The sequence below is a fragment of the Sphaerisporangium sp. NPDC004334 genome (assembly GCF_053602655.1).
In genome coordinates, this window is the sequence record NZ_JBSGDZ010000012.1 from 226,569 (window position 1) to 275,276 (window position 48,708).

45 protein-coding genes (1 of these 45 cut by a window edge) are annotated in these 48,708 nt (G+C 70.1%); 20 read left to right on the forward strand and 25 right to left on the reverse strand.

All coding sequences use genetic code 11. The features are described from left to right. Together ACWEN6_RS17835 and ACWEN6_RS17840 are read right to left on the reverse strand one after the other, a co-directional pair. A protein-coding gene (locus ACWEN6_RS17835; protein WP_452571175.1) for a hypothetical protein crosses the window boundary here: on the reverse strand, positions 1-438 show its 5' portion. 144 nt of this gene lie to the left of the window's left edge; the window shows 438 of its 582 coding nt (coding positions 1-438); its start codon is at positions 436-438; its stop codon lies beyond the left edge, outside the window. A gap of 191 nt (positions 439-629) precedes the next feature. After that, positions 630-1,274 (reverse strand): ATP-binding protein, encoded by a 645-nt coding sequence (locus tag ACWEN6_RS17840; RefSeq protein WP_452571176.1) that lies wholly within the window; start codon positions 1,272-1,274, stop codon positions 630-632. 236 nt (positions 1,275-1,510) lie between these two features. On the opposite strand from ACWEN6_RS17840, the gene ACWEN6_RS17845 reads away from it, so the two are divergent. Next, positions 1,511-3,097 carry a hypothetical protein gene (locus tag ACWEN6_RS17845; RefSeq protein ID WP_452571177.1) on the forward strand — a complete coding sequence of 529 codons (1,587 nt, stop codon included), beginning with the start codon at positions 1,511-1,513 and terminating at the stop codon, positions 3,095-3,097. A 228-nt stretch (positions 3,098-3,325) separates the two neighbouring features. Here ACWEN6_RS17845 and ACWEN6_RS17850 read toward each other — a convergent pair whose 3' ends face one another. From ACWEN6_RS17850 to ACWEN6_RS17865, 4 genes are all read right to left on the reverse strand, one after another. Next, the gene (locus tag ACWEN6_RS17850; RefSeq protein ID WP_452571178.1) at positions 3,326-4,774 is read right to left on the reverse strand and encodes a pentapeptide repeat-containing protein; all 1,449 of its coding nucleotides are present in this window, start codon (positions 4,772-4,774) and stop codon (positions 3,326-3,328) included. Between the two features lie 260 nt (positions 4,775-5,034). Continuing rightward, the gene (locus ACWEN6_RS17855; protein WP_452571179.1) at positions 5,035-5,970 is read right to left on the reverse strand and encodes a GIY-YIG nuclease family protein; all 936 of its coding nucleotides are present in this window, start codon (positions 5,968-5,970) and stop codon (positions 5,035-5,037) included. A 159-nt stretch (positions 5,971-6,129) separates the two neighbouring features. Further along, the gene (locus tag ACWEN6_RS17860) at positions 6,130-6,423 is read right to left on the reverse strand and encodes a hypothetical protein (RefSeq protein ID WP_452571180.1); all 294 of its coding nucleotides are present in this window, start codon (positions 6,421-6,423) and stop codon (positions 6,130-6,132) included. A gap of 108 nt (positions 6,424-6,531) precedes the next feature. Next, positions 6,532-7,569 (reverse strand): type I restriction-modification system subunit M, encoded by a 1,038-nt coding sequence (locus ACWEN6_RS17865; protein ID WP_452571181.1) that lies wholly within the window; start codon positions 7,567-7,569, stop codon positions 6,532-6,534. A gap of 267 nt (positions 7,570-7,836) precedes the next feature. Between ACWEN6_RS17865 and ACWEN6_RS17870 the strand changes: the two genes are divergently transcribed. Beyond that, positions 7,837-8,673, forward strand: coding sequence for a permease-like cell division protein FtsX (locus ACWEN6_RS17870; protein WP_452571182.1), 837 nt, complete (start codon positions 7,837-7,839; stop codon positions 8,671-8,673). Positions 8,674-8,758: 85 nt separating this feature from the next. Here ACWEN6_RS17870 and ACWEN6_RS17875 read toward each other — a convergent pair whose 3' ends face one another. Together ACWEN6_RS17875 and ACWEN6_RS17880 are read right to left on the reverse strand one after the other, a co-directional pair. Beyond that, positions 8,759-9,346 (reverse strand): HD domain-containing protein, encoded by a 588-nt coding sequence (locus tag ACWEN6_RS17875; RefSeq protein WP_452571183.1) that lies wholly within the window; start codon positions 9,344-9,346, stop codon positions 8,759-8,761. 250 nt (positions 9,347-9,596) lie between these two features. Next, positions 9,597-10,514 carry a helix-turn-helix domain-containing protein gene (locus tag ACWEN6_RS17880; RefSeq protein ID WP_452571184.1) on the reverse strand — a complete coding sequence of 306 codons (918 nt, stop codon included), beginning with the start codon at positions 10,512-10,514 and terminating at the stop codon, positions 9,597-9,599. Positions 10,515-10,908: 394 nt separating this feature from the next. Here ACWEN6_RS17880 and ACWEN6_RS17885 point away from each other — a divergent pair, with 394 nt between their 5' ends. Continuing rightward, positions 10,909-11,559: an NAD(P)-dependent oxidoreductase gene (locus ACWEN6_RS17885; RefSeq protein WP_452571185.1), complete on the forward strand. Its 651-nt coding sequence runs from the start codon at positions 10,909-10,911 to the stop codon at positions 11,557-11,559. A 261-nt stretch (positions 11,560-11,820) separates the two neighbouring features. Here ACWEN6_RS17885 and ACWEN6_RS17890 read toward each other — a convergent pair whose 3' ends face one another. Next, a complete protein-coding gene (locus ACWEN6_RS17890; RefSeq protein WP_452571186.1) occupies positions 11,821-12,807 on the reverse strand; it encodes a GlxA family transcriptional regulator in 987 nt (328 codons plus the stop codon). Positions 12,808-12,984: 177 nt separating this feature from the next. Continuing rightward, positions 12,985-13,563 (reverse strand): hypothetical protein, encoded by a 579-nt coding sequence (locus ACWEN6_RS17895; protein WP_452571187.1) that lies wholly within the window; start codon positions 13,561-13,563, stop codon positions 12,985-12,987. Between the two features lie 554 nt (positions 13,564-14,117). On the opposite strand from ACWEN6_RS17895, the gene ACWEN6_RS17900 reads away from it, so the two are divergent. Next, entirely contained in the window at positions 14,118-14,333 is a 216-nt protein-coding gene (locus ACWEN6_RS17900) for a hypothetical protein (protein WP_452571188.1), read from the forward strand. Positions 14,334-14,750: 417 nt separating this feature from the next. On the opposite strand, the gene ACWEN6_RS17905 is transcribed toward ACWEN6_RS17900, so the two are convergent. From ACWEN6_RS17905 to ACWEN6_RS17915, 3 genes are all read right to left on the reverse strand, one after another. Then, entirely contained in the window at positions 14,751-15,641 is an 891-nt protein-coding gene (locus ACWEN6_RS17905; protein ID WP_452571189.1) for an NmrA family NAD(P)-binding protein, read from the reverse strand. Between the two features lie 83 nt (positions 15,642-15,724). Further along, a complete protein-coding gene (locus ACWEN6_RS17910; protein WP_452571190.1) occupies positions 15,725-16,165 on the reverse strand; it encodes a MarR family winged helix-turn-helix transcriptional regulator in 441 nt (146 codons plus the stop codon). A gap of 600 nt (positions 16,166-16,765) precedes the next feature. Next, positions 16,766-17,392: a TetR/AcrR family transcriptional regulator gene (locus ACWEN6_RS17915; RefSeq protein WP_452571191.1), complete on the reverse strand. Its 627-nt coding sequence runs from the start codon at positions 17,390-17,392 to the stop codon at positions 16,766-16,768. Between the two features lie 160 nt (positions 17,393-17,552). Here ACWEN6_RS17915 and ACWEN6_RS17920 point away from each other — a divergent pair, with 160 nt between their 5' ends. From ACWEN6_RS17920 to ACWEN6_RS17935, 4 genes are all read left to right on the forward strand, one after another. Continuing rightward, positions 17,553-18,428, forward strand: a complete 876-nt coding sequence (locus ACWEN6_RS17920; RefSeq protein ID WP_452571192.1) for an NmrA family NAD(P)-binding protein — start codon at positions 17,553-17,555, stop codon at positions 18,426-18,428. 16 nt (positions 18,429-18,444) lie between these two features. Further along, positions 18,445-19,275: an oxidoreductase gene (locus ACWEN6_RS17925; RefSeq protein ID WP_452571193.1), complete on the forward strand. Its 831-nt coding sequence runs from the start codon at positions 18,445-18,447 to the stop codon at positions 19,273-19,275. A 344-nt stretch (positions 19,276-19,619) separates the two neighbouring features. Further along, a complete protein-coding gene (locus tag ACWEN6_RS17930) occupies positions 19,620-20,552 on the forward strand; it encodes a GlxA family transcriptional regulator (protein WP_452571194.1) in 933 nt (310 codons plus the stop codon). A 723-nt stretch (positions 20,553-21,275) separates the two neighbouring features. Then, entirely contained in the window at positions 21,276-21,740 is a 465-nt protein-coding gene (locus tag ACWEN6_RS17935) for a tetratricopeptide repeat protein (protein ID WP_452571195.1), read from the forward strand. 848 nt (positions 21,741-22,588) lie between these two features. Here the strand turns inward: ACWEN6_RS17935 and ACWEN6_RS17940 are convergent. From ACWEN6_RS17940 to ACWEN6_RS17965, 6 genes are all read right to left on the reverse strand, one after another. After that, positions 22,589-23,050, reverse strand: a complete 462-nt coding sequence (locus ACWEN6_RS17940; RefSeq protein ID WP_452571196.1) for a hypothetical protein — start codon at positions 23,048-23,050, stop codon at positions 22,589-22,591. Positions 23,051-23,339: 289 nt separating this feature from the next. Next, positions 23,340-23,762 (reverse strand): type II toxin-antitoxin system VapC family toxin, encoded by a 423-nt coding sequence (locus ACWEN6_RS17945; protein WP_452571197.1) that lies wholly within the window; start codon positions 23,760-23,762, stop codon positions 23,340-23,342. Beyond that, a complete protein-coding gene (locus ACWEN6_RS17950) occupies positions 23,759-23,995 on the reverse strand; it encodes a hypothetical protein (protein ID WP_452571198.1) in 237 nt (78 codons plus the stop codon). Before ACWEN6_RS17950 ends, ACWEN6_RS17945 begins: the two co-directional genes overlap by 4 nt. 227 nt (positions 23,996-24,222) lie before the next feature. Continuing rightward, the gene (locus ACWEN6_RS17955) at positions 24,223-24,786 is read right to left on the reverse strand and encodes an HIT family protein (protein ID WP_452571199.1); all 564 of its coding nucleotides are present in this window, start codon (positions 24,784-24,786) and stop codon (positions 24,223-24,225) included. Next, entirely contained in the window at positions 24,783-25,940 is a 1,158-nt protein-coding gene (locus tag ACWEN6_RS17960) for an acyl-CoA dehydrogenase family protein (RefSeq protein WP_452571200.1), read from the reverse strand. Before ACWEN6_RS17960 ends, ACWEN6_RS17955 begins: the two co-directional genes overlap by 4 nt. 68 nt (positions 25,941-26,008) lie before the next feature. Further along, on the reverse strand, positions 26,009-26,374 hold the full coding sequence (locus tag ACWEN6_RS17965; protein ID WP_452571201.1) for a DUF5335 family protein: 366 nt from the start codon (positions 26,372-26,374) through the stop codon (positions 26,009-26,011). Between the two features lie 212 nt (positions 26,375-26,586). Here ACWEN6_RS17965 and ACWEN6_RS17970 point away from each other — a divergent pair, with 212 nt between their 5' ends. Further along, positions 26,587-27,795 (forward strand): MalY/PatB family protein, encoded by a 1,209-nt coding sequence (locus ACWEN6_RS17970; protein WP_452571202.1) that lies wholly within the window; start codon positions 26,587-26,589, stop codon positions 27,793-27,795. A gap of 30 nt (positions 27,796-27,825) precedes the next feature. Here the strand turns inward: ACWEN6_RS17970 and ACWEN6_RS17975 are convergent, their stop codons facing one another. Both ACWEN6_RS17975 and ACWEN6_RS17980 read right to left on the reverse strand, forming a co-directional pair. After that, positions 27,826-28,764, reverse strand: a complete 939-nt coding sequence (locus ACWEN6_RS17975) for a diacylglycerol/lipid kinase family protein (RefSeq protein WP_452571203.1) — start codon at positions 28,762-28,764, stop codon at positions 27,826-27,828. 147 nt (positions 28,765-28,911) lie between these two features. Continuing rightward, on the reverse strand, positions 28,912-31,683 hold the full coding sequence (locus ACWEN6_RS17980; protein ID WP_452571204.1) for an immune inhibitor A domain-containing protein: 2,772 nt from the start codon (positions 31,681-31,683) through the stop codon (positions 28,912-28,914). A gap of 370 nt (positions 31,684-32,053) precedes the next feature. On the opposite strand from ACWEN6_RS17980, the gene ACWEN6_RS17985 reads away from it, so the two are divergent. The 9 genes from ACWEN6_RS17985 to ACWEN6_RS18025 all read left to right on the forward strand — a co-directional run bounded on the left by ACWEN6_RS17985 (position 32,054) and on the right by ACWEN6_RS18025 (position 42,622). Then, positions 32,054-33,412 (forward strand): FAD-binding oxidoreductase, encoded by a 1,359-nt coding sequence (locus tag ACWEN6_RS17985; RefSeq protein WP_452571205.1) that lies wholly within the window; start codon positions 32,054-32,056, stop codon positions 33,410-33,412. A 78-nt stretch (positions 33,413-33,490) separates the two neighbouring features. Then, positions 33,491-35,299, forward strand: coding sequence for a serine/threonine protein kinase (locus tag ACWEN6_RS17990; RefSeq protein WP_452571206.1), 1,809 nt, complete (start codon positions 33,491-33,493; stop codon positions 35,297-35,299). 243 nt (positions 35,300-35,542) lie between these two features. Next, positions 35,543-37,141 (forward strand): acyl-CoA carboxylase subunit beta, encoded by a 1,599-nt coding sequence (locus ACWEN6_RS17995; protein ID WP_452571207.1) that lies wholly within the window; start codon positions 35,543-35,545, stop codon positions 37,139-37,141. Positions 37,142-37,145: 4 nt separating this feature from the next. Next, a complete protein-coding gene (locus tag ACWEN6_RS18000) occupies positions 37,146-39,425 on the forward strand; it encodes an ATP-binding protein (protein WP_452571208.1) in 2,280 nt (759 codons plus the stop codon). Then, positions 39,422-40,228, forward strand: a complete 807-nt coding sequence (locus tag ACWEN6_RS18005; RefSeq protein ID WP_354931838.1) for an enoyl-CoA hydratase-related protein — start codon at positions 39,422-39,424, stop codon at positions 40,226-40,228. The genes ACWEN6_RS18000 and ACWEN6_RS18005 overlap by 4 nt, the downstream gene beginning before the upstream one ends. 250 nt (positions 40,229-40,478) lie before the next feature. Further along, a complete protein-coding gene (locus ACWEN6_RS18010) occupies positions 40,479-40,985 on the forward strand; it encodes a DinB family protein (RefSeq protein WP_452571209.1) in 507 nt (168 codons plus the stop codon). Positions 40,986-41,121: 136 nt separating this feature from the next. Beyond that, positions 41,122-41,364, forward strand: coding sequence for a hypothetical protein (locus tag ACWEN6_RS18015; protein WP_354839466.1), 243 nt, complete (start codon positions 41,122-41,124; stop codon positions 41,362-41,364). 72 nt (positions 41,365-41,436) lie between these two features. Further along, the gene (locus tag ACWEN6_RS18020; RefSeq protein WP_452571210.1) at positions 41,437-42,288 is read left to right on the forward strand and encodes a helix-turn-helix domain-containing protein; all 852 of its coding nucleotides are present in this window, start codon (positions 41,437-41,439) and stop codon (positions 42,286-42,288) included. Positions 42,289-42,364: 76 nt separating this feature from the next. Further along, positions 42,365-42,622, forward strand: coding sequence for a hypothetical protein (locus tag ACWEN6_RS18025; RefSeq protein WP_354931844.1), 258 nt, complete (start codon positions 42,365-42,367; stop codon positions 42,620-42,622). A gap of 7 nt (positions 42,623-42,629) precedes the next feature. Here the strand turns inward: ACWEN6_RS18025 and ACWEN6_RS18030 are convergent, their stop codons facing one another. The 4 genes from ACWEN6_RS18030 to ACWEN6_RS18045 form a co-directional block, all read right to left on the reverse strand. After that, positions 42,630-43,694, reverse strand: coding sequence for a leucine-rich repeat domain-containing protein (locus ACWEN6_RS18030; RefSeq protein ID WP_452571211.1), 1,065 nt, complete (start codon positions 43,692-43,694; stop codon positions 42,630-42,632). Next, positions 43,694-44,332 (reverse strand): TetR/AcrR family transcriptional regulator, encoded by a 639-nt coding sequence (locus ACWEN6_RS18035; protein WP_452571212.1) that lies wholly within the window; start codon positions 44,330-44,332, stop codon positions 43,694-43,696. The genes ACWEN6_RS18030 and ACWEN6_RS18035 overlap by 1 nt, the downstream gene beginning before the upstream one ends. Positions 44,333-44,434: 102 nt before the next feature. Further along, complete coding sequence (locus ACWEN6_RS18040) at positions 44,435-44,851, reverse strand: ferritin-like domain-containing protein (protein WP_452571213.1); 417 nt, start codon at positions 44,849-44,851, stop codon at positions 44,435-44,437. Positions 44,852-45,012: 161 nt separating this feature from the next. Next, the gene (locus tag ACWEN6_RS18045; protein ID WP_452571214.1) at positions 45,013-46,581 is read right to left on the reverse strand and encodes a phytoene desaturase family protein; all 1,569 of its coding nucleotides are present in this window, start codon (positions 46,579-46,581) and stop codon (positions 45,013-45,015) included. Between the two features lie 102 nt (positions 46,582-46,683). On the opposite strand from ACWEN6_RS18045, the gene ACWEN6_RS18050 reads away from it, so the two are divergent. Then, positions 46,684-47,661, forward strand: coding sequence for a pseudouridine-5'-phosphate glycosidase (locus ACWEN6_RS18050; RefSeq protein WP_452571215.1), 978 nt, complete (start codon positions 46,684-46,686; stop codon positions 47,659-47,661). Further along, the coding region (locus ACWEN6_RS18055; RefSeq protein WP_452571216.1) for a carbohydrate kinase family protein at positions 47,662-48,708 on the forward strand (1,047 nt) is incomplete at its 3' end.

The window sequence follows — 48,708 nt, forward strand, 5'->3', positions numbered from 1 at the left end:
CAGCAGCTTGCGGCGGTACTCGGTGCTGTCGGGGTGGCCGAACGTCGTCGTATAGCCAGCGATGATCTCCGTCAGGACCGGCCGTGCCGCTGGTGAGCCCGGTTCGATGCCGTCGGCCTGGGCCTTCTGGACTCGCTCGCGGACCAGGTCGGTCACCTCATGGTGGAGCCCGGTCCGGTCTCCGTCCGCCCTTTCGGCCGCCTGATGTTCGGCCATGCGGCGGACACCGGCCCTGAAGCCGGGGTCCTGGATCAGGGCGGACAGTTCCGCGTAGGCCTCCAGTTGGGCGGGAGACGGCTCGGCGGGCATCTCAGGGACGGCCGACCTCATCATGGCGACGAAGTCGGGGTTGGCGTCCAGATCGCCGAAGATCTCGTCGACGAAGCCGTTGACGAGGCGCTTGCCGTCCTCAGCGGACGGTGTCGCTTGTCGGGACATGAGAAATCCTTCTTCCAAGAGGGCCGGATTCGATCGTGGTGGTGAGAGGGAACGCGCTCCAAGCGAGTGCTCGCCGTTCGCAGCACCGATCCTGGGGCCTCTAGTTACCTGAGACTCAAGCCCGAGAAGGTCGCGCCGGTCATCGCGTCAGCTCGCAAGGCGCTTGACCCCCGGATTCGCGACCGCACCCATCACGGTCGGCGCGCGGCGAGGTAGGCCCATACTCTGTGGCCGGTCGCCGGGGCGCCCTGGAAGCCGGCGCGTTCGGCCAGCGCGGTCACGATGGCCAGCCCACGCCCGCCTTCCGCGCAAGCGATGTCCGTCCGGCCATGCTCGCCGAACGCCGGGACGCCGGCCCCGCCGAGGTCGTAGACGGTGACCATGACGCCCACCGCTCTAACGGAGGCGCCGAGCGGCCGACGGCGGGGCGAGTCGAGCGCGATCTCCACGGTGAAGTGGCCTTCCGGCGATCCGCTCCGGGTGTGGCGGACGGCGTTGCCGGCCAGCTCCCCGACGACCAGTTCGGCATCGTCGGCGAACGGCGTGCCGCCGAGCAGGAACCGGGTGAAGCGCCTGGCCTCCGCGGCCTGGTCCAGCGCGCCCGGAAAGACGCGCCGCCAGACCAGAATCTCCGGGCCGAGCCGCACGGCCTCGTCGACCGGCACGGCGCGTGAAGGGTGACCGGCGTACGACAGGCCGGGCGGCGCGATCCAATCAGCGGCCTCGTCGACCGGCACGGCGCGCGAGGGATGACCGGCGTACGGCGGGCCGGGCGGCGCGACGTCTTCGGCGGCCACGCGCGGCGCCTCGTCGCTGGAGTCGGTTCTCGTGGACACGAGCCACAACGATCGCCGAGCGAGCACGCATCTCCGATCCCACCTTCCTCCACGGCGATCTTCCAGGCGAAAGGCCCGATGACGTGCGCGAACACAGGCGTTCGCCTGATCACCACCCGGCGGACCCCACCGACATCCCCCGGCTTTCCTCATTCTCCGTAGTCAACAAGACACTTTCCGTATAAGTTCTGTGATCCGGGAACCTGTTCGAGTCGTAGTCGGGAAGGCTGACGGCCATGTCGGGCGAGGGAGTTCACGTCCTGCTGGAATGCCGGCGTCGCGGCGAGGCTCTGCGCGCCATGGGCTACACCGTCGACCAGATCGCCGACCTGTTCTCGGTCTGCTATGACGTCAGCCGGTTGCGCCTGTACCGGTACGCCTACGGGCTGACCGCCGTCGAGGCCGCCGCGCGGTACAACGACCTCGACCCGGCGGGCACGGCGGCGCTGCGCGAGTCACGGCTGTACGAGTTCGAGCACTGGCCGCAGCGCGGCATGCGCCCGACGGCCCGCACCATCGCCCTGTTCGCGCACGTCTACCGGACCGCCGCCCGCCGCCTGGTCAGCGACCGGGTCTACGCCTCCTACAGCGTCCGCGACCGCGACCTCATCGACCGCACCGACCACCGTTCGTCCCATACCGCCCAACGGCCCTCTGCCGCCCCCGTCGCCATCTCGGGGCATGTCACCATGGGTCAGGAAGTGGAAGCGGCACGCCCGGCGGTCCCCGTTCCCGGCTTCAAGGATTGCGCCGCGCTGCTGCGTGCCCTCACAGCCGAGGAGGCCGACGTGAAGCGCCGCGATCTGCTCTTCGAACTGGCCCTGGCACTCGGCGGCGCCCCCGCCCTGGCCCTGCTCCGCCACCTGTCCCCACCCGAGAAGGACCGGCTCGCCACCGCGATCCACGCCTCCACCCGAGTCGATGCCGCGACGGTGGAACTGATCGAGAAGCTCACGGCCCGCTGCCGCCGCCTGGACGACGAATTCGGCCCCGCCAAGGTCCTGCCCGTGGTCGAAGGCCAGCGCGCCCTCGTCTCCGACCTGCTCCACCGTGAATCACTGCTCCCCGGCCTGCGCGACCGCCTCATCCGCGCCTACGCCGAACTCAGCCAACTCGCCGGCTGGCTCCACCACGACCTCCTCGACCACCCCGGAGCCCGCCGCCGCTACCAAGAGGGCCTCACCGCCGCCCACCAGATCCGCGACGCGACCCTCATCGCCTACCTTCACACCTGCCTGGCCAACGTCTCCCGGTTCCAAGGCCACACCGGCGAAGCTCTCGACCACGTCTACGCCGCCCAAGGCTGGGCACGAAAGAGCCCGAGCGTTTCCCTCAGATCCGTACACTTCCTCGCCCTCGCCCGCATCGTGGCAATGAACGGCAGTGCCGACGACAGCGAACGCGCGCTTGCCCAGTCACGTCACCTGGCCGAGCAGCCAAGAACCGAAGCCGACCCCACTTACCTCTACTGGTGGACGCCCCAGGGTGTCGAGAGGCATACGGCATCCTGCATGCTCGCCTGCGGACGTCCCGATCAAGCGATCGACTCGGCCGAACGGGCCTTGGCACAGTCAATGCGCAAGCCCGCGCGCGGGGTGACCCTCCTGCAATACGCCGGAGCACTCGTTCTCAAGCGAGAGATACCGGCAGCGACCGAAAAGATCAGCCAGGCGGCTCGGATCACCGTTAGCCACAGCTCCGGACGCCTCGCCGACACCATCCGCCAAACCCGCGCCCGCCTCCACCCCTGGGCCACCAACAAACACGTCCGCACCCTCGACGACGAACTCGCCTCCCTGGGCATCCCCCTGATCGGCAAGTGACGGGACAACGGGCGGTCATGGCATCTCAGGACGAAGAACCGCCCGCTTCCGCGCTTGAGGGGAGTCGGCGCCGCCGATTCTCCTTCGCTGGACTCATAAAAGCCGAAGCAGACCTCGCCGCACGCTCTGAGGAAGTCATCCGAGCCGAGCTGGATCGGCGCACGGCTTGATCCTTCGCGTCGCCGTCCTTAGGGCTGCAGAGCGACAAAGGTGACGGGCGTACTGGCATCAATCCTGTTCGATAGCCGCGCCGCCTTGAGTGTCCTCTCCGAACACAGGCTCCATCTGCAGCTTTGTCTGGCGAGTGATGAATTCCTGCTCTCGTCCTTCAGGAATCCACACCACAGAGACCATCCCGTCCCCTATTGGAAGCTCCCCCCAGCCCTTGGGCCAGATGTTCGTCAGCAGCTTTGCTGTAACCTTGACTCCGCCGAGGTTGAGATCCTTCTTGGGGGCTCGCACGCCCGAGAAATTGACGGCGTCGCCGAACTCCGCTAGTTCGAAGGTAGCGTCCTTGAACTTCGCCTGCGCGAACGTTGCATCCCAGGCCACTCTCAGCGAGGTGAAGTCGGCGGACATCACAAACGACGAACCCTGGAACGATAGTGCGCCACGAAAGTCGCAGGACACAAAGCTGGCATGCTCGGAGAAGCGGCAGTCTATGAAATATGCGTCATGCGCGAAAGCAGACCTTCCAAAATATGATACGTCGCGAAATGACGCTCCTGAAAAGGAGGTAGCTCCGTGTACCTCGCTTCCCGAGAAGTAGAAGCCGCTGTTCATCTGTGCGCCATCGAAAGACAGGTCTCCTTCGATGAAACTGCCTTGCAGCGACGTGTCGCCGATGAACACGGCGTTCTTGAAGCTCGCCGATCTGACGTGTGCGTGGCTCAGATCGAGATTTTGTAGCAGCGCCCCCTGCAGGTCGATCTCCATGCCTTCCCAGAAGGCGGGCGGCGACTCATGACCATGCTTTCGATCAGGCCAGGTGATGTGACGGGAGATGATGCGCTGTGCCAGGAGGTGCGCGTCATCCACGTCTCGTCGCTGGCTGTCGTTCCTCAGGTAGCGGCACACGGTTGAGAAGACGGTGCGCCTCATAGCCATCGAGCTCTCTCCGACTTGTTCCAGCATCTCCAAGCCTCCCGCGCGGACCTGCACATCGTCGTTGGCGAGAAGGGGTATGGCCTGGAGATAAAGAGAGGTCTGGTTTGAGGCGGGCGCCGACCGGGAGGTATCGGATCGCAAGCGCCCGATCAGCATCTCGAGCTGCTTCCGCTCCCAGTAGAGAACGCGAAGCGGCCATTCATGCTCGCGTACTGTGACAATGTAATCCTTGGCCGCGTTTTTCAGGGCACCGCTCGTCATGAATAGCAGTACGTGAGCCCGCTCAGCGCGCTTTTTCGAGGCGCGCACAAGTTTGTCGACTTCTTCCTCTCCGATCGCCGGCCTACTGGAGTGCTTGCACTCGACGAACCAGCGCTCATCGTAGGCCGTTCCGTCTGGGTCCTCTCGCCGATAAGTGGCGATAATGTCTACACCACCATCTGCAGGGCTGTATTCGCTGTTACTTCCCTTCCTCCAGTCCACATCGAAGAACCCTAACGACACGAGAAGCTCGACGCACAACTCTTCGAAGTCAACCGGACGCATACTGTTCAGCGAAAAGTTTTCCATGAATAATCAACCTAGCCTTCGTCGGAAACGATAAGCCTAATCGCCCTGCTGTTCGGTACGGCCGGCCAACACGTCCCGTACCAATACAGCCACTTCAGTGGATCGGCCCGTATCGCCAGCGTTCAGCACCACACGCTGAACGCGGCCTACAGGTGGCGGCTACGTCGAGGAAAAATAGGCTGTGAGTGGGAACAGCGCTCCCCTGGGTACCTCTCCGCCGCCAAGAGAGATCGTCACGCAGTTGACTCCCACACGGAAGGTCAATGCGGGCGCGCGAGCTGCTTCAGCCAATATTCTGGATCCTGAGGAAGGCCGCCGACGCTGTGATACCACTCCTGGCCCGCTTTAGGCATTTTAGGCGCCCAACATCTCGGTTGAGGCAGGCGGGGGATGATTTGAGCGAAGCGGACGACTCCATCGGGCAGCTTGTCATACGTCACGACATTAAGAAGCAATGGCACCCCACATGCGCTGAATTCCGGCTGCCAGGTGCGGCTCACGACTCGGCAATGGTCCATCATCTCGAAAATAACCACATGACACGCGGCGCCGTGGGCGATAGGCCGCAACCAGATCAGTCGTTCACCCGGGACAAGCCGTTCCCGGCCGTTGATGTTCCCGTTGGGAACTCGCTCATCTCGATCAAGGTACGGAACAGGGTCCTCTTCGCCTCCGCCTTCGTCATCGCTCATGCCGATGACACGGTCGGGGTCGTTGGTGCCCATGAGCTCGAGCAGGTCTCCGTCGCTGTGGGCCTGCCACACTCCGGTGATCTCGACGCGCCCCATAATGCTTGGATTGGTCACGACCAGCAGGAGATCGTCTTTCGCCAGGGTCAGAGCGATCCGATCCCCGTGTGCTACAAGATACCTATTATCACCTTGCCAGGCGTTGATACTGCTCTCCGTCAAGAGCGTGTCCCGTACAGTCTCGATCGCGTGCGTGGTGTCGACCGCGAAGAACTCACGACGGGGATTCACTCGGTAAGCTCGCAAGAGCTCGTGCGTCCATTCCTCGACTGCTCGCCAGTGGGAGGTAGCCGCACGGAATACGACGTCGAAGGGATACGGGACGCTGGTGGAGTAGAGCCGCTCCGCCCGCTCCTCGGCAAGCTTGGTCGTGAAACCGATCTTCACCATTCCAGGGATGGCTCTGTTACTGAGAACATAGACGAAGCCGACCGAGTGTTTGGGCACGAAGTTCTCCCGGAGGTAAAGGTAGCGCGAAGACTCATGTTGCCATGCGCCACCGACATTCCTCCCACGAACGCTTCAACGATCGATCTCCAAATGCGTCACGGTCTAATAACCGGGGCTACGGGATTGAAAGTTCAGGCCCGCAGCAAGCCGATCTGTCTACTTGTCGATCGCGGCCTCGTAGAAGGCGTCGGCGAGGGCCACGATGATCCCCTTGATCGCGGGCCCGTCGGTGAAGAAGTAGTCGGCCATGGTGTTGTGCGCCTGCTGGTTGTCGGCGACGGCCTCGGTGACAGCGGACTGGAAGTCCTTCGACTCCATGAACTGCTTCTTGGAGTTCACCTTGGTCTGCTGGACCAGGTCAGCGTCGGTGAGCAGTCGCTGCACGAGCCCCTGTACGAACTCCCGGATCTGGGACTCGACGAACGACTCGGCACCGAACAGGTCGTTCATCTTGTCGATGACGACCTGGAGCGCGACGTACTTCGGCTCCTTCCTGGCGCCGGTGCCCGCTCCGCTGATTCCCTTTAGTGCCGACTCGGCGCCGCCGTTGAAGAGCGGCTAGCCGTTCATGACGATCCCGGCCCGGCCACCGCCGTCCTCGGGGGCGCGCATCTTGTGGGCCAGATGAAGCAGGAACAGCATCTGACCGTCCGAGGTGGCGGGCAGGCCCGGCGCGAAGCGGCCGTACGGGCCGGCCTCCGCTTTCTCCTTGGTGACGGCCTTGGCGTACTGCTTCCAGTCGACGCCGTACGGCGGGTTGGACATGCAGAAGTCGAGCTTGGTGCCCTTGTAGGCATCGTCGGTGAGCGTGTTGCCGAAGGCGATGTTGGACGCGTCGTGGCCCCTGGCGAGCAGGTCGGACTTGCAGATCGCGTACGACTGTGGGTTGTACTCCTGGCCGTACAGGCTCAGCCCGGCGTTCGGGTTCTGTGCGAGCAGGTGCTCCTCGGCCAGGGCGAGCATGCCGCCCGTGCCGGCGGTGGGGTCGTAGAGCGTGCGGACGATGCGCTTCCCGGTCAGCTCCGCGTCCTTCTCGGCGAAGAGCAGGTCGACCAGCAGCCGGATCGCGTCGCGCGGGGTGTAGTGGTCGCCGGAGGTCTCGTTCGCGGCCTCGTTGAACTTGCGGATGATGTACTCGAACGCGTCCCCCATGTCGGCGTTCGACACGACATCGGGGTGCAGGTCGACGGCCCCGAAGGACTTCACGATCTCGCGCAGGAGACCGGCCCTCTCCAGGGCGATGATCTCCTTCTTGAAGTCGAAGTACTCGAAGACGTCAATGTCGGCGGAGAACCGGTCGATGTAGTCGACAAGGTTGTCCGCAAGCCCGTCCGCGTCCTGCAGCAGGTTGGTGAAGTCGTACTTCGAGGTGTTGTAGAACGGCCGCCCGGTGGCCCTGTTGACCTCCATGCGGAGCCGGGCCGGGTTGTCGTACGCGGCGGCCAGGGCTCGGACGGTCTCGCGGCTCGGCTCCAGGATGCAGTCGAGGCGCCGGAGGATCGTGAACGGGAGGATCACGTTCCCGTACTGGTTGGGGCGGTAGGGCCCCCGGAGCCGGTCGGCGATCGACCAGATGAAACTACCGAGCGTACTCACAAGACTCCTCACGCAACTCCGTCAACGTGCATGACCACCGCCGGCCCGCTGGGGTGGTGACACCCCCGCAAGGCAGCGCACATCCCCCGACGCGGCGCCATGCGGACCATCTTCGCGCACCTCGGCCCCTCGCGTACGCGGGAGCAGAGAGAGCCCCATTCTCCTGACCGGCCGACTACCGGCCGGCGATCAATCGCTTATCACCCCGCCGGCTGATTGAGGTCAGATGAATTGACCCTGGATCGTTCGCCCGACAAAGTCGTTCGCATGTCCCCCGAAGAAGGCCCAGAAGACGCTTCCGGTGTGAGCTGGAAGCGGTGGGCCGTGGTGGCCATCGTGGTGGTCCTGCTCGCCGGGCTCGGCGCGGGGGTCTGGGTCCTTCGCCACGCGGAGGCCGGACCTCTGCCGCCTCCCGACGTCCCGTGGCCGACGACCGGGGAAGCCTCGGTGTTCCTGTGCGGGAGTGGCAGCGTGCAGGACAACTGCGGCGGGCGTGCGATCACGGCCGCGCAGCGCCTGATGGTCGAACGCATCCTGCGGGGCCTACCCGAGGTGTCCGCCGTGCGGTTCCAGTCGCGCGCGGAGGCGCTCAAAGACTTCAAGAAAGCCTGGGACCTGAGCGCTACGCTCCGCGCGGCAGTCCGCGAATCCGATATGCCGGAATCATTCGTGGTGGACCTCACCGCGACGGGAGACTTCGGGCGGAAGGTGGAGACGCTGCCCGGAGTCTCGGGCGTCTATGTGCGCGGGACGAGTTTCTGGGCCGGTAAGGCCGATGTGGTGATCCGGCTCTGCCCGCAGACTGCTCCGGAGAAGGACTCGCCGTGCATCGGGCGGGGCGAGGCCGGCGCGGCCGAGAAGTACGCCATCTACCAGACTCTTCGCACCCTCGACGGTATCGGGACGATCTACCTGGAGGACCACAGGCATGCCACGAAGGACGCATTTTGGATTATGTTCGCCCGGCCGGACAGCACAAAGCTCTCCCCGCGCATTCCCGAGTCCTACCACCTGGTCCTCGACGGTCCGCACGCCGTCGACCGCGTCAGGCGTGCAGTCGGTAGGCTCCCCGGCGTGAACAGCGTCGAGGAAGAGCTCTCCTGACCGCAGGCCGCCCGTCAGGCGGCGCCGAGATGACGACTCATCTGGTGAACCGGCGGTAGCGGTTGAACGGGCGGCAGGACAGAGGTCACTCTCCGGTCTGTCGCTGGTGCAGGTACCAGGCCGCGATCGAGTACGGCGGTGCCGCGGCCGGGGAGCGGGCGGCATGCTCGACGATCGCGTCCTGTATGAAGCGCGGGTCGGCGGGCCGGGGGTATGCCGCGTAAATCGGCTGGAGCACCGGGACGCCAAGGTCGGTGAAGTGGCCGGCATCGGTGAAGACACCTTTGTGGGTCAGGTAGGTCAGCAGTCCGCGCCGGTCGGCGATCCCCAGGGAGGAGTGCAGGGCGATCGCTTCCCACACCCGGTCGACGTCCGCCGCGGCGATGCCGTGCTCGGTCAGCACGGATGCCGCCAGATCGGCGCCTTCCACCTCGAACCGGGCCTGGCCGGCGGCGAGGGTGCCCAGCCCCAAATCGTGCATCACGCAGGCGGCGAAGAGCAGGTTCTCGTCGTAGGCCGCGTCGTTCAGACAGCCCTCCTGCTCGGCCAGCAAGCGGGCGAAAAGGAAGCTGCGGATGCTGTGGTCGGCGATCGGTGCGCTCTCGGACTTCTGTACAAGGGCGAGGCTCGCGTCGGCCAGCGACCCCGTGGGAAGAGCGAGCATGTCGTTCATGCCCCGACCGTATGAGCGCGGCGCGACAACGAGAAGCGGCCTGAGTGCCGTCCATCGCCAGGATCGGGCCACGGCTTCGACGAACCGATCAGCACCACGTGGTGGTCCTCGTCCTGCCCGGTGCGCCGGCGATGCTCAGTGAGATGTGAGTGATCGCGTCCAGGGCCGCACCACGCCCCGTCCTTGATGGACGACACCCCGCGGTACGGCACCGCGTCCGCCGGCGTGCAGGAAGGTACGTCCGGCGGCTTCAGCGCCCGGCCCGGGCCGGGCGGTACCGGCTGCGGAAGGCGGCCGGTGTGGTGCCGGTGCGCTGGCCGAAGTATTTGACGAAGTTGCTGGTGTCGAGGAAGCCGAGGCGCACCCCGATGCTCGCTACGGGTTCGTCGCCGTGGGCGAGGAGGCGTTTGGCCTCCAGCACGACCCGACGGTCGATGAACTCCTTGGCGCCGACGCCGGCCGCGGCGAGCGCGGCCCGGGTCAAGGTACGCGGCGAGTACCCGAGGACGCGCGCGTAGTGGCCGACGTCGCGGGCCCAGGTGAAGTTGGTCTCGACGGCGGCGCGGAAACGCTGGAAGGTTTCCGTGTGCTCGGACGGCGGGGTGCCCGCGGGTGCGGCCGAGTGGGTCAGGCGCAGCAGAAGCACGGCGAGCAGCCGCTGGAGGATGGCGGAGCGGGTGGGCGCCGGCACGCGCATGGTGCCGTATTCGTGCGCGAGGTGGTCGAGGGCCCGGCGCAAGGCTGGGGCGTCCTCTGGGGTGATCTGCCACAGGGTGCGTCCGAAGGGGTCGTCGAGGCGGACGTCGGTAGCGGTGGCGGGGTCGAGAAAGTCGGGCCGGAACAGCACCAGAGTGCCGGTCGACGCGCTGAGGTCGCCGAAACACTGTACCTGGGCGGAGCGGACCCACAGCCAGGTGCCGTCGGTGACGGCGTGGTCGGTGAAGTCGACCATGTGCCACAGCAGCCCCTGTTCCACCGTGAGGAGCAGGTGGAAGTCCGGGCGTTGTGCGCGGCCGGCTCCCTCGGCGTCCCGCGCGCCTTCCGCCTCGCCGTGGCGATGCATGCGACGGCGCAGCTCGGCGATCGTCATCACCTCGACACCGACCGCGCCGGCCTCCGACGGGACGTACTGGATCTCCGGGATCGCTTCGTGTCCGTTTTTCACCACGACGAGACCTCACCGTACCTGGGCGGAACCTTTCGCGGCTCCTACGTTTGAAATCGGCCGAGAGCATACGTGATGGCAAGAATGGCGCGGCTCCCGGCCGATATCGATGACCGACTTCTACCAAATGTCGGGATGCCCGAACGGCAGACCGTGTCCGTCCGACGTACGGGTTCGACGCCTACCGCGGCTGATGCCGCGGCCTGGGCCCTGCGCTGCGGGGGTGGTGCCGGACTCCACCGGCGCCGCGCCGCCACGGGCCTGGTCGCGCTGAGCCGCCAGGCTCCCGGACGCGCCCTGGAACCGGCTCACCGAGGCCCTCGACCGGTACCTGGCTCCCACCTCCGCCTGACCACCCACCGAACCACCACAACAGATCACGAAGGAGACCACCGCCATGACGAACATCGCCGTCTTCGGCGCCAACGGCACCATCGGCTCCGCCATCGTCCGCGAGGCCCTCCGCCGCGGCCACACCGTCACCGCCGTCGTCCGCGACCGCGCCAAGGTCACCGAACGCCACGCGAACCTGACCGTCACCACCGGCGACGTCCTCGACACCCATTCGGTCGTCGCCGCCGCGAAGGGCCAGGACGTCGTCGTCAGCGCTGTCGGCGGCGGTGACGGCCCCGGCCACGTCGCCACCATCAAGCCTGCCGCCGTCGCCCTCACCGAAGGACTGCGGATCCTCGGCGAGCAGGCACCCCGCCTGATCACCGTCGGCGGCGCCGGCTCCCTGCGCACCCCCGACGGCAAGCAGGTGTGGGACGCCCCGGGCCTGCCCGACTTCCTGCTGCAGATCATGCACGCCCACGGCGACGCCCTCGACTACTACCGGACCGTCACAGACGTCGACTGGACCAGCATCAGCCCCGCGGCCATGATCGAGCCCGGCACCCGCACCGGCGACTACCGCACCGCCCTTGACGACCTCGTCACCGACGGCGACGGCAACAGCGCCATCTCCGTGGAGGACTACGCGGTCGCCCTCCTCGACGAGATCGAGCGGCCCGGCCACCGCCGGCGGCGCTTCGCCGTCGGCTACTGACCGACAGGCGCACAGGCGTCCGGCCCGCCACTCCCCATGGGGAGTGGCGGGCCTGTTCGAGAGGGGCGGTGCCGATCTCGACGCCGCCGTACTGAACGGTCTTGGCGCTGCGGCCCGGGGACGTCGACAAGGGCCGGGAGGCCATCGCTCCGCACGCCACTCGCAGACCCCGAGCGAATGGGCAGGGCGATGGGCGGATTCCTGGGCGTTCGGACAGGACCATCCCCGCAAGGGAGTTGTCGGATGGTCCGAGTCGGGAAGTCAGTCCTGGCGGACCTGCCCGAACCGGCTGCGGTAGTCCTGAGGAGACACGCCCAGGGCTTTGACGAACGCGCGTCGCATTCGCTCGTCGTCACCGAAACCTGTTCGCCCTGCGACGAGACGCACGGGATCACGCGTCGCCTCAAGAAGGCGCCTTGCCGCTTCGAGCCGGAGTTTTTCGACGGCCCGTGCCGGGCTCTCCCCGGTTTCGCGGACATAGACGCGAGCGAAGTTCCGGGGGCTCATGTGGGCGGCGTCGGCGAGTGACTGAACGGACAGATCGGTGTCGAGGTTCGCGCGGATCCAGTCGTGCAAGTCGTCGAACCGGCCCCGTACGTCCTGCATCTGCTGTCGCAGTTCGATGCTGAACTGGGACTGCCCGCCGGGCCTCTTGAGGAAGAGGACCATCGAGCGCGCGATATTGAGGGCCGTTTCGCGGCCGAGGTCGTTCTCGATCATCGCCAGCACCATGTCGATTCCCGCGGACACACCGGCTGACGTCCAGATCCGGCCCGAAGTGACGAAGAGCGCGTCGGGGTCCACGCTGACGGTGGGGTGCTCGCGCTCAAGTCGGCGGCAGAACGCCCAGTGTGTGGTCGCTTCCCGACCGTCGAGCACGCCGAGTTCGGCGAGAACGAACGCTCCGGTGCAGATGGAGCCGAGCCGGCGCGGCCGGCCGAGGTGCTCGGCCAGGCAGGAACGCAGTGCGGCCGTCGAGGCCGGCGGCAGTCTCAAGTCGCTGCCCGACACCAGCAGGGTGTCGACTCCGTGGAGGAGGGCATCGTCCAGCCGTGTGGTCTCCAGCCGCACGCCCGTGTCGGTGGTGACGGCTCTGCCGTCCGTAGAGGCGAGGACGACATCGTAGGCGGGAGGGCCGTCCAGGAAGTTCGCCTCGCTGAACGCTTGCAGCGGGCCGGCGATGTCCATGAGCTTCGCGCCGTCGTAGGCGACCACGACGATCTTCCGGATGTCTCCGATCGCAGCCATGGCAGTTTCTGAGGGCATACTACATTTATGCCATGGCTTCGCACCGTCCACGATGAGCACGCTCATGCCGCGCCAGGCCGCCGCCCGGCAGGACGACGGAACCGCGCGGCCTCGGAAGGGTCCCCGCGTACGCCGGCCGAGGCCAGGTGGCGATCACCGCAGGGCAGGACGGGAAGCTTACGCGGGCACGTCCCGCGCGATCTCGATGAGCTCGCCGGTGTTCATCTCGTAGAAGAACCCGAAGAGCTTGGTGGACTTCGGCACAGCGGGGTGGCTCCGGAGCAGGGCGAGGTCGTACTTGATCGACTCGTCGAAGTGCGGAATGGCCAGGGCATCCCGGCGGAAAGCGTCAGAGATGTCCACGTTGTGCTCGTCGCGGTACCGGTTGATGAGCTGGTCCGGCCGGAACGCCGTCGCACCGCAGAACGAGTGGTGCACCACGACGACGGTCGTGAAGTGGAACAGGTAGTCCATGGTCGCGACCGCCTGCAGCGCGTCGACCGCACGCCCACCGGCGTTCGCCAGAGAGAACAGCGTGCGTGTATGGCCGACCCGGTTGCCGTTCTCGTCGAGGACGTTCTCGCCCGGGAAGACCTCGTCCCCGAAGTGCTTGGCGACCGCGTCGGGGATGTCCGCCGCTCGCGGGTCGAAGCAGTGAACGACCATGGTCTTCATGGGGATCGCCTCGTTGAATCCCTGGAAATGCTCCTGATCGAACCACGGCTGGCTGCGGAATTCGTACGCGCTGAGATCCATCTTTCCTCACTTGATGACTGTTCGATGGGAACCTGCCAGGCCCTTCAGGGAGGGGGATCCCTGAAGATGCCGCCGCACGTGAGGGCCGGGATCGTTGTGCGGATCGGCTAATGAAGCGCCTGGTGCCGGATATGGCGGTCGTCCGGACGCACGGCGGTGTCCGGCGACGGCCAGAAGACCGCGAATGCGCTGTCATCGGCTCGGTTCCGACGTTAAGTGGCCAGCCGGTTGGCCGCAATGACATCAATACCTCGAATCCTGCCATCCGCTGGATGCGGCCGAGCCCCCTGAGCCGCGTCGACCGCTCGCGCCGCCAGGCCACAGCTCCGCGTTGATCATCGATGCCCGCTCGCGGCAGATGCCCGTCGAGAAGATCCGCGTCGCGGTGCCGGACCCAAGCGCAAGGACCGGTCAGTACGAGCACCGTGACGCGATGCCCGTTCTTCGTGTGGCACGGCTATAGCGGTAGTTGGCATCCGTGCCACTTTTAGCCCTGCGGGCGGCTCTCATGGGAGGCCATCGCCCTGCACACCACTCCCCAGATCCCCGAGCGAATGGGGTTGCTGACCCACCTGACCCACGAAGGCATCTGGATCGAGTTCGGAAAGATCGCCGACCTCGTGGCAGAGGAGCAGAGCCGGATCCATGCCGCTTATCCGCGGCTTCAGATGGTTCGCCATCTGGCCGACGAAGTCCTCGCCCACGGTGCCCGCTCTGAGACGGCCGCGTGTGAGCTCTCACCGAATCTGATCCATGCTGAGCGGCGCTGAACTGCGGTGGATCAGATTCGGTGAGACATGAGGTCGCCGACCATATGTCAATGAAGTTGATCCGCCTCTGGTCAGACGGAAACAAGGCCTCAGCGGCGGTCAGAGACGCGGCGAGCACCGTTGCGGATGGCCGGCACGGTCAAGCCTGTTCCGGCCATCCGCTATATGGGTCCAGACGCCGGCGCGGCGGCCTCGCGAGCGTAGTCGGTGAGGTCTTCTGGTTGGCGGCCGGGGCCTCCTGGACGTGGATCTTCACCTCGCCGTCGACCGGCGGCCTCTCGACGACCAGTGTGCCGGTGTCGGCCTCGGGCACGCCCCGGGGAGCTTCGTGACTACTTCACCCGTTGGCGGGCGTTGCCGTGCCCAGAGCGCCGAGACCGTGGGCACGATCGCGGGGCGTTCATCGCGGCCGGAGGCTCAGGAACCAGCCACGTCAGTGGGCGCGGTCCAGCCGGTAGCTCGGATCCACTCGACCAGGTCCAGGGTGGCCGGCTCGATCGAGCGCACCACCGCGAGGTCCGAAGGGTCTTCCGCCGCCTCCGCGAACTGGCGGAACATCGCCTTGTCGAGGTCGTTGGGAAGCACGCTCAACGGGAGGGCCTCGTACCGTGCCGGGAGTCCGGCGCGCGCGCCGAACGCCGCGGCGATCTGCGGGCCCGTCAGCTCGTCGCCGACGAGCTCGACGGCTCCGCCGGGCGCCTCCGCGATGTCGAGCAGGAGCGCGGCGACGACCCGGCCGATGTCCCTGACCGAGATCATCTTCAGGGCGACGTCCTCCGGCAGCGGCAGCCTCAGCACGATCTCCCCATGCTCCACGCTCGGTGCCATCACGCTCGCGAAGTTCTCCATGAAGGCGGTCGCGCGAACCATCGCGGCCCTCAGGCCGGACTTCCTCAGGTGCTCCTCGATCCAGTGCTTCGAGTCGTGGTGCGGCACACCCGACTCCCGGTCCGCTCCGAAGACCGAGTTGAACACGACGTGCGGGACGCCCGCCTCGACCGCCGCGTCGACGAGCGCGGTACCGATGCGGATCTCCGCCTCGACCTCTTCGAGGCTGTTCGCCTCCGGGGTCATGAAGTAGAACCCCTCGACCGTCGCCAGCGCGGCGGCCAGCGACGCCGGGTCGTCGGCCCGGATGGCCGCCAGCTCGACGCCGCGGGCGGCCAGCGCCTGAGCCCGGTCGGACTGCGGGTTGCGGACCAAAGCCCGCACCCGCGCCTTGTGGTCCAGCAGCGCGTCGACCACCGCCCCGCCCTGTTGCCCCGTCGCGCCGAAGACTGCGATCGTGCCGGTCGTCTGTGTGCTCATCGCTGCCACCCTTCACTAGTTCACGGCATGAACGAAACTAGTTCATGGCGTGAACATCGTCAAGTTGCGGGTGTAGCGGGACCTCACGGTGTGATGGGTTGGTTCGAGGTGGGCGAAGAGAGGTCCGAGGTGTCCACGATGGCGGTGGCCACGCGCTCGAAGTCGCGCTGGTCCTCGGCGTCGAGGTTGCTCGCGATCTCGGGCAGGCGCTTGGCGATCTCGGCGTAAACGGCCTCGGCGAGCACCTTCCCCGTGGGCGTCGCACTGAGCATGACGACCCGTCGGTCCTGCGCCGAGCCTGCCCGGCCGACCAACTCGCGCCGCGCGGTGCGATCGACCAGCTGGCTCAATGCGTTCTTGGTCATACCCAACGACGCGGCGAGGTCAGCCATCTGCCGCGGCTCGTTCCTGACCGCGCAGAGCAGCGTGGCCTGCGAGGGGGTCAGGTCGAACTCGGCGCAGATCTGCGCGTACTTGCGTTGAATCACAACCGAGAGCCAGAAGAGCTTGTCGCCATAGTCCACGCCGGCCTCCCCCGTCCGATGACGAACAATCAGCCTACTCATCGCGGGCCGGCAGACCACGCCGCAGCAACTGATACCGGAATGCTCTCGGAGCAGTGAACGATTCGCCGGCCTGTGGGTGCGACAAGCTACCGATCATGCCGCCGGTGCGCTCGTGCAGGTAAGGGGCCAGCCGCGTCAGGGTGCCGGGCCGGTGCCCGTGCAGGCGCAGGGCGGCCTCCAGCGCACCGACCAAGACGGTCCACTGCTCGCGCTGGGTGCGGGTTCCGTAGGCGAACGGCGTAGTCGCGATCGAGGCGAACCGGCCGGCGATCTGCCGGCCGCGGACGCCAGAGAACAGCCCGGCGTGTTCGACGTCGATGCCGGCGTAGACGAACGTGGCCGGGATCCGCTCGGCCAGGTATTTGAGCTGGTCGGAGCTTTCCCGCGCCGCCGCGGGTGGCCAGGTTCAGGTTGTGGATCTGAGAACCCACACCGCGCCGCCCTACACGCTCACCTGTCAACTCGCGCAGGAACGGGCTGCGGACGGCGTCACATCCATGGAGCGTGGCGTGATCAACGGACCATGGGGAGAGAAGGGGACGACACCCCGCGGCGCGATCAGCGTTCCGCGGCGAACGACTCGACGTAGGCCAGGGCTCCGTACAGCGCGTCACGCAGGGGTGCGGACCCGCCGGCCGCCTGGTCCAGCAGTGCTCCGCCCTGGAACGCGGCGGTGAGCAGGTGCGCGAGTGCGGCCGGGTCGGCCTCCGGCCGCAGTTCGCCGCGTTCGCGCATCTTGCTCAGGCCGCGCTTGAACAGCTCCTGCCACCGCTGGAAGCCGTCCGCCACCGCGTCCCGGTGGGCGGGCTCCGTTTTGACGACCTCGGCGGCCAGGGAGCCGAATATGCACCCGCCGCGCACCATGTCCTGCGAGGCGATGTAGGAGTCGGCCCACCGGCGCAGTGCGGCGAAGCTGTCCAGCTCGCCCAGTTCGGGCGCCTGGTGGCGGGCGACGATGGTGTCGGCCTGCCAGGCGAGCACCGCGCGCACGAGGGACTCCTTGATGGGGAAATGGCGCGTCAGCTGCGAGCCGCTGACTCCGGCGGCCGCGCGGATCTGCTCGTTGTTGGTGTTCTGCGCACCCTGTTCGTAGAACAGTCCGGCGGCCGCCTGCACGATGCGTTCGCGGGTGGCCAGGCCCTTGGCGGTCAGCTTCTGGGCCGGCGCTTCCCTGGCAGTGCTCATGTCACCATGGTACCGGAAAAGGGCTTGACAGCCCCTTCTTGAGGGTGTTCTCTCTGAGGGCGGGGCAAAAAGGGCTTGTGAGCCCATTTTTCTGCGAGGCGGCCGTCCGTCCGCAGGCGGGAGCCCTCGCCAGCCCCTCCCGAGAAACGGAGAACACCTCATGGAACGCCACCTCCTCGTGATCGGAGCCACCGGCAAAACCGGCCGCCACACCACCGAACTGCTGCTCCAGCGCGGGCACCGCGTCCGCGCACTCGTCCGCGGTCTCGACGCACGCGCCGAGCGGCTCGCCGCCCTCGGAGCCGACATCGTCGAAGGCGACGTCCTCGACCTCGACTCCCTGGCACGGGCGGCCGAGGGGATTGACGCCCTGTACTTCACCTATCCGATCCGCCCCGGCCTCATTGACGCCACCGCGAACGTGGCCCAGGCCGCCGAAGAGAACGGCGTCCAGGCGATCGTGAACATGTCACAGGTCTCCGCCCGCCGCCACACCGCCAGCAACGCGGCACGCCAGCACTGGGTCGCCGAACGTCTCTTGGACCGCTCTCAGGTCCCCGTCACCCACCTCCGGCCGACCTTCTTCGCCCAGTGGCTGATCGACACCTGGGCCGACGGAACCGGCGAACTGCGCCTGCCCTTCGCCGACGGACGCCACGCCCCCATCGCGGAAAGCGACCAGGCGAAGGTGATCGCGGCCATCCTCGAAGACCCCATCCCGCACGCCGCCCAGATCTACCCGCTGTACGGAGCCGAGGAGCTCAACCACTACGAGATCGCCGAGAAGATGTCGCGGGCGCTGGACCGCGAGGTCACCTACGTGCCCATCGAACTCGACGAATTCGCCGCCATCCTGCACGGGCGCGGCGCGCCGGATCACCTGATCCAGCACCTGCTCGCCGTGGCCGTCGACTACCGCAACGGCGTCTTCGCCGGCGCCAACGACCTGGTCAAGAGGATCGGCGGCAGCGACCCCCTCGACGTCGAGACCTTCGTCGCCCAGAACCGGGCGGCCTTCGCCTCGCCCATCATCTGAACACGGGAGAAGAGCAATGAGCGTTTGGTTCATCACCGGATCGTCCCGGGGCTTCGGCCTGGAGATCGCCCGTGCCGCCCTCGCCGCCGGGCACCAGGTGGTCGCGACCGCGCGGAAGACCGAAACCGTCCGCGAGCAGCTCCCCGACGCCGGGGACGCGCTGCACACCGTGGCGCTGGACGTGACCGACCCGCAGAGCATCCAGGCGGCCGTCGACGCGGCGATCGAGCGGTTCGGGCGCATCGATGTCCTGGTCAACAACGCCGGCACGGGACTGCTCGCCGCCGTCGAAGAGTCTGACGACGCCGCGGTCCGCGCGGTGTACGAGACCAACGTGTTCGGCCCGCTCGCCGTCCAACGCGCCGTGTTGCCGGCACTGCGACATCAGCGTTCCGGCCACGTGATCAACATCAGCTCCATCGTGGGCTTCGCCACGGCGCCGGGCTGGGGCATCTACGCCTCCACGAAGTTCGCCGTCGAAGGCTTCACCGAGACCCTCCACACCGAACTGGCCCCCCTCGGCATCCACGTGACACTCGTCGAACCGGGTTTCTTCCGCACCGACTTCCTCGACCCCGCCAGCCTGCACACCGGCCCCGTCACCATCGACGACTACGCGGCCACCGCCGGGGCGATGCGTGCGGCCGCCGCGAGCCTGAACCACGCTCAACCCGGCGACCCGGTCAAGGCCGCGCGCGCCATTGTCGAGATGGCCGACATCACCGAGCCGCCCCTGCGTCTCCCGCTCGGAGCAGACACCCTGGACGCCTTCGGCACCAAGCTGGACACCTTCCGCAAGGAGATGGACGCCTGGCGGCATGTCGCCCTCTCCACCGATCACGACTAGGACGACAACGCCGGATCCGCCTTCTCCGGCACCACGGTCCGAAGCCCGGCGGAAGCTTCGGTCGCGCCTGGACCCTGTCGTGGGCCTCCGAGCCCAATCCTCGACGCCGTCGAGGCGCGGATGCACGGTCTGCTCACCGGGATGGGGCGGCGCGGCCTCCGCACGAACGGTGCGCGGGACACGGTCACGTGCCAGGAAGATCGAGTCCCCGGTTCCGCAGCCCTTTCGAGAGAGCGAGGGGTGTCGGTCATGGCCCGACGCTGCGAGACCTACTTCCCACAAGTGGCACGAACGACAATGGTCGCTAGGGTAGTGCCACTATGACAGGCAGACACCACGTTGCGGTGCTCCTGCTGCCCGGTGTGCTCCCCCTTGAGTTCGGTATCGCGACCCAGATCTTCGCCATGGACCCTCACTACGAGCTGACCGTGTGCGCCGACACCGAGGCCGGACGAGTGCCGGGGCAGGGCTTCGCGATCACGGTCGCGGCTGGTCTCGAGGCCCTGGACGACGCCGACACCGTGATCATTCCGGGGTACGACGACATCGATACGGCCCCGTCAACCGAGCTTCTGGCGGCGCTACAGGCGGCTCACGCCCGAGGCGCCAGACTCGTCTCCATCTGCACCGCGGCCTTCACCCTTGCCGCGGCCGGGCTGCTCGACGGGCGCCCCGCGACCACACACTGGCGGCTCGCCGAGCAACTACGTCAGCGCTACCCACGCGTCAAAGTCCTGCCGAATCAGCTCTACGCCGACGACGGCGACATCCTCACCTCCGCCGGCGTGACCGCGGGAATCGACTTGTGCCTGCACCTGATCCGCACCGACCGCGGCGCCGCAGCAGCGAACACACGCGCACGCGAGCTCGTCGCGCCGCCACGGCGGCGGGGGGGCCAGGCACAGTTCGTCGACCAGTTCCGCCCCGAAGCGAGCGGAGACGAACTCGCTCCTCTGCGCCAGTGGATGCTCGACAACCTCGCGAAGCCCGTGACCGTCGACGACCTCGCGGAACGCGCCCATATGTCGCGGCGGACACTGATCCGCCGCTTCCGCAAGGAGACCGGTACCCCGCCCATGGCCTGGCTGACCGACGCACGCATCGACCGAGCACGTGAACTGCTGGAGGCGACCACCGTGCCGATCGAGCAGATCGGCCGCCTCACCGGGCTCGGCGCACCCGCTTCCATGAGGGCCGCGTTCCACCGGCACCTCGGCACTTCCCCTCAGGAATACCGGACTCTGTTCCGCCACAAGGACGAGACGGTGTACGCATGACCGCCACATCTTCGCCAAAAGGCGGGCATGCATCGCTTCGGCCAGGACTGTCCTACGTGACCGCCAACGCACTCAGTTGTCCGGCCACGGAGACGCTGCCCCCCCGGCGGAGGCAGGCGCTTTAAGTTGCCGGGGTCAGCTGATGGTGGCCGACCACCGGCCGCGCTGGAGGTGGATCACCCCGTCTGGGGTGATCCGGACGCCTGCTCCGTACAGCGCTGCATCATGGTGCCCTGGGTGGCTGATGGTGCTTTCGTTCGAGATGTTCGCAACGCCGCAGCAAAAGCCTTCACGGCGGCCGCGCTCGCCGTCCAGCCGGGAGATGATGAGTAGTGGCCCGCCGTCTGGAGAACCCCAGGGAGCCGACCCCGCTGCGCAGGGCCCGCCTGGCACGCACCTGGACGCTGGAAGACGTCGTCGAGCAGATGGATCTGCGCGCGCCTGACGGCCGTTCAGGGGTGACACCGAGTATGGTCAGCGGCTGGGAGCTCGGCCGACACGCCACCAGCCTCGCTCACCGCAAGACGCTGTGTGAGTATAAGTTGTCGGCCACGCGGGTTCGGGCAGCGGGCCACCGCAGCCGCCGGCCAGGTCGTGGTCTCCGTGGCGGCACGGGCCGCAGGCCATCGGGCGGAGCTCGGAAATACGGCCCGAGCGGAGCGAGGCCCATTTCGGTGGGTCTAGGCTGACCGCGGTTGCCCTGCGACGGTGGAGGAGACGCCGATGACCGCCGACTCGACCCTGACCCGGATCGCCCAGGCCGTGGACCTGCATCACGGCCAAGGTCAGCGTGACGCCGCTCGTGACCTGTTCGCGCAGATCTGGGATGACATCGGCGGCGAGCAAGGCGAGCCTCTGCATGTGTGCGTACTGGCCCACTCGATGGCCGACGTACAGGACGACGTGAACCAGGAGCTGCTGTGGGATCTGCGGGCTCTCGCCGCCGCTGATCGGGTCACCGATGACCAGGTGGCGCAGGCAGGGGTGGCCCTCCCGGTGGCCGGCCTGTACCCGTCGTTGCACCTGAACCTGAGCGACTGCTACCGCAAATTAGGCGACCTCGACCGCGCCCGTGAGCATTTCCAGCAGGCCCGAGCCGGGATGAGCGCGCTCGGCGACGACGGGTACGGGCAGCTCATCAGAGGTGGCCTGGAGCGGCTGGCCGAGCAATTGGGTGAGACCGTCTGACCCCCTGCCTCCGCGCGCCTGGTGAAGTCCGGGCGAAGCCCGGAGAGAACAGTCGAGCGGATTGAGGTGCCCCAAATGGGAGCCACAGCCGCCAAAGGACGACGAAACGTCTCGGCGTAGAGGCTGCCAGCGCCTTCCTTTCGAGGCGCCTGATCGATGTCACTACGGGCTGCACAAGTCAGGCATGTCACTTTCGGTGTTCGAGCACAACAAGTAATTCAGGTCTATGCGTAACGTTCTTTCGAGCCCGCCGCTCACATAGTCGACGAGAAAACCTGATGAATATCCGCTCGCCTCACCTGAACGGGACAGCTGGAGAACCAGTTCAGTGCGTTTCTGGGTCGGCGAGTCCTCAGGCGAGCAGACTTGTGTGACCTCCCGAATTCCCTGAGGCAGGCCCTTGCGCTGAATGGTGATTGATTCGCCATGTCCGATGGTGTCGTCATTTGAAGATCCATCGTGAGGGAGGAGGGCATAAGCGTCAAGGTGTATGCCGCCGCGAGGGTGCTCCAAACGCACGGCTCTCACGGTGACCGCTCCAGGCTTGTTCAGGCACAGACGTAGCCCTCCCAACAAGTAGGGCGCACCTGGCTTGCTGACGGCCATGCCCTCACCGGTGATGATCCCTCCGCCTGGCCCTCGGAGTTCAGGGCTCCCCGGAGCCCTGTCCGCGCGACCTGATGCCACGATCAGCGCGATGCACGCCAGGGCCATGCTCACCCTTGCCATACCTGGCAACTCCTACTCTGCGGTCGAGACTCCAGCGGTGATCACCTCACAACTCACGCGCTTCGTCCCTCGAGGGCGCACAAGCTCTAGGAGAGTCCTCACAACTTCGGCGAATAGCGTCAACCGAACGGCCAGAACTGGAAGATATAGCTTTCCGCATCTCCGTCGATGTCGTGATGAAAATGGCCGAGTGGGACGAGCGGCTTTCGATACCCTCTGACGTGCCATTTCAGTCTCGGCAGGCCGAGTGCGAACGGCTCATGATCTCCGCCCCAGAACATCTCCTCGACCATGACCGACCCGCTGGTGCTGTAGAAGGAGGTAGTGAGCTGGTCGACGTCAGGGTGCCGGTCGGGCTGGCAGCCCGGATCAGAGTTCCACAGTTCGAAACGGATCCGTATGTGGTACGCACCAGTGTAGCTGCCGTTGATCATGAGCATGTTATCGGCGGCAGCCAGCCAATCTCCAGTGATGTCCCGCTCGTCCCATGATTCCGCGAACGGCTTCGCATCGGGGTCGTCGCCGCCACAGGCATCGACGATCGTGAACTCGCTGTATTCGGCGAGTGCCGAGTCTTCCATCACTCGCATCATGGTCGCCGTTGTCACTACTTACCCTTCCTGGCGAAGAGAAAGAACCGAGCCTGTAACGGAGACCAAGACCATACAGTCCGAGGCACGACCCATGCGGGCGTGGTGGAGGCCGGGCGGAGCCCGGAAAATACAGCCCGAGCGGAGCGAGGCCCATTTCCGCGGAGACGGTGCCCGCGGAAGGACGAGATGGGCGGGCAGTCCCCCTTGGCGATGCGGCGAAGCGGCAGGGCCGCGCGAGCCCGAGCGCTCGATCGTGGCGCCGTACCGCTGCATGGGTCTAACCAGGAAGCAGGGTGAACGCAGGGGTATGGACGGGACGAACCACCGAGAAGTGGCGGACGTCGATGGTGGCCACTTCGGTGATCCGCATCCGCTCCGCCACGGCGACTACTGAGGCGTCGGCGGCGCCCAGGGGGAGGTCGCGATACCGCTCGACGAGGACCGCGATCCTTGAGAGGTCGGACTCGGAGAGATCGACGATCCGAAACCAACCGGACTCGAGCAGCCGGAGGAACGCTGCCTCTGCCTTGGACCCGCCGAGCTTGCCGAGCATGTAGCAGCTCTCACCGGCGACGAAGCTGGGGACGAGCAGCGGCCACTTGGCGTTGCGGAGTCGCATGAACTCCTTGACGCAGCGCTCGTGGTTCTTGTCGTCCTTGAAGGTCGCGGCCACGATAGGGCCGGTGTCGACAACGATCACACGTCGTGACCGTAGCCCTCGGCGAGAATTTCTTCCACCTGTTCGGAGGCATCGCTCCGGCCCGCTTGGAATGCGCCGAAGAGCATGGGTACACCATCAGGGTCGAGTTCCGGCTCTTCGGTGCGCGAGTGGACCAACTGGAGGAGTCGCACACGCTCTTCACGCACCTGATCGGGCCTGAGCTGGTCGATCAGCCGGTGAAGATCTTCGTACTCTTCCTGCGGTGCCGTCATGCTGTCGAGTCTACGACGCAGGCTGGACGACGGAAGGTTGGTAGCGACCATCCACTCTGAGCGTTCCAGCCGACAGTTGCATGGGCTGTTGTGTCGCACTTACGTCATCCGATTTCACCAGATACACGATCGTCGTAGGCAACTGCGGGAGGTCTGGCGGAGCCCGGAAAGACAGCCCGAGCGGAGCGAGGCCCGTTTCCGGGGAAACACGGCCCACCGAGGGGGCGCTATGGGAGCTCTTCGAGGGCTTCGCGGAGGCGGGTGGCGTATGACGCGGCTTCGGTGTCGTCTTCGTATTTGACTCTGGGCCAGAAGAAGCCGCGCAGGCCGTCCTTCTTGTGGCGGGGGACGACGTGGGTGTGCAGGTGGGGGACGCTCTGGCTGATGCGGTTGTTCATGGCGACGAAGCTGCCCGCGGCGCCGAGGCCCTTCTCCACGGCCAGGGAGACCGCCTGGACGCGGGCGAAGTACGGTCCGAGGGCCTCCCCCGGCAGGTCACCGAGGGTCTCGGCGTGGTCCCTGGGGATGACGAGCACGTGGCCCTTGAACACCGGGCGGGCGTCCAGGAAGGCGACGGCGACCTCGTCGGCGAGGACGAGGTGAGCGGGCACTTCCCCCTTGGCGATACGACAGAACAGGCAGTCCCCGGCGCTCCCCGCGGCGGCGGCCCCAGCGGTCTGCGGGGCGGCGGCCCTGACGCTCCCCGTGACTGCCCCGGCGCTTTCCGTGGCGGCAGCCCCGGCGCTCCCCGTGGCGGCCCCGGTGGTCTGCGGGGCGGTGCGGGGCGTCACCAGCCGACCTTCGCGGCGCCGGACAGCAGCGCGCGGGCGATGACCATGCGCTGCACGTCGTTGGTCCCTTCGCCGATGGCCATGAGCGGGGCGTCGCGGTAGAGGCGTTCCACCACGAACTCCTGAGAGTAGCCGTAGCCGCCGTGGATGCGCATGGACTCCATGGTGGCCCGCAGCGCGACCTCCGAGGCGAAGTACTTGGCCATCGCCGCCTCGGCGTTGACGGCGCCGGCCTGCGAGCGGTCGGCCGCCCAGTAGGTGAGCAGCCGGGCCGCCTGGATCTCGGTGGCCAGGTCGGCGAGCTTGAGCTGGACGGCCTGGAAGCCCGAGATGGGCTGCCCGAAGGCGTGGCGCTCCCGGGAGTAGTTCAGGGCCGCCTCGTAGGCGCACTGGGCGACCCCGACCGCGCGGGCGGCGATGTTGATCCTGCCGAGTTCCAGCGCGGACAGCACCTGTTGCATGCCGCGTCCCTCGACCCCGCCGAGCAGGGCCGAGGCGGGCACTCTGACGCCGTCGAAGACCACCTCGCAGGTCTCTGTGCCCTTGTAGCCGAGTTTGGGCAGGTCGCGGCTGACGGTGAAGCCGCGGTCGGCATCGACGAGCAGCACCGACATGCCCTTGTGCGGCGGCTCGGCGACGGAGGTCTTCACCAGGACGGGGAGGGGGTCGGCGTGGCGGGCGTTGGTGATCCAAGTCTTGGTGCCGTGAATGACGTACCCGTCGCCGTCGCGGACGGCGCGGGTCTGGATGCCCTGCAGGTCGGTGCCGGCGCCGGGCTCGGTGAGGGCGATGCCGGTGCGGCGCACGCCGGTGGCCAGGTCCGGCAGGTAGGCGGCCCGCTGCTCGTCGGTGCCGTACCGGGCGATCATCCAGGCCGACAGCGTGTGGGAGCCGAGGACGCCGGCCACGCCCATCCAGCCCCGGGCGATCTCCTCGAAGACCAGGGCGAAGGACACCCGGTCGAGGTCGAGGCCGCCGTACTCCTCGGGGACGGTGACGCCGAACAGGCCGAGCCGCCGGAACCCCTCGACGATCTCCTCGGGGTAGCGCCCCTCGCGTTCCCATTCGGAGGCGACGGGGATGATCTCCTGGTCGACGAACTCGCGCAGGGTGCGCCGGAACATGCGCTGATCCTCGTTCAGCTCGAAGTCCATGCGGGCGTCCGATCTTGGCAGGGGGCCGGTCCCGGCCATTCCAGCACGCCCGCGCCTCCGCGCGAAGCTCAGGTCGCTTGCGAGGTGAGCCGCGGGCGGCGCAGCGTCACGATCGTCTGGGCGCCCTCCGCGTCGACGACGTCGAAGGCCCGCACGGAGCCCTGCTGCACGGTGTCCGCCATGATCTGGCGCGGGTGGGGGACGGCGTGCCGGGTCACCGTGTCACCGCCGGGCCCGCCGAGGCCCACCGCGAACTCGTCGTCCTTGGGGTCGTACTCCAGGTAGGCCAGCGGCGACCCCTCGGCCTCGACCTGGTCGCCGAGGTCCCTGCTGACCACTTCGACGGTGACCTCCACGCCCTCGTAGTCGCGGGTCATCGCGTCGAAGAACTCCCGCCATTCGCCGCGCGGAAGATCGGGCCGGCGCTCCTTCATGGCATGCCCCCTCTCTTGAGCGCGGTCCGCGGGCCGCGCCGCGTCGAGTCCATGGTCGGGCGTCCTGAAGGCGGGCACATCACCCGATCGGGTAGGAGATGGGCGATCACCCCCGGACCGCCAAGGGGACAGATCATGTGCTATCACCTCAATGACGGATGAAACCGGGTCTCGTGGGGATGAGCCTGGTACACCCTCCCGAAAGGATCACCTTGATCGGCACCGGCCACGGCCCCGGCGGGCCCCTCTCCGCGCTCGGCCTCGACGAGCTGCGCGAGCGTCACAGCGCCAAGTGGCGGGAGTACCCGCCGGAGGTGCTGCCGATGTGGGTCGCGGAGATGGACACCCCGCTCGCCGAGCCGATCGCCGCCGCGCTGCGCGAGGCCGTGGCCCGCGGCGACACCGGGTACGCGGTGGCGTGCGGCCTGCCGGAGGCCTTCGCCGCGTTCGCCGCCCGCCGTTTCGGCTGGCACACCGACCCGGCCGCGATCCGCCTGGTGCCGGATGTGATGGCGGGGATCATCGAGGTGCTGCACCTGGTGACCGCCCCGGGTGACCGGGTGGTGGTCAACACCCCGGCCTACCCGCCGTACTTCTACTGGCTGCCGCGCATCGGCCGCGAGGTCGTGCAGAGCCCGCTCGCCCTCGGCCCGGACGGCTACCGGCTGGACCTCGCGGCGCTGGAGCGCGACTTCGCCGCCGGCGCCGCCGCGTTCCTGCTGTGCAACCCGCACAACCCCACCGGGCTGGTGCTCGCCGAGGAGGAGCTGCGCGCCGTCGCCGCGCTCGCCGGCCGGTACGGGGTGCGGGTGATCTCCGACGAGATCCACGCCCCGCTGGTCTACGCGGGCGCGCGGCACGTGCCGTTCCCGTCGCTGGACGACCCCGCGGCGGCCCGGTCGGTCGCGCTGGTGTCGGCGTCCAAAGCGTGGAACCTGGCCGGACTGAAAGCAGCGCTCGCCGTCCCAGGGCCGGAGGCCCGCCGCGACCTCGCCGCCATCGCCGCCGAGGTCAGCGAGAGCTCGGGGATGTTCGGCGTACTGGCCTCCGAGGCCGCGTTCACCGCGGGCGAGCCGTGGCTGGATGCGCTGATGGCCGGGCTCACCGCCAACCGCGCGCTGCTGGGCGACCTGCTGGCCGAACGGCTGCCCGGGGTGGGGTACCAGCCGCCGCAGGCGACCTACCTGGCGTGGCTGGACCTGCGGGCGCTCGGGCTCGGCGACGACCCGGCCGAGTGGTTCCTGCGCCGCGGCTCGGTGGCCCTGTACTCAGGCCTGAAGTTCGGCACCCCGGGACGGGGCTTCGCCCGGTTCAACTTCGCCACCCCGCCCGGCCTCCTCACCGACGCGGTCGCCCGAATGGCGTCATCCTTGGACGGCCGCGCCCGCACCCCCCGCCCCACCGCCCTGGACGCCCTCTGAGCCCTACGGAGACCCCTGGGCCGGGCGGGATCAGGTGTCGATGAAGCCCGGGGGGACCATGACGCGGAGGCCGTTGGGGATGGCTTTGATGGTGAGGGGGGTGCGGAGCAGGACCTCGCCGTCCACGTCGGCGGCGAGGGGGGGCTCGGTCTCCAGCAGCATCTCGGTGCCGGTGACGAACGGGCCCCCGGCGAGGCTGCGCCAGCGGCCGCCGGCGGCGCGTACGAGGGTCTCGGCGAGCAGCCGCAGCCGCTTGCCCGAACCGAGCTGGTAGGCGACCAGGCGGCGGTTGTCGATACTGATGTCGCGGGCGATCTGCCAGCCGCCGTGGTAGCGCCCGTTGGCGATGTTGAGCTGGTGGGTCAGCAGCTCGTGGCGGCGGCCGTCCACGGTGATGTAGGCGCGGAACGGCTCGTGCCGGGGCAGGACGGTGAGCGCGGTGAGCGGGTAGGCGGCGCGGCCGAGCATCCGCTTGAGCCACGGCCTGACCGTGCCCGCCACCTCGACCGACACCCCGAAGCTCGCCAGGTTGGCGAACGGCTGGTCGCCCGCCATGCCGAGGTCGATGTCGGCGACCTTGCCCCGGCTGAACACCCTGACCGCCATGGCCAGGTCGAGGGGCAGGCCGAGGCTGCGGGCGAAGTTGTTGGTGGTGCCGAGCGGGAGCACCCCGAGGGCGACGTCCCGGTGGGCGACGTGCTTGACCGCCGAGCTGAGCGTGCCGTCGCCGCCGCCGACCACGAGCAGGTCGGGCTGGAGGCCCAAGGCCTCGTCCAAAATCTGCGGCAGCCGCGAGGGGTCCATGACGGCGTAGGTGCGCAGCGGCCGGAAACCGTCGGCCTGCATCAGCCGCAGCGCCTCGAAGTAGCGGTGACGGCCCCGGCGGGACCGGGTGTTCACCACAAGGACCACTCTGCGCAGATCGCGGATCGCCCTGGTGTGTTCCGCCTTGGTCCGCAGCTCGCTCACCGATCACCCGTCCCGTAGTTTCCGTCCGGGACATGCTATGCGGGAGGGGAAAACGAACGGGACGGGCGCGGCGAGGCCGCGCCCGTCCCGGGTGGCGGCGGCCGGCTCGCGGGCCGGCCGCCGCTCTATATGGTCATCCGTGCCGATCTACTTCTTCGGCGCGGTGAACTGGGCGATCACGCCCAGGTTGCCCGGCAGCGGCGCGATCAGCTTGACCTGCGCGCCGAGCTGCTTGCCCTCGTCGCCGGGGTTGCCGGTGCCGAGGGTGAAGCCGTTGACGGTCTCGCCGTAGAGGTCCTTGGCGGGGGTGCCGTCGGCGTTGACGATCCGCACGGAGTACGGCTGGTCGCCCTTGGAGGGGACGACCACCGATCCGTCGCGGAACCGGTAGTACAGGCCGTCCTCGCGGGACTCCAGGCCGGGGTACCAGCCCTTGGCGTCGGTGAAGGCCTTCACCGGCTCCTGGGGCTTGAACGAGGTGCACGCCTCGACGAACGGCGCCGACTCCAGGCACTCCTTGAAGGAGTAGGTCTTGTTGAAGCCGAACGCCGCGTTGGAGGCCTGCGGGCGGGAGGGGATGTTCTTGGTCACGCTCGGGTCGACCTCGGCGGCCTTCCCGGTGCGGCGCAGCGGGTCGAAGTGCGAGTCGACCAGCAGCAGCTGGCCCTTCGCGCCGGCCGACGGCAGCGACCAGATGTTGGACGCCGCGTTGTTGTAGCCGAGCGAGGTGTCACGCAGCCAGACCAGCATGCCCGGGGCGTTGTAGGGGACCTTCTCGACCTTCCAGGCGCCGTCACGGTTCCAGGTGGTGTCGTAGGTGTAGCTGAGGCCCTTGTCGAAGCCGTCCAGGTTGCGCCACTCGGCCAGGTAGTACTGGGCGCTCTTGAGCGAGCCCGAGTGCTGGGTCCAGCCGGTGCCGGTGGTGTCGACGAAGGTGCCGACGGTGGCGGTCCAGCCGTTGGCGCCCTGCTCGACGTCATCGCTCCACACGGTGGTGGCGCCGCTGGTGATCGACAGGTCGTCGACGAACCAGCCGCGCTCCTCGGCGGCGGCGTCGGTGGCGTAGCGCAGGCGCAGCTTGACGCTCTTGCCGGCGAACGGCGCGAGGTCGGCGTAGTAGTGCTGCCAGCCGCCGGAGTCGCCGGTCAGGCCGTACTTCTTGTTGCCGTAGTCCTTCATGCGCTTGTTGGGGTCGGCGTAGTCGTCGCCGGTGGAGACGAGCGAGCCGTCCTCGCCGTAGATCTTCTGCTCGGACCAGGTGGCGCCGCCGTCGGTGGAGACCTCGACGAAGCCGTAGTCCCAGTCCTGCTCGATGGTGTAGTCGTTCCAGAAGCGGAACTTGGTGTCGGTGCCCGCGGGGACGGTCACGTCGCGGGTGATCCGCACGTCGGCCCAGTCCTGGTCGTTGCCCGACCACCACACCTTGCTGCCGCTGTGCGGGGTGGTGAGGACCACGTCCTTGTCGGGCAGGTTGAGCCGGACGCCGTCCTCGGTGAGCTTCGGCGTGCGCGAGGACTGGCCGACGGTGAGCAGCTTGGTGCCGTCACCGGGGTTGAGCACCTTGGGGTTGGCCCAGCCCAGGACCCACTTGTCCCACAAACCCATGTGGATGGGCATCGACTGGAAGATCGGCCCGGAGTGCGAGCCGGTGGACATCAGGTCCCAGAACTCCACGTCGCTGTCGCCGGCGCCGGTGGCGTCGTACAGGTCCGGCAGGCCCAGGTCGTGGCCGTACTCGTGGGCGAACACGCCGACGCCGGAGTCCTCCGGCTGCACGATGTAGTTCGAGATCTTGATGCTGGTGCCGGGGATGGTGTAGCCGCCGGGGATCGCGCTGGAGTGCGCCCAGATCGCGAAGGTGCCCTGCGCGCCGCCGCCGCCGGACTTGTCCTCACCGGCGTGCACGAGCACGAGGTGGTCGATGACGCCGTCCGGCTCGTTGTAGTTGCCGTCGCCGTCGGCGTCGGAGGTGTCTTCCTTGTCGTAGTCGGCCCACGGGAAGCTCGGGTTCTGCTGCGCCAGGATGTTCACCGCGTCGACGCCCATCTGGGCGGTGCCGCGCGGGTTGTCCGGGTGGCCGGAGCTGTCCTGGATGGCGGCGCCGCAGGCGCCCGCGCCGTACCAGGCCTCGGAGTGCGGGACCTTGATCCAGCCCAGGGCCTCACCGGTGACGGTGTAGGCGCCCTTGGACATCTCCTCGTACATGTTCTTCATGGTGTAGCCGGAGATGTCGATGCCCGGCTTGCCGTCGCGAGGGTCCTTCAGGTCCGTGCGGACCCGCTGGGTGATGCCCTTGCTGGAGTAGAGCATGTTGTTGTAATGGGCGTTGTTGAAGTCCTTCACCCACATCGAGTTGTTGTCCTTGCCGCCGCCGGCTGCGGTGGCGGGGTTCGGGATGGTGTTGTGCAGCGGCCCGTTCACCTTGGTGCCGGCCGGCTCGGTGACGCAGACGTCCGGCTCGTCGGTGCTCTTGGGGTGGCTGAAACCCGAGAAGTCGTCGTTGGCGTTCTCGTTGAACTCGACCAGAAGGGTGAGCAGTTTGGCCTGCTGGGTGACCTTGGCCTTCTTGTACAGGAACTCGAAGGGGTTCTTGCCCGTGCGGACGGCCGTGTGCTCGCGCTTGGTGAGCTCACGGGCGGCGACCGGGTTGCCCAGGGAGAACTTGTGGTCGATCTCCTCGGCGGTGGGCACGTCGCGGCGCCGCTTGGCCGCTCCGGTGTCCACCTTCTCCTCCGCCTTCGAGGCGCTCTCGCTCTGAACCCTCGGGGGCGCGTAGTTGATGTAGTAGTCGCTCGCGCTGGGCTTATATTTGGCGACCGAGGTGTCACCGGGCGCCGCGGCACCCGTGACCGCGAGGCCCGCCGCCGCCAGCCCGAGAACCGGCAGCGCGGCGACGAGACGCCTGACTCTGCGTGACAACGAGGTTTCCTCCTCCGCCCGGGGTGTCCGGGCGACGTCAAGGCGTGCCGTGAATGGACACGCCAACGGTGGAGATCTGCGGCGTTTAGCCAACGAACGCCCCAGATTCGGCAAAGCGGACGTTAGACGAAAAGGTAAAGGCGTAGTAAAGCCGACAGCGGATGTTGCGAAATCGTCATCCTGGCGAGTCCGATCCGATTGCGGTTTCCGGGGGTTCCGCCCCGGTCCTGTCGCGGTTTCCGGGCATCCGGCCCCTCGGCCCACCCCAGGTGCACATCACTTCGCCGCTTTCGCACCGGCCCTCCGAAGCCGGGGCCAGGGATTTCGGTCCGGCTCGGCACGCGCGGCGGGAGAACGTACAGTCACAGACGTGAATCCCGTTGACTCCCTCATCGACGCGCTGCCCTCCGGCCGGGTTCTGACCGATCCGGACGTGGCCGGCTCCTACGCCCGCGACCAGACCTTCCTCGAGCCGGGCAAGCCGCTGTGCGCGGTGGCGGCGCAGACGCGCGACGACGTGGTGGCCACCATGCGCTGGGCGAGCGAGCACCGCGTCCCGGTGGTGCCCCGCGGGGCGGGCACGGGGCTCGCGGGCGGGGCGACGGCCGTCGAGGGCTGCGTGATGCTGTCGCTGGCCCGCATGACCGCCATCCGCGAGCTGTCCCCCGCCGACGAGGTCGCCGTCGTCGAGCCCGGCGTGATCACCGCCGACCTCGACCGGGCCGCCCGGGCGCACGGCCTGATGTACGCCCCCGACCCCTCCTCCTACGAGATCTCGACGATCGGCGGCAACCTGGCCACCAACGCGGGCGGGCTGCGGTGCGTGCGGTACGGCGTCACCCGCGACTCCACGCTCGGCCTTGAGGTCGTGCTGGCCGACGGCAGGATCCTCGCCACCGGCGGGCGCACGATCAAGGGCGTCACCGGCTACGACCTCACCGGGCTGTTGGTCGGCTCGGAGGGCACGCTGGGTGTCATCACCGCCGCCACCCTGCGGCTGCGGCGGGCGCCGTCGGTCCCGCCGGTCACGATCGCCGCCGAGTTCCCCTCGCCGCGCGCCGCCGGGGACGCCGTCGCCGCGATCGTCGCCGCCGGCTGCCAGCCGCTGCTGCTCGAGCTGATGGACCGGGGCACCCTGGAGGCCATCGACGCCTGGAAGAACATCGGCCTGGACCCGGGCGTGCGGGCCATGCTGATCGCCCAGGCCGACGGGCACCTGCCCGGCGACGCCGCCGAGATGGAGCGGCTGTGCGAGGCCAACGGCGCGAGCTTCGTCGCGGTGTCCTCGACGCCGGAGGAGACCGAGGAGCTGATCGGGCTGCGCCGGCTCGCCTACACCGCCAAGGAGCGGCTGGGCGCCTGCCTGGTGGAGGACGTCTGCGTCCCCCGCTCGGCGCTGCCCGACATGATCACCCTCATCGAGCAGGCCGCCGTCCGGCACGACGCGCGCATCTGCACGGTCGCGCACGCCGGGGACGGCAACCTGCACCCGGTGTTCATCTTCGACCGCGGCCTGCCCGAGCCGCCGCCCAACGTCTGGGCCGCGGCCGACGAGGTGTTCCGCGCGGCGCTGGAGCTCGGCGGCACGCTGACCGGCGAGCACGGCGTCGGCCTGCTCAAGCGCCGCTGGCTCGGCCTGGAGAGCGGTCCGCTCGTGACCGAGGTGCAGCAGGGGATCAAGCGCGTGTTCGACCCCCTCGGCATCCTCAACCCCGGCAAAGCGATCTGACAGCGCCCTTTACCTGGGGCCCCACTGGTACCGTTCATCACGCGAAGTGCTGACATATCGCTTTATCGGGGGTCTGGGGTGGCACAGGGGCTCACGGACGAGGACCCGCGCCGGCTGGGCGCCTACGAGATCGTCGGCCGGCTCGGAGAGGGCGGCCAGGGGGTGGTCTACCTCGGCCGCGCCGGCGCGGGCGAGCCCGTGGCCATCAAACTGCTGCACGCCCGGCTGTCGGGGGACGCCGAGGCGCGCTCGCGGTTCCTGCGCGAGGTGTCGGTCGCGCAGCGGGTGGCGCGGTTCTGCACCGCCTCGGTGCTGCACGCCGACCTGGCCGGCAACCAGCCCTACATCGTCAGCGAGTACGTCCCCGGCCCGTCCCTGCGCCAGCTCGTCGACCGGGAGGGCCCGCGGCGGGGCGCCGCGCTGGACCGCCTGGCGGTCTCCACGGCCACCGCGCTCGCCGCCATCCACCGCGCCGGCATCCTGCACCGCGACTTCAAGCCCGCCAACGTGCTGATGGGCCCGGAGGGGCCGGTCGTCATCGACTTCGGCATCGCCCGCGCCCTGGACGCCCCGGGGGCCACCGCCACCGGCGACACCCTCGGCACGCCGTCCTACCTCGCGCCCGAGCAGCTCGCCGGCGCGGCGGTCACCCCGGCGGTCGACGTGTTCGCCTGGGCCGTGACCATCGTCTTCGCCGCCACCGGGCGCCCGGCCTTCGGCGCGGACTCCATCCCGGCCGTGATCAACCGCATCCTCAACGAGGAGCCGGACCTCACCGCCCTGGACGGTCCGCTGCGCCCGCTGGTGGCCGCCTGCCTGGCCAAGGACCCGGCCCGCCGCCCGCAGGCCGACGACCTGGTCGCCCACCTCCTGGGCCGCCCCTCCCCCGCCGCGAGCGGCGCCTTCGCCGCCGGCCAGGGGCCCGTCCCGGGACCCGGCCACGCTCGGGGACCCGGCCACGCTCAGGGACCCGCCGGGCAGGCGCCCGGCCACGCTCAGGGTCCCGCCGGGGCGGCGCCCGTCCATGGTCAGGGAGGCGGTCCCTCGGGGCCGGCGGCCGGCGGGCCGGGCCGGGCGGCGGGTGATCCGCGGCGTCCCGGCGCCACCCGGCACGGCGGCAAGCCGCGCGCCGGGCGCACGGCCGCCCTCGCGATCGCCTCCGGGCTGGCCGCGGCGGTCGTGACCGCGGGCACCGTCGTGCTCGCGCAGTCGGGCTCCTTCGGCAACCAGGCCGCGCCGGCGAGCACGGCGCCGCCCGGCGCCGGGCCCACCGTGGACGCGACCGTGGGCGGGGTGGAGTCGCCCTCCGAGCCGCCGCCCGCCTCGCCGTCCCGCACCCGGCGGGCCACCCCCACGGCCAGGGCGGGCGCCACCGGCCTGCCCGCGCCGCCGTCCACCGGCCCCCGGCACTCCGCCACGCCCTCGCGCGGCCCCTCCGCGGCGCCGTCGCGCACGCCGACTCCGAAGGCGACGCCCACCCCCAAGCCGTCCCCGTCGCCGACCAGGAAGCCCTCCCCCAGCGCCAGCCCCAAGCCGTCCGCGACCCCGAAACCCTCCCCCAAGCCGAACCCGTACACGGCGGCCGGGGTGTGCGGCTCCGGCTACAAGGCCGTGGACTCCCACTCGCTCGGATCGGCCACCGTCTACCTGCTCTACAGCGGCGCCGCGGGCAAGAACTGCGTGGTCACGATGGGGAAGTACGTCACGCCGCAGAAGGTGAAGATGGGCGTGCTGCTCCAGGTCAAGGGCGGCGCGACGGGCTCCGACAGCGGCTCCTACACCGCCTACGCGGGCCCGGTCCGGGTCGCCGCCAAGCAGGTCTGCGTCATCTGGGGCGGCTCCTACGGCACCGCCTCCTGGAAGAGCGGCTGGTCCCACTGCGGCTGAGGCCGCGCCGCGTCCCCGCCCGGGTCCTTCCCGGCGGCCCGGTACGCCCATCCCGCGGCCTCCTCCACGGCCATCCCGGCGCCTCATCGGCGGTCCGGCCGGCGGCGCGGGCCGAAGATCCCCCCGGCGGGCCCGGGTGTCGGGGCGGTGTACTACGTTCTGAGCCCAGGCACCGAGTACGGGCGCCGGGCGCCACCGCCCGGGACGCCCGCCGGGGCGGCGACGACGCGGAGGAGGTGGCGGATGGGCGTGACCGGCGGCCGGCTCGACTCCGCGAGCGCCGACTACCTGGCCAGGCGCGCGGCCATGCTCGCCCGGCTCGGCGAGCTGTCGGCCGAGCAGGACAAGGCCGTCGCGGGCGGCGGCCCGAAGTACGTCGAGCGCCACCACCGCCGCGGCAAGCTGCTCGCCCGTGAGCGCGTCGAGCTGCTGGTGGACCCCGACTCCCCGTTCCTGGAGCTGTCGCCGCTGGCGGCCTGGGGCACCGACTTCCCGGTCGGCGCGAGCGTGGTCACCGGCATAGGGGTGGTCGAGGGCGTCGAGTGCGTGATCATCGCCAGCGATCCGACGGTGCGGGGCGGCACGTCCAACCCCTGGACCCTGCGCAAGACCCTGCGCGCGATGGACATCGCGCTGGAGAACCGCCTGCCGCTGGTCAACCTGGTCGAGTCCGGCGGGGCCGACCTGCCGACCCAGAAGGAGATCTTCATCCCGGGCGGCCGGATCTTCCGCGACCTCACCCGCCTGTCGGCGGCCGGCGTCCCGACGATCGCGCTGGTCTTCGGCAACTCGACCGCCGGTGGCGCGTACGTCCCGGGCATGAGCGACCACGTGGTCATGGTCAAGGAACGCGCCAAGGTCTTCCTCGGCGGCCCGCCCCTGGTGAGGATGGCGACCGGCGAGGAGTCCGACGACGAGTCGCTGGGCGGCGCCGAGATGCACGCCCGCGTCTCGGGCCTCGCCGACCACCTGGCGGCCGACGAGCACGACGCGCTGCGCATCGGCCGCCGCATCGTCGCCCGGCTCAACCGGCGCCGGCCCGTCCGCCCCGCACCGCACGGCGTGCGACCCCCGCTGCACGACGAGGACGAGCTGCTCGGCGTCGTCCCCGAGGACCTCAAGATCCCCTTCGACCCGCGCGAGGTGATCGGCCGGATCGTCGACGCCAGTGAGTTCGACGAGTTCAAGCCGCTGTACGGCGCGAGCCTGGTGACCGGGTGGGCCACCCTGCACGGGCACCCCATCGGCATCCTGGCCAACGCGCGCGGCGTGCTGTTCAGCGAGGAGGCCCAGAAGGCCGCGCAGTTCATCCAGCTCGCGAACCAGGCGCGCACGCCGCTGCTGTTCCTGCAGAACACCACCGGCTACATGGTCGGCGAGGAGTACGAGCAGGGCGGCATCATCAAGCACGGCGCCATGATGATCAACGCGGTGTCCAACTCCACCGTGCCGCACCTCACCGTCGTCATGGGCGCCTCCTACGGCGCCGGCAACTACGGCATGTGCGGACGGGCCTACGACCCGCGTTTCCTGTTCTCCTGGCCGAGCGCCAAGTCGGCGGTCATGGGCCCGGCGCAGCTCGCCGGAGTGCTGTCGATCGTCGGGCGGGCCGCGGCCGAGGCGCGCGGCCAGGTGTACGACAAGGAGGCCGACGCGGCGATGCGGCAGATGGTCGAGGCCCAGATCGAGGCGGAGTCGCTGCCGTTCTTCCTGTCCGGCCGGCTCTACGACGACGGGGTGATCGACCCGCGCGACACCCGCACCGTCCTCGGGCTGTGCCTGTCGGCCATCGCCGGCGCGCCCGATCCCGCGCCCGCCGGTTTCGGCGTCTTCCGGATGTGAGCACATGATCAGACGACTGCTGGTGGCCAACCGCGCCGAGATCGCCCGCAGGATCTTCCGCACCTGCCGCGAGCTGGGCATCGAGACGGTGGCCGTGTTCGCCGGCGACGACGCCGCCTCGCCGTACGTCGCCGAGGCCGACCTCGCGGTCCGGCTGCGCGGCGAGCGGCCGGCCGAGACCTACCTCGACGCCGCGGCGCTCGTCGAGGCGGCCCTGCGGGCGGGCGCGGACGCCGTCCACCCCGGGTACGGGTTCCTGTCGGAGAACGCCGCGTTCGCGCGCGCCGTGCTCTCGGCCGGGCTGACCTGGGTCGGGCCCGGGCCGGACGCCATCGCCGCGATGGGCTCCAAGATCGGCGCCAAGCGGCTGATGGCCGAGGCCGGCGTCCCGGTCCTGCCGTCGCTGACCTTCGCCCATCCGGCGCCGGCGGGCGAACGGCCGGCGGGTCCCGCGGTCGCGGGTGAGCAGCCGGCCGATCCCGCGTTCGCGGATGAGCAGCCGACCGGTTCCGTACCCACGGGCATGGAACCGGCGGGTTCCGGCCTGGAGGGGGCGGACGGCGGCGGCCTTTCGTTCCCGGTGCTGGTGAAGGCCTCGGCGGGCGGCGGCGGGCGCGGGATGCGCGTCGTGCGCGACCCGGCGGAGCTTCCGGCAGCGGTCGCGGCGGCCGGGCGCGAGGCGCTGGCCGCGTTCGGTGACGGCGCCGTGTTCGCCGAGCCGCTGCTGGAGAACGCCCGGCACGTCGAGGTGCAGGTCCTCGCCGACGCGCACGGCACCGTGTGGACGCTCGGCGAGCGCGAGTGCTCCATCCAGCGCAGGCACCAGAAGGTCGTGGAGGAGACGCCGTCGCCCGGGGTCTCCCCCGGCGTGCGCGCGGTGCTGCTGGACGCCGCCGTCCGGGCCGCCGAGGCCATCGGGTACGTCGGCGCCGGCACGGTGGAGTTCCTCGTCGCGGGCGGCACGGTCGCGTTTCTGGAGATGAACACCCGCCTGCAGGTCGAGCACCCGGTGACCGAGTGCGTGTACGGCGTGGACCTGGTCCGCCTGCAACTGCAGATCGCCGAGGGCGCGCGCCTGCCGGCCGCGCCGCCCGAGCCGAGCGGCCACGCCATCGAGGTCCGCCTGTACGCCGAGGACCCCTCCCACGACTGGCGCCCGCAGAGCGGCACCCTCCACCTGTTCGACATCCCCGGCGTGGACGCCCGCTTCACGGTGCCGGCCGCGGCGCGCGAGGCGCGAACCGCGCCCGTCGCCCGGCCCGTGGACGACCGCGGGCCCGCTGCCACGCGGCCGGTGGACGACCGCGACCCTGCCGACTCCCGGCCGGTGGGCGGCGGCGAACCAGATCTCGCCCCGCCGGTGGACGGCCGCGAGCCTGCTGAGGGCCGGGTGGCCGGGCCGTGCGGCCTGCGGCTGGACTCGGGGGTGGAGAGCGGGTCGGTGGTCGGCGTCCGGTACGACCCGATGCTGGCCAAGGTGATCGCCTGCGGCCCCGACCGGGCGGCCGTGGCGCGGCGGCTGGCGACCGCGCTGGCCGGGGCCCGCCTGCACGGCCTGACCACCAACCGCGACCTGCTGGTGCGCGTTCTGCGGCACGAGGCGTTCCTCGCGGGCGACACCGACACCGGGTTCCTCGACCGGCACGACCTGCTCTCCGCGCCTTCCCGCGCCGGCGACCCGGACGGCGCCGCCCTGCCTGTTCTCGCGCTCGCCGCGGCGCTGGCGGCCGCCGCCACCAACCGGGCCGCGGCGCCGGCGCTGGGCGGGCTGCCGAGCGGCTGGCGCAACGTGCCCTCCCAGCCGCAGCGGGCGGCGTTCGACGGGCCGGAGGGCCGGGTCGAGGTCGCCTACCGGCTCACCCGGGACGGACTGGCGGCCGAGGGCCTGCCGGAGGTGGAGCTGGTCTCGGCCGCCCCCGAGCAGGTCGTCCTGGCCGTCGGCGGGGTGGTGAGCCGGTTCGCCGTCGCGCGCTACGACGACGTCGTGCACGTGGACGCGCCGCTCGGCTCGGTGCGGCTGGTCGCGCTGCCGAGGCTGCCGGAACCGGTGACGCGCGTCGCCCCCGGCTCTCTGCTCGCGCCCATGCCGGGTACCGTTCTGCGCGTCGAGGTCGCTCCCGGCGAGAAGGTCGACGAGGGGCAGCCGATCCTGATCCTGGAGGCGATGAAGATGGAGCACCGCATTTCCGCCCCGGCGGCGGGCGTCGTCTCCGCGCTGAACGTGGCGCCCGGGCGCCAGGTCGAGGCCGGGGCCGTGCTCGCCGTCATCGAGGAGGGCCGATGACCGCGCTGGTCGGCTACCAGGCCCGCGGCGGCGTCGCGACGGTCACGCTCGACTCCCCCGCCAACCGCAACGCGCTCTCGGTCCGCCTGCTCGGCGAGCTGGAGCGGGCCCTGGACCGGGCCCTCGCGGACGAGGGCGTGCGCGTCATCGTGCTCACCGGCGCCGGGCCGGTGTTCTGCTCGGGCGCCGACCTGAAGGAGCAGGCGCCCGCCCCGGACGCCCGGCCGCACGACGCGCCGGTGACCGCGACCTTCCCGGGCGTCATGAGCCTGATCTGGGACAGCCCCAAGCCGGTGATCTGCCGGCTGAACGGCACCGCCCGCGCGGGCGGGCTCGGGCTGGTGGCGGCCTGCGACTTCGCGATCGCCCCCGACTCCGCGACGTTCGCCTTCAGCGAGGTGCGGCTCGGCGTGGTCCCCGCCATGATCTCGGTCACCGTGCTGCGCCGGGTGGAGCCGCGCGCCGCCGCCGAGTACTTCCTGACCGGCGAGGTGTTCGGCGCCGCCCGCGCCGCCGAGATCGGCCTGCTCACCCGCGCGGTGCCGGCCGGGGACCTCGACGCGACGGTGGAGCACTACGCCGGCATGCTGCTGCGCGGCGGCCCCGAGGCCCTGGCGATCACCAAGCAGCTCGTGCGCACCGTGCCGTCCCTGCCGGTGGAGGAGGGGATGCGCCGGATGGCCGAGCTGTCCGCGCAGCGCTTCACCTCGCCGGAGGGCCAGGAGGGCATCCGGGCGTTCATGGAGAAGCGGCCGGCGTCCTGGATCCCCCGGGACGAACCCGCCGCCCCTTCGCAGACCTGACCCGAGTCGACGCACCCGACCGGACCCGCCCCAACCAGACCCGAGCCGACCCGACCCCGTCCGGACCGAACATGACCCGACCGGACCCGACCAGAGCCGACCTGACCAGGCCCGACCGGCCCGACGGGATCCCGGGGGATCCCGCGGCATCCCATCTCCAAGCCGTACCCACGCCGCCGGGCCGGCGAAGGCGCAGGTCAGAAGAATTAATCGTTCGACAGCGAGCACCACGTCCGAAATGCTGCCGTCCATGAAGACACGCACCGATATTCCGTCCGCCTGGGACGAGCGGGCCACGCTGGAGACCCTTCTCGACTACGTGAGAGCCACCGTGCACGCCAAGTGCGAGGGGTTGTCGGAGGAGAACGCGCGCAAGGCCCTGCTGCCGACCTCGCCGCTGACGACGATCAGCGGGCTGGTGAGCCATCTGCGCTGGGTCGAGTACTCCTGGATCCAGGTGCGGCTCCTGGGCGAGGAGGAGCACGCGCCGTGGACGGAGGAGGATCCCGACCGCGAGATGCGGATCGCCCTGGAGATCCCGCTGAGCCGGCTCCTCGCGGAGTACGAGGAGCAGTGCGCGCGCTACCGCGAGCTGCTGGCCCCGCTCAGCCTGGACACGGTGGCCAAGGAGCCGCTCCGGGACGGGACGCGGGTCACGCTGCGCTGGATCCTGCACCACCTCGTCGAGGAGACCGCCCGGCATAACGGTCATATCGACATCCTGCGGGAGATGCTGGACGGCGTCACCGGTGACTGACCAGCCAGGCACATGACCGGCAGCCGGGGAGCGCGGGTTATCTACTGGACATAGGGGACAGCGACGTCCTCTTTCCTCTACAATTGCGCGCAATTGCGGCCAAATGGGGGCCTCGCGGGGGGAAGGACGGTCGGTCATGCGTCTGCGTTTTCTCGGCTCCACCTCGGAGGCGGGAGCCTGCCCTTCGCTCTACGAGACCGACCGCGGCACCTTCGTCGTACAGGGCGTGACGCTCACCGACCCCGAGGCCCGCGGCGACCTGCGGCACGTGCTGGACGGCGAGTCGGCCGTCGAGGTGCCCCGTGAGCTGCTCGTCGAGATCGCGCGCCGGGTGCTCGGCGTCCCCGGCCCGTCGGCGGGCGTCGCTGATCACGAGTAGGGAGATCCCTATGGCATGGCCGCGGCGGCCGGTCTACCCTCGTGCGAGTTCTGTCGCCGACGGGAGGTGAGCGTGAGCGGCTTTCAGCAGGCGCGGATGGACCTCGGCACCCGGCTGCGCCAGTTGCGCGAGGCCGCCCAGCTGTCCGGCAAGGACCTCGCGGCCCGGCTCCACTGGCAGGCCTCCAAGGTCTCCCGCATCGAGAACGCCCGGCAGAGCGCCACCGAGGACGACGTCATGCTGTGGTGCCAGGCCGTCGAGGCCGCGCCGGACGTGCTGTCCGACCTGGTCGGCCGGGCGGTCGCGCTGCTGGACCGGCAGGACTCCTGGCGCCAGCGGCACAAGAGCGGGCTGGCCGGGCTGCAGGAGGACGTCCGCGACCTCGAGGCGCGCGTCACGCTGTTCCGGGTGTTCGAGCCGGGCGTGGTGATCGGCCTGTTGCAGACCGCGGAGTACGCGCGCAACATCTTCACCAAGGTCCACCGGGTCTACTCCGGCGCGGACGACATCGACGCCGCCATCCGGGTGCGCATGCGCCGCCAGGAGATCCTCTACGATCCGGCCCGGCGGTTCCGCTTCCTGCTCCCCGAGGCCGCGCTGCGCTACCGGCTCGCGCCCGACGAGGTGATGCGCGGCCAGCTCGACCGGCTGCTCGCCGTCACCACCCTGCCCAATGTCGAGTTCGGCGTGATCCCCTTCGAGGCTCAGCTTCCCTCCGCCCTGCTCAACGGGTTCTGGATCTACAACGAGTCGATGGTCGGCGTACCGACGCGCACCAAGGACCTGCTGCTGCGCGATCCCGACAGCGTGGCCTTCTACGCCGGCGCCTTCGAGGAGCTCTGCGAGGTGGCGGTGTTCCGCGAGGAGGCCAGGGAGGTGATCGTCCGCGTTCTTGTCGACTTCGCGAAACAATCGGCGTCCTGACCTCCACAATTGCTTGCCCCGGTCGGCAAGATCATGCAATCCTGACCTTCCCAGGGCTGACGCGGAGGTGGGGCGCATGCTGGACACCATGTCCTGCCTTGAACGGTTCGCCTCCGCGACCCGGCTGCACATCGACCTGTCGGTGCAGGTCATCGGCGACACCCCGCCCCGCGTCCGGGTGCGCAACCGCTTCAGCGACACGCTGGCCGAGGTCGTCACCTGCAGCCCGCAGGGCGTCTTCCTCACCTCCTGGGGATACCGGCTCGGCACCACCGACGACATCGACGGCGCCGCGGCCCGCCTGGCCTACCTCCTCGCCGCGCTGCCCGCCTGAGCCGTCCTCACAGCAGCACGGCGCACCCTCGGCCGCGCAGCACGTGAAGCGTCTCTGAGCCGGGGTCGTCCAGTTTGTTCCAGCGGAGGTCGAGCTTCTCCAGGCGCGGCAGGGCGGCGAGCGCGCCCGGAAGCTCGCGGAGCCGGTTGTTGCGCAGGTCCAGATGGGTGAGGCCGGTCAGCCCGCCCACCGACTCCGGCAGGCGGGTCAGCACGTTGTCCCGCACGTCCAGGACGCGCAGCCCGTCCAGGCGGCCGATCTGCTCGGGCAGCGCGGCCAGCCGGTTGCCGCGCAGATGCAGCTCGCGCAGCGAGGACAGCCGGCCGAACGACGCGGGCAGGGCGGTGAGGCGGTTGCCGTACAGCCTGAGCTCCACCAGCGCGGCCAGGTCTGCGAGGCTCGCGGGCAACTCGGTCAGCCGGTTGTCGGTCAGGTTGAGGTACGCCAGCCGCCGCAGCCGCCCGAGGGACGCCGGCACCGAGGTGAACCCGTTGTCGCTGAGGTAGAGGTAGTCGGTCAGGCCGTCCAGGTCGCCGATCGCGGCGGGGATGTGCTCGATGGCGTTGTGCCCGAGGTCGAGCATGCGCAGGCCGCGCAGGCGGCCGATGGCGTCGGGGAGGTGGGTGAGCGCGTTCTCGGCCAGGTTGAGCGAGCGCAGGCCGGTCAGCCGCCACAGCCCCTCGGGCGTCTCGGTCAGCCGGTTGCCGCCGGCCGACAGGTGCCGCAGTCCGGCCATCCGGTCCAGGCCCGCGGGCAGGGCGGCGATGCGGTTGCCGTACAGCGACAGCGTGGACAGCCCGGTCAGGCCGAGCAGCGCCGCGGGGAAGGCGTCCAGCGCGTTGCCGTCCAGGTGGAGCTCGCGCAGGGCGCCGAGCCGCCCGATCTCCTCCGGCAGGCCGGTGAGCCGGTTGCCGTCCAGTCGCAGGATCGCCAGCTCGCGCAGGCGGCCGATCTCCGGCGGGACCGCGGTGATGCGGTTCCAGGCCAGGTCGGCGCGGCGCAACCCCGGCAGGGCGTGGATCTCCTCAGGGAACCGTTCAAGCCCGGTCCCCGCGGCCGAGAACGCCTCCATCAGGGGGCGGGGAAGGCCGAGCGGGGCAGGCCGACCTCGCGGGCGGCGGCGATGCGGGCGTGCTCGAGCAGCCGCGTCCGCGAGAGCACCGACGGGTGGAGCGTGTAGCGGATGATCAGCCCGTCGAGCATGCCGTCGAGGCGCTCGGCCGCGCCGCGCGGGTCCTCGCAGGCGAACTCGCCGGAGTCGACGCCCGCCTGGATCACCCGCTCGACCGCGCCGATCCACGCGGTCTCCAGTTCGAGCAGATTGTCGCGCACGACCGTCTCGCGCAGGCCGGTGGCGAAGGCGTCGATCCACAGCAGCCAGCTCTGGTCGGTGCGCGAGCGCGGGATGTAGAACGACAGCACCTGGTCGAGCCGGTCGACGGCCGTGCCCGCGCTCTCCACCAGCTCGCGCAGCCGGGCCACCTCGCCGTCGATGGTGGCGCGGAGCATCGCGGTGATCAGGTCGTCCTTGGTGGCGAAGTGATAGTGGATGAGACCGCCGCTGACGTTGGTCGCCTTGGCGATGTCGGCGACGCGGGTGCTGGAGATGCCCCGTTCGAGCACCACCCGGCGTGCGGCCTCCAGCAGCTCGGCCCTGCGCTGGTCGGCCTGGTCGGCCCGGCTGCCTCGTGTTCTCTCCGCACCCCGCACGGCCCAGATCCTACTCCGCCTCTCCCCGCCCATCGGCGTGAGAAGGGCCGCGGGACGGCACGGCAAGGCAGGTGTGTCCCCGCCGCGCCGTCCCCGGGGAGGTCATCGGCCGAGAGCCCCCTGCAGGTCCATCACGTGGTCCTGCGTCTGCTGCAGGAGCGGGCGCAGCGCCTCGGCCACGTCGTGCAGCCCGAGGTCCATGGCCTGGCCGACCCGCTGGCGGTAGCGCTCGAGCTGTGTGACCTCCAGATCCAGGTCGAGCTGGAGGGCCTCGGCCCCGTCCGGCACGTTCGGGATCTTCGGGATCGTCACCGACGGCACCCCGCCGAGGAAGGCGATCTGCGTGGCGAGCGTCAGGGCGTGCTCCAGCTCCTGGCTCAGGTGGGCCCTGAGCTCCTCGATGATGCTCTGGTACTCGGCCCCCTTCACCGTGGCGGTGTGCTGTGTGTACTGCACGATCGAGCGGAACTCGCTCTCCAGGTCCTCGTTGAGGAGAGCGACGAAACTGTGCTGGTCCATGCGAGATATCCCCTCGGTGAGCGGTAGTGCGCCGTCCTACCCGCGATCGCGCCGTCGATGCGGGCCGGCGCGGAAAGACGTCGGGCGAGCTCGTACCGGGTCCGGGCGGCGCAGGAACGTTCCCGGCGCCCCGGCCGCCGGCATCCGGCTCCGGGCCGTTCTCAGGCGCCCGCGGTCAAGATCGCCATGGCGGCGTTGCGGCCGGGGATGCCGCTGACGCCGCCGCCCCGGCGGGCGCCCGCGCCGCACAGCAGCACGCGCTCGTGCGCCGTCTCCACTCCCCACCGGCCGGCGTCGGCGGCGTCCTCGGCGAACGGCCAGGACAGGTCCCGGTGGAAGATGTGCCCGCCGGGAAGCCCGGCCTCGGCGGCGAGGTTCACGGGGGTCTTGGCCTCGACGCAGGGGACGCCGTCGGGGCCGCGGAGCAGGCAGTCCTCCAGCGGTTCGGCCAGGACGGAGTTCACCGAGCGGAGGGTGGCCGCCAGCGCCTCCCGCCGGGAGGCGTCCGGATCGGCGCGGAAGAGCCGGGCGGGCATGTGCAGCCCGAACAGCGTCATCGTCTGCGCCCCGGACGCGCGCAGCGACGGGCCGAGGATCGAGGGATCGGTCAGCGAGTGGCAGTACACCTCGGCGGGCGGCAGCTCGGGGATCCGGCCGGCCGACGCCTGCGCGTACGCCCGGTCGAGCTGGTCGCGGGCCTCGTTGATGTGGAAGGTGCCGGCGAACGCCTCCGCCGGGTCGACGGCGCCGTCCTTCAGGCGCGGCAGCCGGGACAACACCATGTTGACCTTGAGCTGGGCGCCCTCGGGCTCCTCGCCGGACGCCGCGCCGAGCAGCCGGGCCAGGACGGCGGGCGGGGCGTTGACGAGAACGTGCTCGCCGGTCACGGCGTGCTCGGCGCCGCCTTCGTCCCGGAACGTGACCGCGGCGCGTCGCTCGCCGCCCGGACCGGCGGCGCCGGGGTCGAGCGCCAGCACCTCGGCGCCGGTGCGGAGGTCGGCACCACCGCGGCGGGCGGCGTCGGCGAGCGCGCCGCTGACCGCGCCCATGCCGCCGACCGGCACGTTCCACTCGCCGGTCCCGTCGCCGATGACGTGGTAGAGGAAGCAGCGGTTGGCGAGCAGGCCGGCCGCCGGGTCGGCGAAGGTGCCGATCAGCGCGTCGGTCAGCACGACGCCCCGCACGACCTCGTCGGCGAACCGCTCGGCCGCCGTCTCGCCGATGGGCCGCTCGAACAGCGCGGTCCACGCCTCGGCGTCCCCGACGGCCTCGCGCATGGCGGCGCGGTCGAGCAGCGGCTCCAGCAGGGTCGGGGCGACGCGGCGGGCCACCTCGGCCGTCATCCGGTAGAAACGTTCCCACTGCTCGTGGTCGGCGGTGCCGCCGGTCACGCGGGCGAAGGAGGCGGCGGTGCGGGCGGCGTCGGCGTTGTCCACCAGCAGGCCGGTCGCGCCGACGGGGGTGTAGGAGGCGAAGCGGCGCCGCAGCAGGGTGACGGGCAGGCCGAGGTCGGCGACGATCCGGCCGGGGAGCAGGCTGACCAGGTAGGAGTAACGGGACAGGCGGGCGTCCACGCCGGGGAAGGCCCGCGCGGACACCGCGAGCCCGCCGAGGTAGGGCTGCCGCTCCAGCACCAGCACGCGGCGGCCCGCCTTCGCCAGATAGGCGGCGGCGACCAGGCCGTTGTGCCCCCCGCCCACGATCACGGCGTCGTAATGCGACCGGTGCATGACAAACGCTCCTAACCGGGACAGTACGGTGAGACAGCACATCAGGGGAACATTTCCCCGGGAGACACCAGAGCGTACAGACGGAGAGGACCCAGAGCCAGAATGCGTACGACCGGCCCCGGCGAGACGATCATCCAGACCTCCGGCGAGGTCGCCGAGGCGCTCGCCACGGGAGCCCCCGTGGTGGCGCTCGAGACCACGATCATCTCGCACGGCCTCCCGCAGCCCCGCAACCTCCAGGTCGCGGTGGAGCTGGAGGAGCTGGTCAGACAGGCCGGAGCCGTTCCGGCGACCATCGCCGTCCTGGACGGCGTGGCCCGGGTCGGCCTGGACGCGGGCATGCTGGAACGCGTCGCCACCGAGCCGGGCCTGCGCAAGCTCGGGTTCCGCGACCTCGCCCTTGCCGCCGCGCTCGGGGCCAGCGGCGCGACGACGGTCTCGGCCACGGCGTTCCTCGCGGCGCGGGCCGGCATCCGCGTGTTCGCCACCGGCGGCCTCGGAGGCGTGCACCGCGGCTGGACGACCGACCAGGACGAGTCCGCCGACCTGGACATGCTCGCCTCGACCCGGATCACCGTGGTGTGCGCGGGCGTGAAGTCCATCCTCGACGTGCCCGCCACCCTCCAGCGGCTGGAGACCCGCGGGGTGGGCGTCGCGGGGTACCGCACCGACGCCTTCCCCGGCTTCTACCTGCACTCCTCGGGGCTGCCGGTGGACTGGCGGCTGGAGAGCCCCGAGCAGGCCGCGGCGGTGATGCGGGCGCAGGACGGGCTCGGCGGCCCGGCGTCCGCGCTGATCGTCGCCAACCCGGTGCCGGCCGACGAGCAGCTCGACCCGGCGCTGCACGACCATGTGCTGGCCGAGGCCCTCGCGGCGGCCGACCGCGAAGGGGTCACCGGGCAGGCGATCACCCCGTTCCTGCTGGACTTCCTGGTGCGCGGCACGGGCGGCGCATCCCTGGAGGCGAACCTGGCCGCCGTCCGCGGCAACACCCGCCTCGCGGGCCGCATCGCCGCCGCCTGGTCCTCCGCCGCCGCCCCCGCCGTCCCCGCCGTCCCCGTCCCGGCGGCGGAGGGCTGAGTGGCGGGCCTGCTCGTCATCGGGGACGCCGTCACCGACGTCGTCGCCCTGCACCGTACACCGGTGGCCACCGGCACCGACACCCCGGCCGACATCGCCGTGCGCCCGGGCGGCTCGGGCGCCAACACCGCGTCCTGGGCCGCCCACCTGGGCGCGGACGCGCGCATCCTCACCCGCGTCGGGTACGACACCGGGCAGTGGCACATCTCCGAGCTGCGCGCCGCCGGCGTACGGCCGCACGCGTCGGTGGACCCGGCCCATCCCACGGCGGTCGTGATCGCGATGGTGGACGCGAGCGGGGAGCGATCCATGCTCACCAACCGGGGCGCGGGCGGGCACATCGGACCGGCCGACTGGGACGACGCCCTGCTGGACGACGTCGGCCTGCTGCACATCTCGGGATACACGCTGTTCGCCGAACCGGGGCTGGACCTGGTGCGCCGCGCCGTGCGGGCGGCCCGCGGCCGGGGCGTGCCGATCAGCGTCGACCCCGCCTCGACCGGGCCGCTGCGCGCCTTCGGCCCGGACCGCTTCCTGCGCGAGACCGCCGCCGCGACGCTGATCATCCCCAACCGCGACGAGGCCCTCCTCCTGGCCGCCGGGGACGACGCACTCCCTCTCACCACCGGGGACGGCGCCCTCGCCCTGACCGCCAGGGACGACGCCGTCGCCGGGAACGGCGAACGGGACCGGAGCGGCGGGCCCGGCGCCATGGAGCGGGCGGCGGCGGCGCTGAGCGCGCGGTACGGCATGGCGGCGGTGAAGCTCGGCGCCGCCGGAGCGGTCCTGGCCGTCGGCGGGCGGGTCGTGCACCGCGCGGCGGCCGTCCCCGCCACCGGCGCGGCGGGGATCGTCGACTCCACGGGGGCCGGGGACGCCTTCGCCGCGGGCTTCCTCACCGCGCTGCTCGCCGGCCGCCCCGCGCCCGCCGCCCTGGACGACGGCTGCCGGGCCGGCGCCGCCGCGGTCGCCCGGCTCGGCGGCCGTCCCCCGGCCCGTCCCCCGGCCCGTCCCCCGGCCCCCCGCCCGGCCCCCCGGGGGACGGGA

Excerpts from the sequence above, each read along its gene's own strand:
- ACWEN6_RS17845 (WP_452571177.1), top strand. The coding sequence starts at position 1,511 with ATGTCGGGCGAGGGAGTTCACGTCCTGCTGGAATGCCGGCGTCGCGGC.
- ACWEN6_RS17850 (WP_452571178.1), bottom strand. The coding sequence starts at position 4,774 with ATGGAAAACTTTTCGCTGAACAGTATGCGTCCGGTTGACTTCGAAGAG.
- ACWEN6_RS17860 (WP_452571180.1), bottom strand. The coding sequence starts at position 6,423 with ATGAACGACCTGTTCGGTGCCGAGTCGTTCGTCGAGTCCCAGATCCGG.
- ACWEN6_RS17870 (WP_452571182.1), top strand. The coding sequence starts at position 7,837 with ATGTCCCCCGAAGAAGGCCCAGAAGACGCTTCCGGTGTGAGCTGGAAG.
- ACWEN6_RS17875 (WP_452571183.1), bottom strand. The coding sequence starts at position 9,346 with ATGAACGACATGCTCGCTCTTCCCACGGGGTCGCTGGCCGACGCGAGC.
- ACWEN6_RS17885 (WP_452571185.1), top strand. The coding sequence starts at position 10,909 with ATGACGAACATCGCCGTCTTCGGCGCCAACGGCACCATCGGCTCCGCC.
- ACWEN6_RS17890 (WP_452571186.1), bottom strand. The coding sequence starts at position 12,807 with ATGGCTGCGATCGGAGACATCCGGAAGATCGTCGTGGTCGCCTACGAC.
- ACWEN6_RS17895 (WP_452571187.1), bottom strand. The coding sequence starts at position 13,563 with ATGGATCTCAGCGCGTACGAATTCCGCAGCCAGCCGTGGTTCGATCAG.
- ACWEN6_RS17900 (WP_452571188.1), top strand. The coding sequence starts at position 14,118 with ATGGGGTTGCTGACCCACCTGACCCACGAAGGCATCTGGATCGAGTTC.
- ACWEN6_RS17905 (WP_452571189.1), bottom strand. The coding sequence starts at position 15,641 with ATGAGCACACAGACGACCGGCACGATCGCAGTCTTCGGCGCGACGGGG.
- ACWEN6_RS17915 (WP_452571191.1), bottom strand. The coding sequence starts at position 17,392 with ATGAGCACTGCCAGGGAAGCGCCGGCCCAGAAGCTGACCGCCAAGGGC.
- ACWEN6_RS17920 (WP_452571192.1), top strand. The coding sequence starts at position 17,553 with ATGGAACGCCACCTCCTCGTGATCGGAGCCACCGGCAAAACCGGCCGC.
- ACWEN6_RS17925 (WP_452571193.1), top strand. The coding sequence starts at position 18,445 with ATGAGCGTTTGGTTCATCACCGGATCGTCCCGGGGCTTCGGCCTGGAG.
- ACWEN6_RS17935 (WP_452571195.1), top strand. The coding sequence starts at position 21,276 with ATGACCGCCGACTCGACCCTGACCCGGATCGCCCAGGCCGTGGACCTG.
- ACWEN6_RS17940 (WP_452571196.1), bottom strand. The coding sequence starts at position 23,050 with ATGGAAGACTCGGCACTCGCCGAATACAGCGAGTTCACGATCGTCGAT.
- ACWEN6_RS17950 (WP_452571198.1), bottom strand. The coding sequence starts at position 23,995 with ATGACGGCACCGCAGGAAGAGTACGAAGATCTTCACCGGCTGATCGAC.
- ACWEN6_RS17960 (WP_452571200.1), bottom strand. The coding sequence starts at position 25,940 with ATGGACTTCGAGCTGAACGAGGATCAGCGCATGTTCCGGCGCACCCTG.
- ACWEN6_RS17965 (WP_452571201.1), bottom strand. The coding sequence starts at position 26,374 with ATGAAGGAGCGCCGGCCCGATCTTCCGCGCGGCGAATGGCGGGAGTTC.
- ACWEN6_RS17995 (WP_452571207.1), top strand. The coding sequence starts at position 35,543 with ATGGGCGTGACCGGCGGCCGGCTCGACTCCGCGAGCGCCGACTACCTG.
- ACWEN6_RS18000 (WP_452571208.1), top strand. The coding sequence starts at position 37,146 with ATGATCAGACGACTGCTGGTGGCCAACCGCGCCGAGATCGCCCGCAGG.
- ACWEN6_RS18005 (WP_354931838.1), top strand. The coding sequence starts at position 39,422 with ATGACCGCGCTGGTCGGCTACCAGGCCCGCGGCGGCGTCGCGACGGTC.
- ACWEN6_RS18010 (WP_452571209.1), top strand. The coding sequence starts at position 40,479 with ATGAAGACACGCACCGATATTCCGTCCGCCTGGGACGAGCGGGCCACG.
- ACWEN6_RS18015 (WP_354839466.1), top strand. The coding sequence starts at position 41,122 with ATGCGTCTGCGTTTTCTCGGCTCCACCTCGGAGGCGGGAGCCTGCCCT.
- ACWEN6_RS18025 (WP_354931844.1), top strand. The coding sequence starts at position 42,365 with ATGCTGGACACCATGTCCTGCCTTGAACGGTTCGCCTCCGCGACCCGG.
- ACWEN6_RS18030 (WP_452571211.1), bottom strand. The coding sequence starts at position 43,694 with ATGGAGGCGTTCTCGGCCGCGGGGACCGGGCTTGAACGGTTCCCTGAG.
- ACWEN6_RS18040 (WP_452571213.1), bottom strand. The coding sequence starts at position 44,851 with ATGGACCAGCACAGTTTCGTCGCTCTCCTCAACGAGGACCTGGAGAGC.
- ACWEN6_RS18045 (WP_452571214.1), bottom strand. The coding sequence starts at position 46,581 with ATGCACCGGTCGCATTACGACGCCGTGATCGTGGGCGGGGGGCACAAC.
- ACWEN6_RS18050 (WP_452571215.1), top strand. The coding sequence starts at position 46,684 with ATGCGTACGACCGGCCCCGGCGAGACGATCATCCAGACCTCCGGCGAG.